The organism is Mesotoga sp. Brook.08.105.5.1 (assembly GCF_002752635.1).
Classification (GTDB): Bacteria; Thermotogota; Thermotogae; order Petrotogales; family Kosmotogaceae; genus Mesotoga.
Genome location: NZ_AYTW01000045.1, coordinates 1 through 53,408, shown reverse-complemented (window position 1 = coordinate 53,408; position 53,408 = coordinate 1). Strand labels below are relative to the sequence as shown.

The 53,408-nt window shown below is 46.9% G+C and carries 52 protein-coding genes and 1 pseudogene; 30 read left to right on the top strand and 23 right to left on the bottom strand.

Features of this window, described 5'->3' with window-relative positions; translation table 11 throughout:
• Nucleotides 1-136 precede the first annotated feature (136 nt).
• Entirely contained in the window at nt 137-1,483 is a 1,347-nt protein-coding gene (locus tag V512_RS12855; protein ID WP_099830858.1) for an FAD-dependent oxidoreductase, read from the bottom strand.
• A gap of 441 nt (nt 1,484-1,924) precedes the next feature.
• Between V512_RS12855 and V512_RS12850 the strand changes: the two genes are divergently transcribed.
• Together V512_RS12850 and V512_RS12845 are read left to right on the top strand one after the other, a co-directional pair.
• Nucleotides 1,925-3,643 carry an IS1634 family transposase gene (locus V512_RS12850; protein ID WP_108702535.1) on the top strand — a complete coding sequence of 573 codons (1,719 nt, stop codon included), beginning with the start codon at nt 1,925-1,927 and terminating at the stop codon, nt 3,641-3,643.
• Nucleotides 3,644-4,028: 385 nt separating this feature from the next.
• Nucleotides 4,029-5,264 carry a radical SAM protein gene (locus V512_RS12845; protein ID WP_099830857.1) on the top strand — a complete coding sequence of 412 codons (1,236 nt, stop codon included), beginning with the start codon at nt 4,029-4,031 and terminating at the stop codon, nt 5,262-5,264.
• On the opposite strand, the gene ylqF is transcribed toward V512_RS12845, so the two are convergent.
• Nucleotides 5,234-6,070, bottom strand: a complete 837-nt coding sequence (ylqF, locus tag V512_RS12840; protein ID WP_099830856.1) for a ribosome biogenesis GTPase YlqF — start codon at nt 6,068-6,070, stop codon at nt 5,234-5,236. The two genes, V512_RS12845 and ylqF, sit on opposite strands and share 31 nt — an antisense overlap.
• A 107-nt stretch (nt 6,071-6,177) precedes the next feature.
• On the opposite strand from ylqF, the gene V512_RS12835 reads away from it, so the two are divergent.
• Genes V512_RS12835 through pncA form a run of 3 tightly spaced genes read left to right on the top strand, consistent with a single transcriptional unit; the run spans nt 6,178 to nt 8,715 of the window.
• A complete protein-coding gene (locus V512_RS12835) occupies nt 6,178-7,029 on the top strand; it encodes a DUF4438 domain-containing protein (RefSeq protein ID WP_099830855.1) in 852 nt (283 codons plus the stop codon).
• Nucleotides 7,030-7,072: 43 nt separating this feature from the next.
• Complete coding sequence (locus tag V512_RS12830; RefSeq protein ID WP_099830854.1) at nt 7,073-8,101, top strand: family 10 glycosylhydrolase; 1,029 nt, start codon at nt 7,073-7,075, stop codon at nt 8,099-8,101.
• A 5-nt stretch (nt 8,102-8,106) separates the two neighbouring features.
• The gene (gene pncA / locus V512_RS12825) at nt 8,107-8,715 is read left to right on the top strand and encodes a bifunctional nicotinamidase/pyrazinamidase (protein WP_099830853.1); all 609 of its coding nucleotides are present in this window, start codon (nt 8,107-8,109) and stop codon (nt 8,713-8,715) included.
• Nucleotides 8,716-9,590: 875 nt separating this feature from the next.
• Here the strand turns inward: pncA and msrA are convergent.
• The 17 genes and pseudogenes from msrA to heR form a co-directional block, all read right to left on the bottom strand.
• Entirely contained in the window at nt 9,591-10,292 is a 702-nt protein-coding gene (gene msrA / locus V512_RS12810) for a peptide-methionine (S)-S-oxide reductase MsrA (RefSeq protein ID WP_099830851.1), read from the bottom strand.
• Between the two features lie 1,106 nt (nt 10,293-11,398).
• Nucleotides 11,399-11,896, bottom strand: a complete 498-nt coding sequence (locus V512_RS12795; protein ID WP_099830848.1) for a ferritin family protein — start codon at nt 11,894-11,896, stop codon at nt 11,399-11,401.
• Nucleotides 11,893-13,725 carry an FAD-dependent oxidoreductase gene (locus tag V512_RS12790; protein WP_099830847.1) on the bottom strand — a complete coding sequence of 611 codons (1,833 nt, stop codon included), beginning with the start codon at nt 13,723-13,725 and terminating at the stop codon, nt 11,893-11,895. Before V512_RS12790 ends, V512_RS12795 begins: the two co-directional genes overlap by 4 nt.
• An 11-nt stretch (nt 13,726-13,736) precedes the next feature.
• A complete protein-coding gene (locus V512_RS12785; protein ID WP_099830846.1) occupies nt 13,737-14,849 on the bottom strand; it encodes an NADH-quinone oxidoreductase subunit D in 1,113 nt (370 codons plus the stop codon).
• The gene (locus V512_RS12780; RefSeq protein WP_099830845.1) at nt 14,836-15,351 is read right to left on the bottom strand and encodes an NADH-quinone oxidoreductase subunit C; all 516 of its coding nucleotides are present in this window, start codon (nt 15,349-15,351) and stop codon (nt 14,836-14,838) included. The genes V512_RS12785 and V512_RS12780 overlap by 14 nt, the downstream gene beginning before the upstream one ends.
• Nucleotides 15,335-15,874: an NADH-quinone oxidoreductase subunit NuoB gene (gene nuoB, locus V512_RS12775; RefSeq protein WP_099830843.1), complete on the bottom strand. Its 540-nt coding sequence runs from the start codon at nt 15,872-15,874 to the stop codon at nt 15,335-15,337. Before nuoB ends, V512_RS12780 begins: the two co-directional genes overlap by 17 nt.
• 1 nt (nt 15,875) lies before the next feature.
• Entirely contained in the window at nt 15,876-16,787 is a 912-nt protein-coding gene (locus V512_RS12770; protein ID WP_099830842.1) for a complex I subunit 1 family protein, read from the bottom strand.
• Between the two features lie 4 nt (nt 16,788-16,791).
• A complete protein-coding gene (locus V512_RS12765) occupies nt 16,792-18,624 on the bottom strand; it encodes a proton-conducting transporter membrane subunit (RefSeq protein WP_099830841.1) in 1,833 nt (610 codons plus the stop codon).
• Nucleotides 18,625-20,073 (bottom strand): proton-conducting transporter membrane subunit, encoded by a 1,449-nt coding sequence (locus V512_RS12760; protein ID WP_099830840.1) that lies wholly within the window; start codon nt 20,071-20,073, stop codon nt 18,625-18,627. It lies immediately after the preceding gene.
• Complete coding sequence (locus tag V512_RS12755) at nt 20,070-20,420, bottom strand: cation:proton antiporter subunit C (protein WP_099830839.1); 351 nt, start codon at nt 20,418-20,420, stop codon at nt 20,070-20,072. Before V512_RS12755 ends, V512_RS12760 begins: the two co-directional genes overlap by 4 nt.
• Nucleotides 20,417-21,175 (bottom strand): Na(+)/H(+) antiporter subunit B, encoded by a 759-nt coding sequence (locus V512_RS12750; RefSeq protein WP_099830838.1) that lies wholly within the window; start codon nt 21,173-21,175, stop codon nt 20,417-20,419. The genes V512_RS12755 and V512_RS12750 overlap by 4 nt, the downstream gene beginning before the upstream one ends.
• The gene (locus V512_RS12745) at nt 21,172-21,414 is read right to left on the bottom strand and encodes a hydrogenase subunit MbhD domain-containing protein (RefSeq protein WP_099830837.1); all 243 of its coding nucleotides are present in this window, start codon (nt 21,412-21,414) and stop codon (nt 21,172-21,174) included. Before V512_RS12745 ends, V512_RS12750 begins: the two co-directional genes overlap by 4 nt.
• Nucleotides 21,411-21,755, bottom strand: coding sequence for a monovalent cation/H(+) antiporter subunit G (gene mnhG, locus V512_RS12740; protein ID WP_099830836.1), 345 nt, complete (start codon nt 21,753-21,755; stop codon nt 21,411-21,413). Before mnhG ends, V512_RS12745 begins: the two co-directional genes overlap by 4 nt.
• Complete coding sequence (locus V512_RS12735; RefSeq protein ID WP_099830835.1) at nt 21,752-22,006, bottom strand: cation:proton antiporter; 255 nt, start codon at nt 22,004-22,006, stop codon at nt 21,752-21,754. The genes mnhG and V512_RS12735 overlap by 4 nt, the downstream gene beginning before the upstream one ends.
• Nucleotides 22,003-22,494 carry a Na+/H+ antiporter subunit E gene (locus tag V512_RS12730; protein WP_099830834.1) on the bottom strand — a complete coding sequence of 164 codons (492 nt, stop codon included), beginning with the start codon at nt 22,492-22,494 and terminating at the stop codon, nt 22,003-22,005. Before V512_RS12730 ends, V512_RS12735 begins: the two co-directional genes overlap by 4 nt.
• A gap of 226 nt (nt 22,495-22,720) precedes the next feature.
• The gene (locus V512_RS12725; protein ID WP_099830833.1) at nt 22,721-23,458 is read right to left on the bottom strand and encodes a class I SAM-dependent methyltransferase; all 738 of its coding nucleotides are present in this window, start codon (nt 23,456-23,458) and stop codon (nt 22,721-22,723) included.
• A gap of 76 nt (nt 23,459-23,534) precedes the next feature.
• Nucleotides 23,535-24,300, bottom strand: a pseudogene (heR, locus tag V512_RS12720) (heliorhodopsin HeR).
• A gap of 308 nt (nt 24,301-24,608) precedes the next feature.
• On the opposite strand from heR, the gene V512_RS12715 reads away from it, so the two are divergent.
• The 19 genes from V512_RS12715 (at nt 24,609) to V512_RS12625 (ending at nt 41,930) form a co-directional block, all read left to right on the top strand.
• Nucleotides 24,609-24,902: a protease inhibitor I42 family protein gene (locus tag V512_RS12715; RefSeq protein ID WP_099830832.1), complete on the top strand. Its 294-nt coding sequence runs from the start codon at nt 24,609-24,611 to the stop codon at nt 24,900-24,902.
• 18 nt (nt 24,903-24,920) lie between these two features.
• Complete coding sequence (locus tag V512_RS12710; protein WP_099830831.1) at nt 24,921-25,382, top strand: protease inhibitor I42 family protein; 462 nt, start codon at nt 24,921-24,923, stop codon at nt 25,380-25,382.
• Between the two features lie 183 nt (nt 25,383-25,565).
• The gene (locus V512_RS12705; RefSeq protein WP_099830830.1) at nt 25,566-26,192 is read left to right on the top strand and encodes a bifunctional 4-hydroxy-2-oxoglutarate aldolase/2-dehydro-3-deoxy-phosphogluconate aldolase; all 627 of its coding nucleotides are present in this window, start codon (nt 25,566-25,568) and stop codon (nt 26,190-26,192) included.
• Nucleotides 26,179-27,078: an ROK family protein gene (locus V512_RS12700; protein ID WP_099830829.1), complete on the top strand. Its 900-nt coding sequence runs from the start codon at nt 26,179-26,181 to the stop codon at nt 27,076-27,078. Before V512_RS12705 ends, V512_RS12700 begins: the two co-directional genes overlap by 14 nt.
• 116 nt (nt 27,079-27,194) lie before the next feature.
• On the top strand, nt 27,195-28,223 hold the full coding sequence (locus V512_RS12695) for a LacI family DNA-binding transcriptional regulator (RefSeq protein WP_243392435.1): 1,029 nt from the start codon (nt 27,195-27,197) through the stop codon (nt 28,221-28,223).
• A gap of 40 nt (nt 28,224-28,263) precedes the next feature.
• Complete coding sequence (locus V512_RS12690) at nt 28,264-29,682, top strand: L-fucose/L-arabinose isomerase family protein (protein WP_099830827.1); 1,419 nt, start codon at nt 28,264-28,266, stop codon at nt 29,680-29,682.
• 42 nt (nt 29,683-29,724) lie between these two features.
• Nucleotides 29,725-30,372 (top strand): transaldolase family protein, encoded by a 648-nt coding sequence (locus tag V512_RS12685; RefSeq protein WP_099830826.1) that lies wholly within the window; start codon nt 29,725-29,727, stop codon nt 30,370-30,372.
• Complete coding sequence (locus V512_RS12680; RefSeq protein ID WP_099830825.1) at nt 30,369-31,358, top strand: carbohydrate kinase; 990 nt, start codon at nt 30,369-30,371, stop codon at nt 31,356-31,358. The genes V512_RS12685 and V512_RS12680 overlap by 4 nt, the downstream gene beginning before the upstream one ends.
• Nucleotides 31,355-32,764, top strand: a complete 1,410-nt coding sequence (locus tag V512_RS12675; protein ID WP_099830824.1) for a rhamnulokinase family protein — start codon at nt 31,355-31,357, stop codon at nt 32,762-32,764. The genes V512_RS12680 and V512_RS12675 overlap by 4 nt, the downstream gene beginning before the upstream one ends.
• 182 nt (nt 32,765-32,946) lie before the next feature.
• Entirely contained in the window at nt 32,947-33,690 is a 744-nt protein-coding gene (locus V512_RS12670) for an IclR family transcriptional regulator (RefSeq protein ID WP_099830823.1), read from the top strand.
• A gap of 8 nt (nt 33,691-33,698) precedes the next feature.
• Entirely contained in the window at nt 33,699-34,463 is a 765-nt protein-coding gene (locus V512_RS12665; RefSeq protein ID WP_099830822.1) for an ABC transporter ATP-binding protein, read from the top strand.
• On the top strand, nt 34,463-35,245 hold the full coding sequence (locus V512_RS12660; protein WP_099830821.1) for an ABC transporter permease: 783 nt from the start codon (nt 34,463-34,465) through the stop codon (nt 35,243-35,245). Before V512_RS12665 ends, V512_RS12660 begins: the two co-directional genes overlap by 1 nt.
• A complete protein-coding gene (locus V512_RS12655) occupies nt 35,245-36,027 on the top strand; it encodes a nucleoside phosphorylase (protein WP_099830820.1) in 783 nt (260 codons plus the stop codon). Before V512_RS12660 ends, V512_RS12655 begins: the two co-directional genes overlap by 1 nt.
• 16 nt (nt 36,028-36,043) lie before the next feature.
• Nucleotides 36,044-37,009 (top strand): ABC transporter substrate-binding protein, encoded by a 966-nt coding sequence (locus tag V512_RS12650; RefSeq protein ID WP_099830819.1) that lies wholly within the window; start codon nt 36,044-36,046, stop codon nt 37,007-37,009.
• Nucleotides 37,010-37,038: 29 nt separating this feature from the next.
• Nucleotides 37,039-37,806, top strand: a complete 768-nt coding sequence (locus V512_RS12645; RefSeq protein WP_099830818.1) for an ABC transporter permease — start codon at nt 37,039-37,041, stop codon at nt 37,804-37,806.
• A gap of 10 nt (nt 37,807-37,816) precedes the next feature.
• On the top strand, nt 37,817-39,043 hold the full coding sequence (locus V512_RS12640; protein WP_165775402.1) for a hydantoinase/carbamoylase family amidase: 1,227 nt from the start codon (nt 37,817-37,819) through the stop codon (nt 39,041-39,043).
• Nucleotides 39,030-40,247, top strand: a complete 1,218-nt coding sequence (locus tag V512_RS12635; RefSeq protein ID WP_099830816.1) for a dihydroorotase — start codon at nt 39,030-39,032, stop codon at nt 40,245-40,247. The genes V512_RS12640 and V512_RS12635 overlap by 14 nt, the downstream gene beginning before the upstream one ends.
• Nucleotides 40,244-41,014 (top strand): dihydroorotate dehydrogenase electron transfer subunit, encoded by a 771-nt coding sequence (locus V512_RS12630; protein ID WP_099830815.1) that lies wholly within the window; start codon nt 40,244-40,246, stop codon nt 41,012-41,014. Before V512_RS12635 ends, V512_RS12630 begins: the two co-directional genes overlap by 4 nt.
• Nucleotides 41,004-41,930, top strand: a complete 927-nt coding sequence (locus tag V512_RS12625) for a dihydroorotate dehydrogenase (protein ID WP_165775401.1) — start codon at nt 41,004-41,006, stop codon at nt 41,928-41,930. Before V512_RS12630 ends, V512_RS12625 begins: the two co-directional genes overlap by 11 nt.
• Here the strand turns inward: V512_RS12625 and V512_RS12620 are convergent.
• From V512_RS12620 to V512_RS12610, 3 genes are all read right to left on the bottom strand, one after another.
• Nucleotides 41,911-42,519 carry a bifunctional 4-hydroxy-2-oxoglutarate aldolase/2-dehydro-3-deoxy-phosphogluconate aldolase gene (locus tag V512_RS12620; RefSeq protein WP_099830813.1) on the bottom strand — a complete coding sequence of 203 codons (609 nt, stop codon included), beginning with the start codon at nt 42,517-42,519 and terminating at the stop codon, nt 41,911-41,913. The genes V512_RS12625 and V512_RS12620 overlap by 20 nt on opposite strands.
• 22 nt (nt 42,520-42,541) lie before the next feature.
• Nucleotides 42,542-43,462 carry a hypothetical protein gene (locus tag V512_RS12615; protein WP_099830812.1) on the bottom strand — a complete coding sequence of 307 codons (921 nt, stop codon included), beginning with the start codon at nt 43,460-43,462 and terminating at the stop codon, nt 42,542-42,544.
• Nucleotides 43,463-43,934: 472 nt separating this feature from the next.
• Nucleotides 43,935-45,563 carry an ABC transporter substrate-binding protein gene (locus V512_RS12610; protein ID WP_099830859.1) on the bottom strand — a complete coding sequence of 543 codons (1,629 nt, stop codon included), beginning with the start codon at nt 45,561-45,563 and terminating at the stop codon, nt 43,935-43,937.
• A 959-nt stretch (nt 45,564-46,522) separates the two neighbouring features.
• Here V512_RS12610 and V512_RS12600 point away from each other — a divergent pair.
• Genes V512_RS12600 through V512_RS12575 form a run of 6 tightly spaced genes read left to right on the top strand, consistent with a single transcriptional unit; the run spans nt 46,523 to nt 51,893 of the window.
• The gene (locus V512_RS12600; RefSeq protein ID WP_099830810.1) at nt 46,523-47,263 is read left to right on the top strand and encodes a GntR family transcriptional regulator; all 741 of its coding nucleotides are present in this window, start codon (nt 46,523-46,525) and stop codon (nt 47,261-47,263) included.
• 29 nt (nt 47,264-47,292) lie between these two features.
• Complete coding sequence (locus V512_RS12595) at nt 47,293-48,540, top strand: ABC transporter substrate-binding protein (protein ID WP_099830809.1); 1,248 nt, start codon at nt 47,293-47,295, stop codon at nt 48,538-48,540.
• 49 nt (nt 48,541-48,589) lie between these two features.
• A complete protein-coding gene (locus V512_RS12590) occupies nt 48,590-49,456 on the top strand; it encodes a sugar ABC transporter permease (RefSeq protein WP_099830808.1) in 867 nt (288 codons plus the stop codon).
• Between the two features lie 9 nt (nt 49,457-49,465).
• The gene (locus V512_RS12585; protein WP_099830807.1) at nt 49,466-50,308 is read left to right on the top strand and encodes a carbohydrate ABC transporter permease; all 843 of its coding nucleotides are present in this window, start codon (nt 49,466-49,468) and stop codon (nt 50,306-50,308) included.
• Nucleotides 50,309-50,312: 4 nt separating this feature from the next.
• Nucleotides 50,313-51,125 carry a nucleoside phosphorylase gene (locus V512_RS12580; RefSeq protein ID WP_099830806.1) on the top strand — a complete coding sequence of 271 codons (813 nt, stop codon included), beginning with the start codon at nt 50,313-50,315 and terminating at the stop codon, nt 51,123-51,125.
• A gap of 6 nt (nt 51,126-51,131) precedes the next feature.
• Nucleotides 51,132-51,893 (top strand): SDR family oxidoreductase, encoded by a 762-nt coding sequence (locus tag V512_RS12575; RefSeq protein ID WP_099830805.1) that lies wholly within the window; start codon nt 51,132-51,134, stop codon nt 51,891-51,893.
• Nucleotides 51,894-51,964: 71 nt separating this feature from the next.
• Here the strand turns inward: V512_RS12575 and V512_RS12570 are convergent, their stop codons facing one another.
• Nucleotides 51,965-53,149, bottom strand: a complete 1,185-nt coding sequence (locus tag V512_RS12570; protein WP_099830804.1) for a GNAT family N-acetyltransferase — start codon at nt 53,147-53,149, stop codon at nt 51,965-51,967.
• Nucleotides 53,150-53,408 lie beyond the last annotated feature (259 nt).

The window sequence follows — 53,408 nt, the reverse complement described above, 5'->3', positions numbered from 1 at the left end:
AAAATATAGACAAAAAAATAGCGTTTACGAAACCATGCGGGTTTCAGACGCTATCTTCTTTGTTTTATGGGTCCAAGTGATAAAGTCAAGAAAAAGAAGCTACCCTCTGGGTAGCTTCTTCTATTTGTAGTGTTTCTTATTCCTTTCTCAAGTTCATTAGAGCGTTTTCAGCTGCAATAGTCAACGGATAGGTAGTAGGGGCGGCAGTAAGCAGTGGATGGGAACCGATCTGCATCGTGAGGAAATCGTTCACGGTTATTCCTTTCTGTAGACCGAGACCGATAATATTGACCATCTCTCCAACACTCTTTCCGCCCGCCATCTGCGCGCCAAGAAGAATTCCGCTCTCCTTGGAGAAGATCATCTTGACGAAAATTTCCGACTTGTCGGGAAGCGAACCGGGATGTCTATCTATTCCCTTTGCAACGCCAACCACGTAATCAAAGTTCTCCATCTTTGCCGTACACTCCGTGAGTCCCGCGGCGGCGACCGTTAAATCGGCCACAGAAGTAGAGAACACTCCAAGATTTCCGTGATTCTCCCTAACCATCTTGAGGCTGAAGAGGTTTGAACCTGCAACTCTCGCTTCAAAAGCCGCGGTAGATGCCAGCATTAACCTACTCGGCTTTCTCGTGAAGAAGCACTTGTGTTCGACGCAGTCACCGGCGGCAAAGACATCGTCAACACTGGTTCTCATGTATTCATCGGCCCATATTCCACCGGTTATACCCCTGTGAACGCGGATATTTTCCAGAAGCTTCACGTTCGGTCTGTAACCTATTGCAAGTATCACCATATCTGCTTCGATCTCTTCGCCGTTGTCAAGTAGAACTCCGGATACCTTGTCTTCTCCTTTTATCTCACTGACCTTCATCCCGGTGCGTAGCTTCATGCCTTTCTTCTCGAGTCTTTCACTTACCATTGTTCCAAATTCCCTGTCAAAGGCTGCCATGAGTATCTGGTCAACGGCTTCAACAAGGTAGACTTCCTTGCCATCGGAGAGGATCTCGTCCGAAACTTCCACTCCTATGAAACCTCCACCAACGACTACGACTTGCTTCGCCGATTTTGCAGCAGCATATACAGTCTTCAGATACTCTTTATCCTTGGCTATAGTAAATACACCTGAAAGCTTACTGCCCTTTATTGGAGGTAATATGGGCTGCGAACCCGTGGCAATAACCAATTTCTCATATTCGATAGACTCCCCACCGGAGAGATTGACCTTCTTGGAATCAGTACTGATTTCCTCGACTTCATCAAAAATGAAATCGATTCCCAGATCCTGCGCACCTTTTATCGGCATGGTATTGGCCTCTACAGTCGGAAGAGTATGGAATATGTATGGAATTCCACATGGGACGACTCCTTCCCTTTCCTTTCTAATTACCACTACACTCTTGTCAGGATATGTCTTTTTTGCCGTTGTCGCCGTTACTATACCGGCGGGACCTCCTCCCACTATCACTACGTCCTTTTTCATGTAACACCTCCATTCCTCACCTTTCTGCACATCTTTGATTGTTATTTTCTCGGGCATTTCAGAAAGAGTCTTTTCTCTTTGTCTTGTATAGCATTTATTATATATGCTATGATAGTGCTATGTCAAATGCATATGTTGAAAAACTACTCGCTAGAAGAGCAATATTGCTCAAAGAATTGAGCACTCTATCCCATCTTATCCACGGATCATGGTTTGAGAGATATTCCACCTGTTCACGCCGCAATTGTTCCTGTCATACAGGTAATCGTCATGGTCCTCGACATTACCTTGTAGTTCAAGAAGAAGGACGTCAACGCCAGAAGTATGTTCCAAAGTCACAGGTATCTGCTGCTTTGAAAGGGATTGAACAGTATCACAGACTACAGGAGATCGTGGAAGAAATCACACAGATCAACCTGGCACTTATGAAGGAGAGAGCTTATGAAAGATCATGATCACTTACCTGATGAACTGGCAGGACTGAAAGATGCGAGCGTATATAATCATGGTTTCCTTCCTATTGCTGCAGCATACTGCAAGAAACTCAAACTGGCAGAAGTTGTAGACCAGATGGTTTCTTCAAAGATGGAACTGCGTCCCGGGCTGGTGGTTCAAGCCATGGTACTGGATGTTTTGTCAGGAAGGAGCCCCTTATACAGGCTGGAAAACTTTCTTGCAACTCAGGATACCGAGTTATTGCTGGGACAGAAGATTGATGTCCACAGCTTCAATGATACCAACCTTGCCAGGTCCCTTGATGCCGTCTTCGCCTGTGGGACATCGAAGATAATTACAGAGATAGGTCAGCGTGCAGCATCTATTTTCAAGCTTGACTTGAGAACTCTCAGTTACGATACTACCTCTACCAGTGTGTGGGGAGAGTATCGCCAATGTGAGGAAGAAGAACCACCCCCAGGGCCATTGATCACTTATGGTCACAGCAAAGATTATCAGCCTCAACTCAAACAATTCATGACAGAACTGCTGTGTGTAGACAGGGGAGTTCCCATCTTTGGCAGAACCCTGGATGGAAATGCATCGGATAAGACATCGAACAACCAGATGTTGTCACGCATAAGCTCCATCATGGCAAAGCACGGGCTTGGATCGGGGGCATTTGTCTACGTTGCTGATTCTGCCATGGTCACTCAGGACAATCTGAAGGCAATAGGAACGAACCGTTTCATCTCTCGTCTACCTGCAACATATAATGAGTGTAAAGCAGCCATCATTGAAGCAGTAAATGCAAAGCAATGGGAGTACATAGGACCTGTAGCAGAGCCTTCAGATACTGACGCTCGTTCTCATACACAATACAAAGCTTATGAGACATCTGTGAAGCTGTATGATACATCCTACAGAGCCGTTGTTGTTCATTCTGATTCACATGACAAAAGAAAGCAGAAGAAACTGGACAGACAAATTGCTGCATCGAAGAGCTCGATCTCCAAACAACTGAAGCGTATCCAAAAGGTATACTTCTGCTACGCTGATGCCGAAGCAGCAGCACTAAAGGTAGAGAAACTTTCGGATAGGCTCCACAAGGTTTCTGTCAGCATTGATCCAGTGGAAGTAAGACAACGGGGACGCCCGCCCAAGGACAGACCCGTTCCCACAGTTACTCACTACCAGCTTTCTTACAAACTCAATGAACGGACTGAAGGGATAGAAAGAGAGAAAGAAATGGCTGGATGTTTTGTCTTGTTGACCAACGTCCCGGCTCAGGGCAAAGACGCTTTGGACAGTAAAGGAATCGTTCGAACTTACAAGGGACAATACATCGTTGAGAGTGACTTTGCATTTCTCAAAGACCCGCTGGTAGTAAATGATCTGTTTCTCAAGACACCTTCACGTATTGATGCTCTTGGTATGATCCTGATCATTGCCCTTATGGTATGGAGGCTTATGGAACGATCCATGAGGTTATACCTGGAGCAAACGAACTCTACCGTTCCTGGTTGGGATAACAAAAAGACAAACAAACCCACTGCGTTCATGATGACAACAGTCTTTCTTGGTATTCAGGTCATACTACTCAAAGGCCAACGATGGCTGTTAAAGGGTCCGACAGAACAACAACAGTCGTTTCTTGAAACTCTGGGACTCGACTCTTCGGTATTTCTTGATCCAGAGTGTTTGTGTACACCAATAGTGACTTAAACACAGCAGATGAGGAGAGAATCTGAGATATACCCCGGATGCTGTTTGATGAACACATTTTCGTTGAAGAGCAGATAGCTCACATTTGAACAGGACAGTAGCAGGATAGCATCTCAATGACAATCCCCATCCACTAACTCATCCTGACTGAGTGCTGTAGAAAACAACAGATGAACCAAAGACCGTGTGGTTTCAGCAGGAACCGCATGGTAAGTGGTAAGACCATATTCGAAGATGTTTCTAGCCGCGAATCGATAATTCCGGTGAGTTCAACGTCAAAAAGGTGAGAAATGTGGGATGTAATCCAAATAGAATAAGATATATGCTCAAAACATATATTATATTAGCACACTTTACGTACTAGAATGGAGCGGGAGGGCAAAAAATGAGTCTTACCGAAAGAGTTATGGAACTTGGCAAAAGGCTGTTTATAATAGAGGACGCGGATGGTGCTGGACCACTGAGCTTTAATTCATCCCCAGGGCTGTATATACACATACCATTTTGCCCGGAGTTTTGCAGCTTTTGCCCCTACAACAAAATCAAATACGACTCTAAACTGACAAACAAATACCTAACGACTTTGAAGCGCGAATCCGATCTCCAAAAAATCGCACAATTCAGTTCCATATACATAGGAGGTGGAACACCTTCTTATGACCTGAACCTTCTAAAGGGAGTTGTCTCTCATTTCAGGGAAATGGCGAATGGCGAAATCGCTCTTGAAATCCACCCGGCAGATGTTTCCATTAAGAGGCTTGAAGAAATAAGAGAGACTGGCGTTAACTTCGTCAGTCTGGGAATACAATCCTTCGACGATTTCACTTTGAACTCTATGGGGCGAAGGAGACAGGATTCCAGCGTTTCGCATAATTCGATAGCCGAGACTACTTCGGCGGGCTTTGACTTTGTAGACGTAGACTTGATCTTCGATTACCAACTTGACCGGGGAAGAATCGTTGAGGATCTTGAGACGGCTATTTCTTACGGCCCGGAACAGGTATCAGTCTATCCAATGATGCGTTTTGCAGACACGGCCTACAAAAACACTAAGAACGATCCCGAGAAGGAACTCGAGATACTGGAAGAACTTGAAGACGTCGCTCTCACAAATGGTTATGTTAGAGATTCTCTCTGGACCTTCAAAAAGAGGGGAGAAAAGAGAAAGTACAGCTCTGTTTCACGTGAGTTCTTTATGGGAATTGGCACGAGCGCCTCTTCCTTCAACGGAAAGGATTTTCGAACTAATACCTTTTCTCTCGATGAATACTTCTCCTTTGTCGATTCCGGGAAGCTTCCGGTCAGTAAGACGATCAAAATGGGTAAGTTTTCGGCGATTCTCTATTACTCTTTCTGGGCGCTTTACGGTGGCCACCTCGATCTCGGCAGTGTTGAAGAACACTTTGGAAGACTTCCATTGAGGATGAGATTTCTCCTTTACTCGACAATAACAAGAGGGTATCTCAAAAGAGAGAGTGACATCATCAAACCAACCAGATTGGGCACAAGGGAACTCCACATCATCGAAGAGTGGCTGACCTACAGTTTTATTGATCAAATATGGGCCGATTTGAGAAGCAGAGCGAGAGATCACTCTGTTTCGGGCGAATCGGTACTGTAAAAGCTTTTGGGATCTTCGAAGGAAAACCTTCCTGCCTTCCCGGCCGCGACCTCTCTGAGAAAAGTGTGGGCTCCTCTGGTTGTGTCGAGCGCTCCCTGTTTGGCAAGATAGTTTCTTCTTCTGCAGAACTTCTCGACAAACTCTTCTCCATTGGCGAATTTCTCACCAAGGTAATCCTCAAGGGGAACCTTACCGTATCTTTCGACAATTAAGGAAAGCACCATTTCGAAAGCATCAAGCGGACCAAACTTCTCGTACGGTAGGGAACCTACCGCTAGAAGTTTCGTCGTTACTTGCAGAGAGCGAAGTTCAGAGTATAGAATTCCCGGCGTGTCGAGAACGGAAATGCTTTTAGAGACATTTATCCATTGTACTCCACGCGTTATCCCCGGTCTATTTCCTACAGCCAGTGATTTCTTGCCTTTGAGTCTGTTGATAAAGGTAGACTTTCCAACGTTTGGCATTCCGACGACCATGAACCTCTTCTCGTAGAACCTGCTTTTTAATAGAGGTACGATTTCTCTGATTATGAAATTCCTGGCGTCTGTTGATCTCAGTGAAGCCTCTACAACTCCGCTTCCCTGTGCTCTGAAATGCTCTTTCCACATGGAAGTGATCTCAGGATCGGCCAGGTCAGACTTGTTCAGAACGACAATACGCTGTTTGTTCTGAAACAACCGTTCTGCTTCATAAGCCCTGCTAGTGAGAGGAATCCTAGCATCAAGCAGCTCGACAACTCCGTCTACGGACTTCATGTAATTCTGGATCTGTCTCTTCGCTTTCTGGATATGGCCCGGATAATACATATGATTACCTCCAGCGTGGATTATATCACGCTTCGACCGACGTTCTTCAGTTGATATAATGTATATGTACTACATGCTAACAAGAACACCAAATGGAGGAGAAGACATTGAAGACAAACAAAGCTTTTGTAGTGAAGATCTCTGTCTCTGGCGAAGTTGCACATCCACTAAGGAGAAGCCCTTTCAGACTTGAAGTAGATGGGACTCCAAGACTTTTCCCGGGTACGGGAGGCATTACCTATAATTTTGCTCTTGGAGACAGTGCTTTCAAGATGGTTGGCGACCATGTTGAGCCGGATGTCTCGACAAAGAACTCCGAAGCTGACAAGAACTCAGCATATGTCGGTTATTCCTGTATCGGAAATTCGGCCACTTTAATCAGCGGAGATGCAAAGGGGGAGAAGGGAATAGTCATAGGCAAGCATGGCGGCATAAATCATGTCTTGATTCACTTCAAAGAAGACATAAAGAAGAGGATGGCGATCGGAGACAAGATACAGGTTGTCGGATTCGGTCAGGGATTAGTGCTTGAAGATTATCCCTCAATCAGGGTATACAATATCGATCCTGAGCTTTTAGACAGGATACCCGTTGGAGAAGGAGATGGAAAGATCTACTTCCCAGTAAGGGCAATAGTACCCGGTTATCTCATGGGTTCCGGCTCAGGATCGGGAGATCCTTCCGGTGGCGACTACGACATCATCACAAATGACAGGGCACTCATAAAGAAAGTCGGTCTCGACAGGCTTAGAATAGGCGATTTCGTAGCCCTGGAAAATCACAACGATTCTTTCGGACTTGGAGGTTATATGGAGGGCTCCGTTACTATCGGAGTAGTTGTGCACGGAGACTGTATAATTACCGGTCACGGCCCCGGCGTAACGGTAGTAATGGCGGACGGCAAGGGCATAATAATCCCCGAAATAAGCGACAAATCCAATGTGATTGACTTCATCTAGGTTTCAGGCGGAAACTTGCTGATTAGCCGGCAGGAGGAGAAAGATGAACAGACTTGAACCGGGAGTATGGGTGACAAGCAAAGAGCTTGTTTCCCCCGAATCACTGAGCAGAATGATCGATCGGCTCGATCGGATAAACGTAGGTAGAGCTTACATTCAGGTTGTTGGTCGAGGTGACTCCTATTACTCTTCAGCATTGCTTCCGCCTGCAGAGGAATTGGTGCAGCCGTTCGATGCTCTTAGGAAGGCTATTGCCGAAGCTTCGGGAAAGACTTTTCACATTTCGGCCTGGATGAATGTCAACCTGGTTTGGGGTTTCGAAAGGCGAAGACCTTTGTCGGCAGTACACATAGTGAACAGACATCCTGAATGGATTACCGTTGACGAAAACGGCACTTCAATGCTCGACTATTCGTCCTGCAACCTCGAAGAAGTCTTCGGCCCTTACGTCGATCCTGGTGTAGCAGGCGTGAGAGAGTTCACAGAGGAGATTGCTTCGGAAATCTCAAATTACGATATAGAAGAGGTCCATCTTGATTTCATAAGGTACCCCTTCAGGAGTTTTGGATTCAACCCGATTGCATTGGCCGAGTATAGAGATTGGCTGAACGAAGAAGGCTTGTCGAATGGCACGGATAGCTTCGATCGCTTCAGAATCGACGCGGTGACAAGACAGGTCTCGATGATCTCCGAAACAGTTCGAAGCAAGGGCAAAAAGCTATCCTGCGCAGTCTATGATGATTATTCGGAGAGAGCCGTACATGAGCGTCTTCAACCCTGGCTTGAGTGGCTGGAAAACGGCCTTATTGATGCGGCAGTTGTCATGGCATATGGCAAAGAGCCGGAGGAAGTAATCTCAAGGGTGAAAAACATCCGCAGTCTTCACGGCTCCCTGAACAATATCAGAATCGGACTGGGTGCATTCAACTATGCCTCCAGATGGGATGAGTTTATAGAACTCATAAAGCAAGTAAGGGAACTCGAACCGGACGAAGTAACTCTGTTTGCACTGAGTTCAGTTGACGATGAACTATGCGGAAGACTTCGGGCACTCCAGGAAGAAGTGAGGTGATGAAGATGCGCAAGGCATTAATAGTTGTTGATGTTCAGAACGACTTTTACGAAACAGGTTCACTGCCAGTGAGCGGCGCAAGCCAGATAAACGAAGCGATAAACAGAGCTATGAGAGACTCTGTGTATAAGGCGATAGTTGCGGGGCAGGACTGGCACCCCTCCAATCATATGAGCTTTGCGGTCAACCACGGGAAAGAGCCCTTTACACCATTCGACAATGAAAAAGGAATTGGCCCCGTCTTGTGGCCCGTCCACTGCCAGCAGGGAACCCACGGGGCGGCATTCCACACCAACATTGAGACCAACCGGTTTGACTACATAATCAGAAAGGGAACCCATCCCCATGTTGACAGCTACTCGATCTTCAGAGAAAACGACGGAACGGAACTGGGAACAGATGGGCTACTAAGAGCACTCGGAATTGAAGAGCTTGATATCTGCGGACTAGCTCTGGACTACTGCCTCAAATACACGGTTCACGATGCTCTCCTGGCCGGCTTCAAGATAAACGTAATAATAAATGGAACAAAAGGTGTTGAAGCAAACATAGGCGATGTTCAGAGAACTATTGAGGAATTCAGAAGAGCGGGAGTAGAACTGATTGAGAGATGAGTTGTAAGAACGGGGTTGGGGGTCGGCGGTCGGGGGTTGGAAAGAGCAAAGGATCAGTTCCAAGATGCAAGTTGTAAGTTGAAGGAGCAAAGACCGGGGCCGGTGTTAGCAGGTAGGGGGTTGGTAAGAGCAAGAACAGAAGTGATGCTGGCTTCGCCAGGAAGTTGGGCTCGCTGGCGCGAGGAAGTGATTCCCGGAAGGGCATTTGAGGAAGTGATTTTGGCGCTTACCCACCAGGAGGCAAAAACCAAAAAAAGAGCAAGCAAACTGAAGCAATCCGATCAAAACCAACTTATTCTGTCATCCTGAAGTTCTCCTGTTCAGGATCTGGGCTTATTAAAGACCGGGGTTGGTGCTACGGGCTCGTAAGATCTAGAGAAACTGGTTGACCGTTGAGTGGTTCTCCGTTTGTCGTGAAGAGACGTGAAGTAATAGCATCAAGATTCAGACCAGGAGCTTTGTCGGAATGACGGAATCTATCCTTTTCGGAATAATCATTCACTGTCATCCCGAACTTGTTTCGGGTTCTCGGTTTTGATCTTGTCGAAGGTGCTCTTCTCGGAGAACGGTGAACCGTTGACGGATAACGTGGTTTTCATCAGCGTACAGCGGCTCTTCTCCCGCGAAGCGGAACTGGCCGCGCGAAGTGCGACTGGCCAGGCGAAGCCTGACTGGCCTGCGGCAGTAGAAAGCTTTAATATGGACTCCTGCCGAAGGCATTCAGATTCGGAGGACGGTAGACCGTTGACGTACAACTTTTATCAAGTCTCTTATATCGAATCTACGCTCTCGATAATGAGTTTTATCTACTTCTCTCTCTTACCCATTAATCCAGACCAGACTCTAACCTGGTTTTTTCCGAAACTCTTTTCACTCTAATAGAGAATCTTTCTCACCTTTTCGAGAGCTCTATCCTGGAGGCCGTAGCCTTCGTACTCGTTTTTCATAAGGTCGGGGTCTCCCTTTCCAGCCAGGAGAGAGTTTAACCTGGCCGCCACAGTTGAATCGTTCAAAGCGAAGATGTCTTCGTAGTATCTTAGAAGATCGTTTAGAATCTCCTTATCTCTCTGGAGATAGAACTTGAGATGGTAATCCTCGCCTCTGTAGAACTCGGTCATTCGCGAGACTTCTGTGGCCGCCTTCCTGCCGGTCTCGTTCTCCTTCAAATCAATGAACCTTTCGGCGATCTCTTTCTGTTGCTCGTTGTGATAGAGAATGAGAGACATGTACTGAACCTTGTAATTCACATAAGAATTGTGAGACTGCCAAAAAAGTCCCAGAAGTTCTTCATAAGAGATAACTGAAGGGTCAAACTCTATCTGAACTACTTCAGTGTGATCCCCGAGAGAATAATAGCTTGGATTAACCTTCGTGCCTCCTGCGTATCCAACGCTGGTCCTGTATACTCCTCTTATCCCACCAAATACCGCTTCAGAACCCCAGAAACAACCCAATCCGAAGGTTGCGGTTTCTAGCTTTTCTGGCAGATTAGCATCAACTACTGGTATTTCAGAACTGGCCATAGTAAACACTCCTATCAATGCGAGTAAAAACATTATTGAGACAATCCTTTTCATAAATACCTCCATGTAATTCTAGACAAATATTATCGGTCTTCTTATGACTATTTAGAATGATTACATGTTCAAGAAAGGAGTTATCCGTTTGGCGGTCCTCCGCTCATCGAGAAGAACCGCTTTCCGCTTGCTAAAATACGCTGAAAGCTGGAAAGAACGGGGTTGGGGGTTGCGGGTTCGTGGTAGGAAGAGCAACAAAACTGGTTCTCCGTTCGCCGAAGAAAACTGTTCTTCGTTCCAGAGCGAGTATCTGTTCTTCGTTCTTGGTTAGGACCAACAGCAGATGCAAGTGCCAAGTTGTGAGTTGCAAGAACAAACCAAGGAGCGGGTCTGGAGTCTGGGGTTTTGCAAAGAGACGATCGCCCAATTCACGATTGTCAGCGCTACTGAGGACGTCATTCCGATAGAGGCTTTTCGAAGACTTCTTCCATCGTTTTTGCGAAGAGATTTTCGTAACTCCCTAACCTCGTCATCCCGAACTTGTTTCGGGATCTCGGTTTTGATCTTGTCGAAGGTCCGCTCTTCTCGGTGGACGGTGGACCGTTGACGGACAACGTTGTTTTGAGCAGCGTTCAGCGGGTCCTCGGTCTTAACCGTACAGCGGAACTTCTGGCGTTCAGCGGCTCTAGCCCGCGAAGTGGAACTGGCCTCGCCGAAGGCGAGAGTGGCCAAGCGGAGCTTGACTGGAAAAACCCGTTGTTCGTTTCTAAGCAAGGATCTGTTCTTCGTTTTTGGTCAAGCTCAAAAAAACCAAGAGCGAGAAGCTGAACTTGCTTCAGAACGATACATGTGGAGTTATCGAAAATATCCAGATCGACTCCTCTCCTTTTTCTTCCTGGCGCGAAAGTGCCAGCATCACTTCCCCGAATGTTCCTCCGGGCATCACTTCCCGACGCAGTCGGTGTCGCCTCCTGCCGAAGGCAGGCTTGCGTCTCGCGATGATGTTCTTCCCGAAGAACTATAGACCGTTGACTGCCAAAGGTTTTTTGAGCGTCTCTTAGCAAGCGCCCAGCAGTCCTATGTACAACGAAACCTGATTAGCCTCCGTCAGCACACTGACTTCAGCCGAATGGCTAGAAATTTCTCTTCTTGAAAGCGTTCCCTTATTAAAAGGGATAGAAGCCAAGATCAATTGCGTTTTTCTCGTATATCCTCTCCATAAGGTTTCTGACAAGAGAAACATGTCCTTTTTCCCAGTTCATTAGCCTTACCATGAGTTTCTTTGCACTCATGTCTTCCACCTTTTTGGAGGCATTTTCATAGTAGTCAACAAAATCCCTTTCAATGAGGTAGGCCATTCTTAGAATCGAAAGATCGGCAAGATCGCTGCTGTAAGAGTTGTTTGAAAGCGCCTGCGATTTCAGTCTCTCTACGAATATCTCCTCCGCTTCTTCCTGAAGGGCAGAATCAACCTTCTTGTTGTCTTCAAGAGCTTCAATCATACCCTCGATGAACTTCACATGAGAGGCTTCCATATCCATAAGATATCCGAAGGTCTTTTTGGCAACGGATTGATTGACCTTCTGCATATTGTTTCTGTAGAACTCCTGACCGGATTTTTCGAAACTGAGTGCTATCTCCAAAATGCTCTTGAGGTCGCTCATAACTTCACCTCTCTAATTAGGTACTCATCGATACCCACCGCCGCCTTGTGACCGTCGGCAACGCCATGGATGATATCCGGACCATTCACAATATCTCCTCCCGCAAAGAGCCATGGAAGATCTGTCTGACCTTTCTCGTTCACGAGTATTCTTCCCCGTATGAACTGTACCTTCTCCCTAATCGATTCTGGAAGATAATCATAGTCCGGCGCCTGTCCAATTGCCTCGACAATCATTCTTCCTTCGATCATACTTTCGTCGCTTTCATCGAATCTTGGGTTGAATCTCCCGTCTCCATCAAAAACTTCTGTACAGGCAATGGTAGATAATCCGGAGACTTTGCCGTCTTTGAGAATGACTTCCTTCGGTCCCCGACTGGGAAAGTACTTTATTCCCTCTTCCCTTCCTTCCACTATCTCTTCAAGGTCGGCTGGCATCTCATCTGAGGATTCGAGACATGTTACTTTGACATCTACCGGCATTCCTTCCATCTTCTGGAGACGGGCAACGCTACGGGCCACGTCCATTGCAACGTTACCTCCTCCTATCACGACGAGGCTCTCAGGCACTTCAGGTTTCTTGCTTGAATCCCCTCTGAGATAATCACGAATAGACTCGAGAAGAGGCATGGCCATCAAGACCCCTTCGCTGTCAGCACCTTTGACTCCGGTACTTCTTCCCTTCATGAAACCCGTTCCGAGAAAAACCGCATCGAACTTTTCACGAAGGTATTCAATTGTGATATCCCTGCCAACAGTCTTGCAGCATTCGATCTTCACACCCAAGGCTTCTATTACTTTTATGTCTGCATCCAGTGCTTCATCCGGGAGACGATAGCGTGGGATGCCATATCTCATGACACCGCCCGCATGCTCTTTGCTTTCATAGATTGTGACAGAGTGACCCATTAGCGAAAGGTAGTACGCGGCTGACAGACCGGCCGGACCACCCCCTACTATCGCAACTTTGCCGCTTCCTTTCTTGACTATTTCTTGTTCTTTCGCATATTTAATAACGTCTTCAGTCTCTTCCTGATCCATGAGATATCTTTTCAGCCATCTAATGGCAACGGGCTCTCCTCTGTTCCCTATTGAACAGACGGTCTCACATTTGTGGGTACAGACGCGCCCACAAACCGATGGCAAAGGATTGGTCCTGTACATCCATTCGACGCCCTCCTTTGTATCGTTCTTGAAGATACTCTCTATGTATCTTGGAATATCCATTTTTGCCGGGCAGGCATTTATGCAGAGTTCGCAGTCCACACATCTTGCCGCCTCCGCAATGGCCTGCTCTCTCGAAAATCCCTTGACAAATTCTATAAAGGACTGAACTCTCTCCTCACCCGGGAGCTCTTCCATTTCTACCCTTTCCAGATCGAGCAGCTCCGAGTTTTCATCCCGTGAATAGCCTATAGGTGGAGTATCATGATGGATGCCAGTTTCGTCTGGTAGGAAGAAGAAACTATCGGGGTCTTCGGATATATGAATATACTCCCTGGTCATGTTAAGTGAACCCGTAGTGCATATGTCGACACACATTCCGCAGAAGGAGCATCTTCCATAGTCTATAGCCGGTCTCTGTGCCTTCTTTCCGATATCTACCGTAATATCTACTGGCGCCATCTTGATGGCTTCGGTGGGGCATATCTTTGCGCAAGTGCCACATCCCGAGCACTTGTCCCAGTCGTTGACGTGGAACCCCCTGTATCTTTCGGCTGCCTCGCGATAAATCTGTGGAACTTTTATAGTGACCGGCTTTGTGAACAGTCTCTTCCAGGCTACAGTAGGACCCCAGAAAGTCTTTTTGAAACCATCATATACGCTCACGTTACAGCCTCCTATCTATCGATCTCTGGCGGGCAGAAATCCATTGTGGTTAGCCAGAGAGCAACATCTTCTATTCTTGTTCCTGCCAGCAATTTCTCCACACCATACAAACCCTGAGGAAAGGAAGCCCCTCTGACGTTTATCCTGTAAGGTTTCTCCCCTCCATCTGAGACAACGAAGTATCCGTACTCGCCTCTGGATGACTCTATGTGAGTATAGACGGTCCCCTCCGGCACCCTCCATCTGAGCGCGCTGCCAGATGAGATCTTTGCGTTTACAGGTCCCTCTGGCATTTTCTCAAGTACCTGCCTCAATATCCTGATACTCTGCTTCATCTCATAGTACTTCAAGGTAAATCTGGCAAAGGCATCCCCTTCAGTTGCTGTAGGAACGTCGAAAACCACGCTGTCATATTTAGCATATGGATCGATCTTTCTTATGTCATACGGCAAACCTGTGGCTCTCAGTCCCACGCCGGTTACACCTATTTCAAGCGCCTCTTCTCTTGTTAGAAGCGCGAGCCCCTCTGTCCTCGTTCTGATTATCCTGTTTTTCAGAAGCAGGTTCTCAAATTCATCGCTCCTGCTTTCTATGTAATCCAGGAATTCAAGAATCTCAGACTCGATTCCTTCGGGCAGATCCTTTCTTACGCCTCCAGGAACGATATACATGTGATAGACCCTTGCGCCGGTAATCTTCTCGAAGATATCTAGAATCCTGTCCCTGTCAGCAAGAGTCCAGTGTGAAATTGTGTAGAGACCGGTAGATCCTCCGACTCCACCCAAAGCCATAAGGTGGGAAGCGATTCTCGCCAGCTCGAGAATTATCATCCTTATCCAGTGAGCTCTTTCTGGTACCTCCGTTCCGCTGAGCGCCTCGGCCGCCATCGCATAAACCATTTCGTTAATGTCCGGTTCGGGCACGCAGATTCGGGGGATCAGGGCCAGATTTTGCATCCAGCCCCTTCTCTCCATTAGCTTCTCGAAACCCCTGTGAAGGAAGCCAGGAACGAGTCTCGCCCTGACGACAGTGTCACCCTCCACATAAAGGTGAACGCTTGAATTGCCATGCATCCCTGGGTGGTTAGGTCCCAAGAATAGCTTCACTTCCTTACTCACTCTCATCGCCCCCTTCGACCAGGAACTCGGCACCGTAATGCCTGTCCGGGAAGTGATCGTTCGAGTATTTCTGCGGATCGAAGTCCTTTCTCATCGGGGGCATTTCCTTCCAGTTTTCGAGTATGAGTGGTTTTAGGTCGGGGTTACCATCGAAAACTATACCGAAGAACTCGTGAACATCCCTTTCATAAAACCTTGCCGTAGGCCAAAGGTGCATCACGGTTGTGATGACGGGCGCATCTCTACTCACCGAACTTTTCACCAACAGAGTCTCTCCCGTCTCCCATCTAAAAAGTGTGTAGAAAACCTCGAAAACTCCGTCTTCTATCCTGTCGACGCCTGTTATGAGTGAGAGATGAGAAAAGCCCTTTCTCTTCAAGATCTCAAGAATCGCGTTCAGCCTTGAAGCTTCAACAAATATGATAAACTCACGGGCGGTTACTTCCTTAATCGAAAACTCTCCGGCAATAGTCATCACTTCTTTGAGTACCTCATTCATGGAATTCATCGTGTACATACACCTCCCCGAGAGCCTCTATCTGATTACTCTTGTACCAATCGTTCTTCTCCTGATACTCTTTCCAACCGTTGGCCTCTCCTCTGTCAATCTTGCTCATCAGCGCGGCGAAACCGCTTACTATTGCCTCCGGGCGGGGCATACAACCGGCCAGATAAAGATCCACAGGCACATAGAGATCCAGTTTATTGATCGTTGCGTATGAGTCATAATATATTCCTCCATTCAGTGTGCAGGAGCCGAAGCCGACAATATACTTCGGCGACTGCATCTGTTCGTACGAGTAAACGACTCTCCTGAGAGTCTTCGTACTTAAGTATCCTGTAATCAGAAGAATGTCGGCCTGTCTAGGAGTTGCCATAGGCCCAATCCCGAGACGCTCCATATCGAAGCGCGAAGTCATCGTTGGAGGCAGCTCTATAGCCCCGCATCCGGTACAGTAGTAAAGCATCCACAGTGAGCGCGATCTGAGCATATTTGCCACTTTTTCCCATGCCTTGTATTCATTACTCATTTCATCGCCTCCCCATGACGAAGACCACTATAATTACCTGTACGAAGGAGAAAATGAGCGGCCATTTCCAGTAGAATTTGATCGCCTGCTCGACCCTGAATCTTGGAATAGTGGCGGAGATGATTACTATTGAGAAGTACACTATAAGGAACTTCAAGAGGAATTCCCATAAAGTCCTGCCGCCTCCGAGGAAGAGGTTGACAAACAGTCCGATCTCAATGAATGTCGCCAATGCGTGCTGAATCATTAGCATGCCGAGATACTTACCGCTGTACTCCACTAGAGGACCGGAAGCTATCTCTGCCGGGGCAATAAAGGTGTCAAAGGGCTTCTTTCCAAGCATCCCGATCAGAGAGACGAAGGCAACTACTCCACCAATTGGCATTAACCAAGCGTTGTAAGTTCCCTGCGCAATTTGAATGCTTACCAGATCGGATAGAGATGAAGTCCCATGGTGGAAGAAGACCCCGAGAATGACTATCATGAAGGGGAGCTCATATCCGAGCATCTGGGCCAGTGCCCTTCCAATTCCTATGGATGCATTTGGATTTCCCGACCCCACGGCAGACATCGCCATTCCCAGGAGGCCTATAGCCAGAAGATAGATCACCACAAAGACATTGTCGATTCCCGGAAAGACGGCGAGATTGCCGGCCGGAATGAAGAAGACCGTCGCAATCGTCCCTCCCAGTGCCATAAGTATTCCAAAGTCGAAGATGAAGCCGTGGGAAATCGAGTACTTCGTCAGCGACTTGAAGATATCTATAAAGTTCTGCCAGAAAGGCGGGCCGTATCTCCTCTGAATTCTTGCCTCAATCTTTCTTGCAATTCCTTCAAGAGTCACGGTATATACAAACGCAACCACTAGAAGAGCGATCCCCGAAAGTATTGTAATTACGATATTCATAAACATATGATCACCTCAACCACCAGAAGGCGCCAAAAAGCACGATAACAGTCAAAGCAATGTACACCTGAGGATTCCGGTTGAAGAAGACCGCCCTGAACAGGGCTCCAAGCTCCTTGATCTTTTCGGAAGTCGATGAAAGCCAGTTTTCCATCGAAGGCCACTTTTCAAATAACCTGTCGAACGGCCTGTACATTCTGTAAGAAAAGTGATAGAGCTCTGCGGTGTACAGAAAGTCCCCGCCAGTGTAATTGTCTAGCAGATCTACATGCCTGGCCTTCTTTGCGCGCATGAAGATCAACAATGATATTGCCAAACCTATCACGAAGACAGTTGTGACCAAAACGGAATCCCATTGCCCAGTTAGCGCGACGATTCTCGAGAAAGTCACATCGACAGTTCCTCCGCCGATCGATTCCGTAATCCTGTTTATAGATCTAATTGCGTTGCTGGGGAAGACTCCCCAGAAAATAGTAAGAAGTGTCAGAAAGGCCATTGGAGCAAGCATAATCAACGGAGCCTCCCTAACTTTCTCATGCTCGGGCTTCAGTTGTCCCAGGAAAATCCCTGCCAGCGGTTTGAAGACATACATGAAGGACCCTATGCTTCCAAAGAAAGCGGCAAAGGCCAAAAATGGCAACCCATCCTGCACAAGCTGCTGATAGATCAACCACTTGGAGACAAATCCGCTTGTAGGAGGGATTCCTGCCACCGAAATGATCGCAACGAGATAAACGGCAAAGGTGAAGGGCATCTTCACTATTAGTCCTCCCATTTCGTGCATCCTGGTGGTCTTGGTCCTGTAGGCTACGGCAGCTATCGCCATGAACACGGCAGCAGATGCCATGGCATGGTTTAAAATGTGCATCATTCCTCCTGCAGTTGCATATGTTCCGCCAATTGAAAGGGCCAACACTATATAGCCTGAATTGCTTACAGTCGAAAACGCAATGAGTTCTTTAGCGTCTTCCATCCGAATAGCCATAACCGTTCCCACGACTATTGAAATACCTCCAAGTAAGGCAAATCCGTAATTTACGATCGGAATGCCATTGAGTAGAGGAAGATTACCGAAAACCTTGAAGGAGGGAAACACTATCGACATAATGAAGAGCAGAAAACCGCCGAGTTTTGTGAGTCCTCCGGACAGGATGGGGCTAAATTCGTCCGGTGCGGAAGAATGTGACCCTCTAAGCCAGGTATGGAGTGGGAAGCTTCCCATCTTCGCAAGAACCATTATTGCCAAGGCTATGAAAATCGTGAGCTGAACTCCAATCGGCTGGCTCTCGATCTTCAAAGCCACACTGGAAAACTCGACAGTGCCCAGCCTGCTGTCCATATAGAAGATCGCAAACAACATTGAATAACTGCCAATTGCCGCGATAGCGGCATACTTTATCGCCTCTCCGGTCGACTTTTCCTTATCCTGGATAATGAGCAAAAGAGAAGACCAGGTCGAGATCTCCCAGAAGATCATTAGAGTCAGGAAATCAGCCGAAAAAACTGCTCCCAATACTCCTGCTGTAACAAGACTCAAGAGAAAGATCTTGACTGGGCTCTTCTTCAGGGGTAACATAAAGACCGCGGTCGTGGATATTATTAGCATCACTATCGAAGCGAAAAACCAGTTAACGGGGTTCATAGAAAAATTGAAGTTAAGCTTACTCGTGATACCAACTACTTCATATGATGCTCCGGTTCCTCCCCAGAAAAACACGTAGAGAAAAATGAGTACCTGGAATGTGGCGTAAGCTATATAGGCGACACTCTTCTTCAATTTTGAGACGAGGAAGAACAACGGAGCGGCAAAGAGAGATGCCGCTAACACAAAGAGTATATTCATCTACATCCCTCCCAGAATGGCCTTCCCGATTGCCAGAACGCCATTTACCAGAGAATCCGCGGCTCTCTCAAACATTGTGAAAGCCTCCCCGGAGCTTACCCCGAGGAAGACTATTACAGTACTTAGCACAAGCCCGAAGGCAAGAAACTCCACCGAGGGCAAAATCCTCTTCTCAGGCGCCTGAACTGTTCCGACCGGCTTGAAGAAGGTGAAGATCCACCTGAAGTAATATGTGACTTCAATGGCAGCTGCAATGAGAATTAAAACCGGAACAGCAAGAGAGGCCTCGAAACTGGCCGAGATCGCGTTCAGCTTTCCCCTGAAGCCGAAAAAGAGTGGCATACCTGCGATAGAAAGCGCAGAGACAACGAATGTTACTCCAACTATCGGCGACTTTCGACCGTATCCGTAAAGAGTGTCTCTATCGTCTCTGCCCGCTTCATCGATAACCTGGTCGTCAATGGAGAAGAGCATAAACTTCGAGAGGGCGTTGTTTATAAGAAGCATAATCGATCCCGTAACTGCCTCAACGCTCCCGATACCGACAAGAAAGATCGCAAGACCGGACTGAGCGATACTGGAGTAGGCAAGTGTCCTTCTCAAAGACTTCTGGCCGAAAGCAATAACTTCCCCTACAAGGACCGTGGCTATCCCAAGAAGGACGACAAGGTGCAGAACGCGATCGTCTCCAACGGCGAGAATAACCTTTGAAAAGGCATACACCATTGCAAGAGGATAGACCGAAGCAAGAACTAATGTTGCTTCACGAGATGATTTAGTCAGAACGTCGGGAACCCAGCCGTTAAAGGGAAGCAATTTCGACTCAACACCAAGACCCGCGACAATTAGCAGCGAAGAGACTAATGTGACATCCCCGCTGATTTGCCCGGAAGATACCCTTGCGGCGAGTTCAGAAATGTTGAGTGTGCCGGCCGCCCCGTAAAGAATCGCGACCCCAAGAAGATACAACAGCGATCCTACCGATCCTATCATCAGATACTTGAACGATGCAACCTTTGAATCGCTGCCTTCTCCAGTAGATGCCAGAAGGTAGGCGGAGATTCCGGCGATCTCGAGGAAGACGAAGAGGTTGAAGAGATCGTTGGTTAACAAGATCCCGTTCAGTGAGGCAAGAGCCACCAAGAAGACCACCGAGTACTTCGTAGTCTCTTCCCCTTTTCGTAGATAACTCAACACTGCAAAGAGAAATAGTATATTTGCGATGGGAAGCAAGAGCTTAGTTGCGTCGTTAACGAGTAAACTGATACCATATGGAGCTTTCCAGCCGCCAATAGAGAAACTTGTAGCGGTGAGGAAGATAACCCCGAAGACTCCAGCGAAGGCGTTGAAGAAGGCGGCTATAATCAGAGCCCAACCGGAAACAGTTCTCCAGAAGGCGCTAACAAAGGCTAGTGCGAGGGGTATCGCTATCAACCATACGGGATTCATTCGCGATCACCTCCGCCACTCGAGAGCTCCGAAATATCTATCGTACCCCTTGATTTGTTTACAGAAACAATAAGAGAAAGGGCTAGGGCCGTAACGCCCACCCCAATGACTATTGAAGTAAGAACCAGAGCCTGGGGAAGAGGATCGACGAAAAGAAGCGATGAGTTGTTGCTGACCGAAGACAAAATAGGAGCTGCTCCCCCTTCTACGTAACCAATAGAAACAATGAAGAGGTTGACTCCGATCTCCGCGATATTTAAGGAGATAATCAACTTCACGAGATTCTTCTGCGAAAGAAGGCCGTATAAACCAGCGGCGACAAGCATCATAGAGAAGTACTGAATCATATCTCATCGCCCCCTTCCGAAATGAAGTCATCCACAATTCCGGAAAGCTCTGCTCCGACCTTGAGACCGATTACCGAGTAAACAACGGGAATTATCCCCGCACTGAAAAGCTCTCCCACAACGCCCGTGGGAAGGAAATTTTCCAGGAAGGAACCTGAGATCAGCAGACCGGCTATCCCTATGAAAACATAGAGCAGTCCCATTGTACCCTCCAGTATCTTAAGTCCCTTATAAGCTCTCTTTTCATCGTCAACCGCAACGAGAAGCAAGAAACCGGCTGCCATTATCGCTCCTCCGGGAAATCCTCCGCCTGGCGTGAGATGGCCGTGAACAAATATGTATATCCCCAGAACCATAAGCATTGGGGCGATCACGCGCGAGGCAGTCTTGACGACGGGACTTACGGATATTACAGAACCTATCCTCTTTCTTCCCCCTCCAAGAAGCAGTCCAACTCCGGTTGCCGAAATGAAGAGTACCGTCACCTCTCCGAGGGTGTCGAATGATCTGTAGTTGACGACAATCGAAGTAACCATGTTTGCCGAACCAGTCTCGGCGTCGGCAGTTACTCCGAAACGAATCTCATCCTGATTCTCATTCACCGATTTCTCGATGTATTTCGCAGAGACTCTTTCGGAGAGCTTCACTTCGCCATATCTTGGAATCCCCATAGAATCGGAAGAGTCGGAATTCAGAACTGTTACGATCATGAAGAAGAACAGAAGGGCAATAATTACAGAGAGTATCCGCTTCATTCTACATCAGCTCGCTTCAGCTTCCTGAGGGAGAGGAGGAATATTGCCGTGGTGAGGCCGGCTCCAACAGAAGCTTCCGTTATTGCGACATCTGGGGCCTCCATGATGACAAACAGTATGACAGACAGAAGGCTCATTGCGGAGAGCATTATCACGGAGTTCAGCAGCTTCTTCGCTTCGATTGCGAAAATAGCCAGTCCCACCATCACTACTCCGATTATGAACGAGAATACACTCACACTTCCTCACCACCTTCGGGGAGACAGTCCGGTTCCTTTTGAGATTCCAGATTAGTTATCGGTGTTATTCCTTTCTTCAGGGCCGTTCTGGCGATCACTGAACTCCCGACGGGATTTGTAATAGCTATGAATACAACTATGATTATTGTCTTCAATAGCCACTGAGGATTTATCAGCCCCACACCGAGTATCACGGAGAAGGAGCCCAGTGTAGTCGCCTTCGTCCCTGCCTGAAGCCTGTTAAAAACGTCGGGCATCCTCAGCATTCCAAGACCTCCCAGAAAAAAGAAAAATGCGCCTACGGATAAGAGCGCATATCCCAGAATATCCAGTATTATCATCTTCTCCCCTCCAAATACCTGGCAATCACTATGGTCTCAAGAAAGGAGAGCGCAGCATATACAAGCGCTATATCTAGAAAAAGAGGATTGCCATCGATTAGAGAAAACAATACTATTGCACTAGTAATCATCACGTTCAATATATCTAGCGCTGCGACCCTGTCTGGAACCGTCGGCCCTCTCAGCAATCTGTAGAGAGTCAGTGCGGCGCCGGCGAGAATTAGCGAAAAGAAGATGGAGAAGCCTATCATTCGAAGATCCCCCCTATTCTCTTCTCAAACTTTCCCGAGATCGCTTCTCTTACCCTCTCGGGTTCATCGGCCTTCTTGTCTATCCAGTGAACCAAGAGACGGTCTTCACCAATGTCTACAGTCAAGGTTCCCGGAGTGAGAGTTATCGAATTGGCCAGAGTGAGCTTCGAGATCTCCCCTTTCAAATCCGTTTCAACTTCGACCATCGAAGGGTTTATAGGAAGAGAGGGATTCAAAACTCTTTTGGCTACATCGATATTTGCCTTAACCATTTCCAAAATGAAGATTGGAACGAAGAGGAATACGAATCTGAAGACGCGAACAGGAAAATCGAGACCGATCCGGAATCTTGAATATTTGCTCAAGATGATGGCAACGACAACAGAAACCACAAGCCCAAGAAGTACCTCGGCAAGAGCAAAACTCCCAGTAAAACCCAACCAGATGATAAAGGAGATTACCAGTAGAGAGATAAATTGCAGGGCCATTGCACCACCCCTTCATGTGAATTTTGTGAAATATCCCACTTATCGATAAAAGTATCATACCATAACCCGGTACAGGGTATTACAAAACTTCATCGTCCATCATTTTACATCATTACCTCAGCAATAAGCCGAAAGCTTCTGAACTGACGAACCTCCGATGATCCAGGAAAAGACTATGTGTCTATGATAATTCAATAAGCAATTCCAAAAGGCCTAGAGATAGACTCTAACCATTTTCGCCGCTGGATGTTTTCCTGAAGATGAATATTGAAAAGTCGTGTGAGAACTCGTTGCCGGAGATGGCTTTCATAATTTGCCCCACCTTCTCGATTGGGAATTCGAGCGTAAGAGCCTTTTCAATTTCCTCACGGTTTTTTGCTCTCCATTTCGTCCTTACAACCCTTTCTAAGAAGCCCTTTGATAAGAAGTATTCGGAAATCTCTTTTTGGAGGCTTTTCAGATCCCGACCGTATGAGAGCTTGAGGAAATCCGCATACTGGCCGGAAGAGTAATTGTTCTGAATATTGAAGAAATGCCCGTCGGTCTTCAGTACCCTCTTGACTTCTTCAATCCCCTCTTCGCAACTCCCGGTGTATTTCACAGGCGGACCAAAGAAATACGCAAGTCTCGCGTGCACGATATCTGCCAGATCAGATTTCAAGGGTAGATCCTCGGCAAATCCCTTAACCACAGAGAAGTTCGATCTGAAGTCACGGGCTTGCCTTGAAATCAATTGTCTTAGCATTCCGGAATCCGGTTCCACGGCGTAGACCACAGAGGCAGTGCCGGCGTACATATGCGAGTGGAAGCCTGATCCTGCCCCAACATCGACAATTACACTGCCATCGAAATCGCAGAACTCCTGCATGACCTTCTCGATTTTCCTTTCCGGGTCGATCAATTCATTCTGAAGCTCGTACAGCTCCGGATTGGCCGAACCGGCGTAAAAGTAGAGATTTGGCATATCGATGCCCTCCTGGAATTATCATAACAAAGAGACCCCTTTCGGGACCCCACCCAATACTCCTCAGAGATTTCTATCAAACTGGCCTGAGCATTCCGGCAAAAACCTGCCACGCAAGTACACTCTTAGCGACAAGGCTGAGAAGAACATACATAAGTCTCTCCGAAAAGATAGTTCTTCCAAGGACCGATCTTCTTGTACTGAAGAAACATGTTTATAGCAAAACTGTTGAAGAAGACGAGGAAAGTAATGAGAATTGCATAGACAAAAGACGGGAACTCAACATTCGCCTTTCCAAGAGATGTGAACAAGTAGATGAAGACAGCTATCCAGGTAACCGCCCCGGCTATACAGCCGAAAATGAAGGACGTCCAGTTTGTCCTTTCGGTTGTCTGATTGTGAAGTTCCATCATAAGTCCAAAGAGATTCATGAGCGCGTTAACAGTGAAGAGGAGCATGAGGCTGACTATGTCCAACATTCCCGAGAACATTGCGATGGCAACAATCATCACGGAAGAACTGATGGAATACTCGTACCATCTGGCATAGTTAATCCCTCTCTGAAGATTTCTTGCGTACCACCCAAAACCAAAGGTTGAGACTATTAAATGCGCTATGGCGGACATGAAGAGAAAACTTGCTATGAAAGGCCCCATCTTCAAATCCATGAAGTTCTCCGTTGCGGGAACAAGCCTCATTATCTCCCTGTCGAACTCCAGGTAGTTTCTCGTAATCGTCAAAGCAGAATCATTACTGACTATGAGCATAATGATTCCCTGTACAAGGTGCAAAAAACCCATTATTAGGTTGTAGATACGAAGCTTTTTATAGGCGGATTCCATTTACTTCCCCTCCTTTTTTATATCATTAAGAAATATTAACACGAATGATTGATTAGTTGAGTGCTAAAAAACCACATTATCCGATGGAATGACGAGAAAGCCGCATTAGATGTATAAGCCGTTGTCATAAAGGAGTTGTCGCTATTGAATTCCGGCCGTTCCGCCGACAATTAACCATGAATTCGGAGGGACTTACTTTAGAGCGGTGACATCTTACCTGAATACCCTTTTTCTTTTGATCCTTTATTTCTGAGATCGTCTAATCTTTGCATAAAGGTTTTGCAACAGGAGCATAGTAGGAGGTAATTATGACTTTTAAAAACCATTACAAAATCTCTTTCATAATGACGATTGTCTTCCTGGCTTTCTATGGAACTCCTCTTGCCGGAATCGGAAATTCGGGAGAATCAGAGATCCCGGTTGTGATAAACAGGGTCAGCTATGAGCAACGGCTGAAAGTCCAACTGGAGGAGAACGCTTCGACTGGCTATACATGGCATTACTATCCATCAAAAGCCAACGCGTTTTCGCTGTTTTCGAAAGAAGTTTCCGTTGACCAATCTGAAAACGCCGTCCAAGGAGGCGGTTCGACAGTAACCTGATTATTCAGTCCCGAATCCTTGGGAAGCTTTGTAGTCATTTTCAAGCTCTACAGAGAATGGGAAGGCGAAGAAAAAGCTGTTGACATAAGGGTATTCAATGTAGAAGTGGATGACAGAACTCTAAGCGAGTGTATTCCCGATTATGTAACGGTCCTTGGCAGTTCTTCGGGTTCCGTAAACCCGGGTGATCTATTCTCAGTGACCGTTGAGGAAGATTCTTCTGCCGGATTTTTATGGAGCATACAGAGCAATGGTGAAATCCTGAGACTCATAGCTAACAGGTACATCGATCCTTCTAAGAGCCAATCCTCTCCGGGTGACATTTCAAACTTTACAGTGACAGGCATTGAGACCGGGAAGCAGTCATTCGATTTCGAAGCCCTAAAAAGAGGAGTCTCTCTAATAGAATTCGGATTCTCTAGCCCGGTTGAAAGCGATGGAAATAGCTCGATACTGTACGCAAGCGTCTCTGTTGAATAGCGCTGAAAGATCGGGAAATCTTTTCGGCAATCCGCGATTACCTCAATGCGGGGAGAAAAATCAGAGAAAACCAAATGCTTGAGTAGTTTCCTTTCCAGGAAGCGGGAAATGAGGCGATACCTCCTGATATACTAAGTGCAGAGAATCACTTCTGCCCGTACGAGAAAGGAGGGGTATTTTGTTGTGTTTGAAAAACTGATGAATGAAAAGGTCATGACAATAATAAGGGGTCTTACGCTCAATCAATCGAGGAAGTTGTGTGAAATGCTTCTGGAAAACGGATTGACGGTTCTGGAAGTCAGTTTCTCCGATGAATCCTCTTCAGAGATATTGCATCAACTCAAGAGGGAATTCTATGAGAAGCTCGTGATCGGGGCCGGTACTATATACGATGATACTGCTTATTCGAGAGCGCTTCGCTCAAATGCCGATTTCGTTCTCAGCCCTGGATTTAGCGAGGAAATCGCGAAGTTGTCGGCAAGGGACGGGATTAGTTACATACCCGGAGTCTACACTTCTACAGATATACAGAAGGCACTGAACAACGGATTCAGCTTCCTGAAACTCTTCCCCGGCGGTTCTGAAGGTCTGCAGCTGCTCAAAGCTTACAGGGGTCCGTTTCCCACTGTCAAGTTCATGCCTTTTGGCGGAGTAACGGCCGAAAACGCCAACGAATACATGAAAGCAGGAGCCGTTGCGCTTGGAATTGGTTCCTACATAGCAAACAGGAATCTCTTTGATGAAGGAAAAGAAGGGGAGGTTCTTGAAAGAATCCTGAAAATTCGGAGAGCCGTAAATGCCAGCAGTTGATATAGCGATCGACATAGGGAGTACCAAAACCCTCGTATCGGTTTTCGGCGATAGCGAACAGGAAGCTTATGAATTGGAAGAGTTTTCAACGCAACCGGCCGAAGGAGTTGATGGTTTCTTTGAGCGACTGAGTGATGTCTGTCTTCGGATGAAAGGAAGAAGAGATGTTAACCGCTGGGGGCTTTGCACGGCAGGTGCCGTCAATCCTGCAACAGGTACTTTGCTCTGGTCGCCAAATCTAGGGTGGAAAGATATTGAGATATACAAAAAGACCGCTTCTTTTCTCGGACCGGTAGGAGCGGTCGAAAACGACTGCAATGCGGCGGCTTTTGGAGAATGGGCATTCAGAAAGGATATTGAATCGCTCATCTACGTCACTGTCAGCACGGGAATAGGGATGGGAATGGTCGTTGAAGGGAAGGTCCTCCGTGGAGCAAACAACGCAGCGGGGGAAATCGGCCACACAATAGTGAACCCGGATGGCCCGCCTTGCACGTGTGGTCGCCGCGGTTGCTTGCAAGCGATTTCAGGCGGCAGGGGCCTCGAGAACAGAGTGCACGATTCGCTTGGAATCGAGATCTCTACAAAAGAGATAATTGATCGCGCACAGTTGAACGAACCGCTCTTCAAAGAACTGATAACCGAAGCCTCTGAAACGCTTGGACGATTCCTCTGCAATCTCATAGATTCTCACGATCCTTCTGTACTGGTAATCGGAGGAAGTCTTGGGAAGAACCGGTACTATTTCGACAGATTACTCAAGGTTATTGAAGAGAACCACTACAGAATTCCAGGAAAGAAGTTTAAGGTTGAGCTTTCCTCTGTAGAACCCAATCCAAACATAATTGGAATACTCTATCTGTCAAGGAAAACATACAAAGACTGACTTCTTCTTCATGAGCTCTTTCTACGAGTCTCCGTTTCCATTTTGCTTTTCAATCAAGAACGGCCCATAGTATAATGAAAATGAACGCAAACGTTTGCGAAAGGTTGCGATTTTCATTGATTAAGAAGATTACGATAAAGGAAATAGCGAACGAATTGAACATATCGCCGTCGTCTGTATCTAGAGCGCTTTCCAATGAGCCGGGAGTGAGTCCTTCACTCAGGAAAGAGATAGTTGACGCAGCCGAGAGATTGAACTACATTCCCAATTCCTCCGCAAAATCCCTGAAGACAAGAAAGACCCAGACCGTGGGTCTCATCGTGTCGGATATCAGGAATCCATTCTTTCTGGATTTCATGAGCGGAATCGAGACCGTACTCTTTCCCAGAGGCTACAAATTCATAGTTTGTGATATCGGCGAGGATTTCGAGAAAGAGAGAGTCTACATCAAATGGCTCCTCGAACATGGTGTAGAGGGGATACTTTCCTCGCCCTGTCAAGGAGAAGACGGAAGGAACAACTCAAAACTCTACAGAGAGGCAGTCAGGAGAAACATTCCTGTCGTCTTCTACGACAGAATTCTCGAGGGAATGGAGAGAATCAGTTCGGTAACTCTCGATAACCGACAGGCGATTCTTCAGGGAGTCTTACATCTCAGGGATAACGGCCATGAGAAGCTTGGTATAGTCCTTCACAAAAGAGGAATCTATACGATTGAGGAGAGGCTCAGGGGATTCAAAGAGGCCTGCAATATGCTGGCGATAGAGGTCAATGAAGACTGGATTATCGAAAATGCAGTGGACGCGGAAAGGGCTTCGCTGTCACTGGAATCTGTTCTGAAATCGGACAAGAGACCGGATGCGATCATATCCACAAACCAGTTTCTAAATGAGGTCATAGTTGCAACCGTAAGGCGGATGGGCCTGAAACTCCCCGGTGATCTGTCGATTGTAGGCTTCGATGACCATTCCATGAATGAACTGATCGAGCCACCCTTGACGACAATCAGACAGCCTGTGAAGGACATAGGTAGGATTGCCGCCACGATTATGCTGAGCGAAATAGACGGAACAAGAGGTGAGAAATCGAAAGTTGTGCTGAAGGCGGAACTGCTTCAGAGAAAATCTGTGTCAAAGCTCATATAGATAAGCTCGAAGAAAACATTGAAAAGAGGAGGAATGCTCAATGAAAAAGAGAAAGGTTGGAGTGATCACTTTTTCCGACGGGCGCGATTTTGTTCACAACGATCTGATCGAAATGAACAAGGGGTTTCAAGACAGGCTGGTTAAGGCCCTTGAAGCAACGGGTGAAGTGGAAGTTGTCACAGCCTCCGATATAGTCTGGAAGCCTTCGCTCGCGAAGAAGGCCGGCAAGGAACTGATGAAGGCCGAGGTTGAGGCCACGATATTCAACTACGCTATCTGGTGCTGGCCGCATCTTTCAGTTATAGCTTCGCTTTATGCACCAGGTCCTTTCCTCACCTATGGACAGATCAATCCCTCTTACCCGGGTATGGTAGGCCAGCTGGCGGCAGCAGGTGCCCTAGAGCAGGTCGGAATAATGCCTGAAAGGGTATGGGGCAATCCCGAAGATTCGGATGTAATCGAGAGAGTCATGCACTTTTTGAGGGCTGCGTCGGCGGCCGCAAGGCTAAAGGGTGAAAGATACGGTATGTTCGGTGGCCGCCCGATGGGAATGTACACCGCCACGGCGAACGGTGATCAGTGGCTGAAGGAGTTCGGTGTCGATGTGGAACAGATCGACCAGTATGAACTGGTAGTCAGAGCGGAAAAAGTACCAAAAGACGTCACGAAAAAGGCAAGAGAATGGCTGGAAAGACTGGCGACAGTTAAGTATGATGGGAAACAGCTTACTCCCGAAAAACTCGAAAAACAGATTGCACTCTACGAAGCTGCTTTAAGCATTATCGAGGAGTACGAACTTGACTTTGTGGGCTTCAAAGGCCAGCCCGAAATGACGAACAACTACGCAACGATGGATATAGTAGAGGCCTTCCTCAACGATCCGTATGACTGGCATGGCCCAAAAGACACAATAGTAGCGGCAACGGAAACAGATATGGACGGGGCGCTGACCATGGAGATCTTCAAACACATCGCTCAGGCTCCAGTTCTCTTTGCAGATGTGAGACACTATTTCGAGGAAGAAAACCTGCTAGATCTCTGTAACTCGGGCACTCACGCGACTTTTTTTGCCGGCAAATCGATGAATCCCGAAGTTAATCTGAAAAAGGTAGAATTGTTTCCAGAGGACTTCTACTTCCCTGCCGGAGGAGCAGCCGTAAAGCACTTCGCGGCACCTGGGCGAGTTACCCTTGCCAGGCTTGCAAGACAGAACGGCGAGTACATCATGACAATAGTACCGGGAGAGTTCATTAAGCTCTCCGAAGACGAAGAAAAGAAGCTGTCGGAGAAGGTTCAGATCGAATGGCCACATGCATATGTGAAGCTGGATACGGATATGGAGACTTTCTTGAGATACTACCCCTGTAACCATACTCACGGGGTTTACGGTGATTTCGTTGAGGAACTGGTACAGTTCTGTGATATAAAGGGTATTGATTACCAGATTCTTGGAGAGTAAACTGCAATTCAAGAAACGAATGCTTGGGAAAGGGGCATGATTATGTTATACATTGACGGAATTTGCGAAAAAAGCGTTGAACTCGTTAACCAACCTGTTTTTGCGGGAATAACAACTAACCCGACTATCCTGAAACGCGACAGACCCGGATGGGGCCTAATGGACGCAATGAAGTTTCTCTCGAAGGTCCCGGGAGAGCGTCACTTTGTTCAAGGCAGCATATCATCGACAAACTGGATACAGAAAGTGAAGGAGTTCATCAAGAAGAGTGATTTCGACCCCGAATTCTTCACCGTAAAGCTTCCTTGGGACCCGGAAAAGGCGTCGTCATTTGTTCCTGAGCTTGATGAGATTGGTGTCGGTGTTTGTGCAACGGCAGTTTACACGGTAGAGCAGTATTACGCCGCGCTCAGCATGGAAGTCGAATACGTTGCCGTGTATTTCGACAGAATGAAGAAGGCTGGAATCGATCCGGAGGAGAGGATCACCGAAATGCTTGAGATCGGAGACTGGCACTCAAATGCCCCTCGAATAATAGCGGCAAGCATTAAGGATATCGATAGCGCAAACAAGCTTCTTTCTCTCGGGGTCCACGATCTCACTCTCCCAATAGAAATTGCGAAAGAATACATAAAGGGAAGCTTTCCTGCAGATGATCTCGATAGATTCGAGGGAGACTTCAAGTTATGAAGGATCGGCCTAAGCCGGTTCTGTGCTCTGGAGAGATCCTCTTCGATTTCATCTCTAGAGAACCGATGAAGGGCCTGGAAGGTACCACCCTGTTCGAGAAGAAACCGGGTGGCGCCCCTTTCAACATCTCTGCCGGCCTTCACAGGCTTGGAGTTCCTATGGAATTTCTTGCGAAGATCGGGATGGATGAATTTGGTAACGCACTACTCGAGTATTTGAAGTCTCTCGGAATATCCACGGGCTACATCGTACGAGAAAGAGGCACAAAGACTCCGATAGCATTTGCTGCGCTGGATGGCGAAGGCAAACCTGAATTTCGCTTCTACTGGGACCACGCTGCTCATTTATCGCTCAAATCAGAAGAAATAAGAGAGATCGACCCTCTGAATTTTTCCATCTTCCATTTTGGCGCCATAGTACTCCTCGAAGAACCGTCGGCATCCACTTATATGGAGCTGTTCGAAAGGTTCAGTTCAGGAGGAGTCAAGACTTCATTCGACCCCAACATTCGAAGAAGCGCAATAGAAGAACACGATTCATTCAGGGCCATAGTCAAAGAAATCATCTCCAGAGTCGATATTCTCAAGCTCAGCGACGACGACCTGCTATATATATGTGACAGCGACAGTCTGGATAAGGCCCTATCCCGACTGGAAGTCAGACCGGACACACTCGTCTTCCTTACCCTAGGCAGCAGGGGATCTATTGTTTATCGCGGAAGGACTTCTGTAAGGAGAGAGGGATTCAAAGTAAGAGTGGCCGAGACCACCGGTTGTGGAGACTCATTCATGGCCGCAGTAATCTCGAGGCTCTACAATATGGACGATGAAGAACTGCATAATCTTACCGAAGAAGCTCTGGGAAGCATTCTGACTTTTGCCAACGCAGAGGCTGCGATCGTCGCAACAAGATATGGCGGAGCAAGCTCGATGCCAACCGAAAGCGAAGTGAACCAGTTCCTTATGGAACGGGGTGTAGATCGTTGATCGGATTCCTCGCTATAGACATCGGTGCCTCCGATGGCAAAGCATTTGTTGGAAAGTACGATCGAAACAGGCTGGTTCTGGAAGAAGTACATCGTTTCCCGAACGAACCCATCCACATCGGCGGATCTACTCATTGGAATCTGATCTCGTTATACAGGAATGTTCTGGACAGCATAAAGGCCGCTTCCTCTCTAGGAATTGAGATCCGCAGCGTAGGAATCGATACCTGGGGAGTGGATTTCGGGCTGATCGACCGTTCCGGCTCGATTCAGGGTGACCCGAGACACTACAGGGACATGTTCAAGGACGATTCCATGGATTACGCAATAAAGAAGGCCGGCAAGCGATGGATCTTCGACAGAGCTCCAACACAGTTTCAGCCATTCAACACTCTCTATCAGCTTATATCTCTCAAACGCAAAAACAGCCGTCACCTGAAGAAGGCAGATACCCTTCTCCCGATGCCCTCACTGCTTACCTACTTCCTTACAGGGGAGAAGCTTACAGATTTCACTTTCGCCACTACCACTCAGCTCTTCGATCCCGATCGAAACGACTGGAGTGAAGAGCTGATAAGATTCTTCGATCTACCTGAGATAATGACTCCTATTGTAGATCCCGGCGAAATCGCAGGAGAACTGCTTCCCTCAATCTCGAAAGAGCTCGGTTTAAAGGGCATGAAGGTCATTTTCCCCGCAAGCCACGACACGGCATCGGCCGTAACATCCATGAATCTTTCAGATGATTCGATGTTCGTCAGCGCCGGGACCTGGTGCCTGGAAGGGGTGTTGATCGACAAACCTTCCAGAGATGAAGATGTCATCGAAAACAACCTTGCCAACGAGGGCTGCTACGGAAGAAAGTACCGCTTGCTCAAGAATCTAACCGGTCTCTGGCTGGTTCAGGAACTTCTCAGGGAGTGGATGAAATCGGATCCGAATCTCGATCACTATGCGTTGACCGAGATGGCGCAGACCGCCAGAAGCTATGAGAGAAAGATCGATGTCGAATCCGAAGCCTTCAAGAAACCAAAAAACATGGAGAAGGCTATACTCTCTGAAGCCGAGAAGCTCGGGATCTCTTTGCAAAACAGGGGAGAGATAGTAAGAGCCGCGATCGAAGGAATCGCTTACCAGACAGAGCAGACGAGAAAACAATTGCAGTCAATAACCGGCCGGTCAATAAGGAATATCAGAATGGTAGGCGGTGGCATTCGCAACAGACTTCTCTGTCAGCTGGTGTCAGACTACACAGGGCTTCCGGTAGTTGCAGGACCGGCAGAAGGGACTGCCACAGGTAACATCATAGTGCAGATGCTGGGCCTTGGAGAACTAAGTGACCTATCGCAGGCTCACGATCTTATTCAACGCTCATTCAACTTTCAAGAATACACTCCGGAAAAGTAACATTTCGAATCATCCTAATAAGTCAAAAAATTAAGAATTCATAAGATTGCAACCATTAATCGAGCATAATTATCTCTGATCAACCATAAACACTTCAGGGAACGTTGGGTGATATGACGGTGGCCGTGTAGAATAATGTTGATAATTCTGTTTAGCAGAATTACTATTCCGCGAGGTGGAATATGACTTATCTCCAGAAAGTGCTAAGAATGATCGAAATCGTTGCCAATTCTGATAGTAGCGGAACAACGGTTCAGGAAGCGTCGGGAAAATCCGGTTTCCCTATGTCCTCCTCTCACCGAATACTTAACGATCTTGTAGACTGCGAAGTCTTGACTAAGTTTGAAGAGGCCAAACGCTACAGATTTAGCCCAAGAATAATACCCCTGGTAAATGAGATCTCTAGAAAGATGAATGTAGTCAACCTTAAGAATTGTCTTGTTGAGCTGAAAGACAAGATTAATGAAACGGTCTTCCTAAGTGAGCTTACGGAAAACGGGGTAACCTCCGTGTTGACTGTTGAAAGCGACAGAGTCTTCAGTTTCAGGGCCAGATCTGGCGTTTATCTTCCTGTTCATTGCACGGCTGCCGGGTTGGCCATTGCCGCAAATATTGACAAGGAAAGAGCGCTAGACCTAATATGTAAATCTCACGTTATTAATGACCCTGAAATCGAGACTTGTCCGGTAGAGGATTATAAGGCTCGTCTAGAAAGAGTTAGGCAAGAAGGCTTTGCTTTCTGCGACGAGGAATTTGAGCCGGGACTAAGAGCTGTCTCAGTGCCTGTTTTCGATTCTGCAGGGAGCGTTGTCGCCAGTATAACTGCGATTGCGCCGAAAGAGAGATTCAGTACAAAGAGAATAAATGAGGAAATTGTTGCCAATCTAAAAAAGACTGCTGTGGACATCAGCAAATACACTTTCTAGAGGTTGACATGAGTGAACAGGTGGTAATTGTAAGTAACGTTGGAAGGGTCTTCTCGAGCGGGACAAAAAAGGACAGAAAGGAATTTGTTGCACTGGATGATGTTTCATTTACAGTCAACAGAGGTGAGTTCGTCTCACTGCTGGGACCCTCGGGCTGTGGAAAATCAACACTGCTAAAGATTGTCTCGGGACTTCTTAAGGCAAGTTCTGGAACGGTGGAGATTACGGAGAAAGAAAATCGTAAGACCCCTCCCTTTGGGTTCGTATTCCAGGATTCCGTTCTTTTGCCCTGGAGAACAGCAATAGAAAACGCTCTCTTTCCATTCGAAATCATGGGTAACAAGGAGAAAGCAGATGAAAGCAATGTCAGGAATCTTTTCAAACTCGCGAAGCTTCTGGGTTTTGAAAATTCCTACCCAAGACAGCTTTCAGGTGGAATGAGACAGCGTGTGGCTATTGTGAGAGCCCTGTCCTACAATCCTCCAATACTACTTATGGACGAACCTTTTGGAGCTCTTGACGCAATAACCAGAGACAATCTGAACAACGTTCTCCTCGAAATATGGGAATCGACCAGAAAGACAGTGATCTTTGTGACTCACAGTATTAGCGAAGCAGTGTATCTTTCAGACAGGATAATCGTCATGGGTACGAAGCCCGGCAGAGTTGTCGCGGATATGAAGGTTGAATTGCCTAGACCGCGAAATGAAGATTCAAAACTTACTCCGGAATTTTACTCCTACGTCAAAGAGCTAAGGGAGATGCTCAAATAATGAACAGGAAAGTCTTGATAGCAATAATCTCGATTCTTTTCCTGGTTCTCTTCCTGGGTTTTTGGAAGGGATACATAATCATCAGAGATGTTCCGGGATTTATCCTTCCACCTCCAGAGGCTGTAGGACAGAGGTTTATCTCTCTTGTTGCAGACGGCACTTTCATTAGAGAAGGCTGGGTAACCCTGTATACGATACTGATTGGCTTCTCCGTTGGATCTATTCTGGGCTTCGCGGCCGGATACTTCTCAGCGAAATCAAGAACCTTTGAAGAAGTAATCTCACCATATGTCATGCTTATTCAGGCCACACCAAAAGTATCTCTCATTCCTCTCTTTGTTATTTGGTTCGGACTCGGGATGCCGTCAAAGCTATTGCTCATAGTTCTTTCAGCTTTCTTTCCGGTGATGATAAACACAATCTTGGGACTTAGATCTGTCCCGGAGGACTACGAGAACTTAATGACAATTCTCGGAGCATCGGAACGCCAGGCAACTCTCAAGATGAGACTCCCGATGGCCACTCCCTTAATCATGGCAGGACTCAAGATCGCGATGGTGCAATCAATAATAGGAGCAATAGTCTCAGAATGGATGGCTGGAGACAGAGGCTTCGGTTATCTGCTCGTTTACGGCAGTTCTCTGTATGACGCAAATCTTCTGATGGCGTCAATAATTGCTACCACTTTCCTGGGATTAATTCTCTACTGGAGCATTGAGCTTATAGAAAAGAAACTCTTGTTCTGGCATGAGTCGAAATTGGCTTTCACGGAGGGAACGTGATGAATGAAGGATTCAGAAAACCAACAGCGAGCAATCCCATCGAAAACGGTAAACTTCCGCATCTGAAGTTGAGCATAGATTCAAAGGTTCCGAAGCTGTTCTTCCTTCCAGGTGATCCAGACCGACTAAAGCTCTTCGAAGAAGCGGCAGATTCCTTTGAATATCTGTCCGTCAATCGAGAATTCTCAACAGGAATCGGCACTTTCGGAGGGAAGGAGTTTGGCGTTTGTTCAACCGGAATTGGAGGTGGTTCATCGGAAATAGTTATGGTGGAACTTCACTCGCTTGGTGTAGAAAGAGTTGTCAGAGTGGGAGGTTGTGGAGCGCTTAGAGAGGACATTAAGTGCGGAGATATGATAATCAACTCCGGCGCAGTAAGACTAGGCGGAAGTTCCAAAATGTATGTCAGAGTAGAATACCCGGCCGTTGCTGATCCATTTATGGTCGTAGAACTGGCCAAAAGCGCTTCGAAAAAGGGGATCAGGGCTCACGTAGGTATAGGCGCTACTGTTGACTCTTATTATGCCGGACAGGGTCGGTGTATTGAAGGTTTTGAAATCCCTGGTTCCAGTTTGCCTGAAGAACTCTCATCAGCCGGCGTTATCAATTTCGATATGGAAACCGAGACGATCTTTACTCTGGCAAGCCTTATGGGAATGAAGGCAGCAAATATCCTGGCAGTTCATGGAAACAGAAAGACAGATGAATGGCTTATTGATTACAGGTCAGCTCAGCTTTGTGCAATAGAAACTGCACTTGAAACAGACTTTTTAACACTCTGAACGAGGAGGGATTGATTTGAAGAAGGCAGTACTTGTGTTTTTATTGGTTCTAGTAAGCATGTTTGTTTTTGCCCAGAAAGTAACCCTGCAAATTGAGGGTTCCGCAGTTCCTTACTACATTCCCATCTACATGGGAATAGAGCTCGGTTATTTTGAAGAGGAAGGTCTTGAAGTAGACTATCTTTTTGGGAGCGCCTCAGACATCATAAGAAACGTAGCAGTTGGAAATGTTGAATTCGGGTTCCCCAATGGTGAACCTGTCATAACGGCAAGAGCTCAGGGAATACCTGTAAATGTTATTCATACTACCTACCAACACGGACTCGGCTCAACTATCTTCCTTAAGGAAAGCGGTATTGAAACACCCCAGGATCTCAAAGGGAAGAAAGTGGCAATAACAGGTTATGGAAGCCCCAATTATGTGCAGCTACAGATACTTCTGAAGAAGAACGGGCTTTCACTGAATGACATCCAGCTTGAGATTGTGGGAACCGAAGCTATCGTTCCGGCTCTCGTAAACAAGAGAGTAGATGCAATTTGCTTCTCGATGCTCAGAACTTTCGAACTAAGGTATCAGGGAATCGAAGTAGATGAATTCAAGTCAGACGAGTTCCTTCCTTCATTCGGAAACGTCGTGGTAACCGGAGACAAAATCCTGAATGAAAACAGGGATCTGGCTGTTAGGTTCACAAGGGCTTTGAGCAGAGTAATGGCCTATCTCTCAGATCCAGATAACATGAAGGAAGCCACTGTAGTGGCAATCGCGAAGTATGCGCCAACATATATTGGCAGAGAGGAATACATGGCCGACATACTTTCCGAGATCTATGCGGGTTACCTCTGGCAGAGCGAAGATACCGAAGCCTTTGGATTTGGATTTGGAAACGTTGAGAGATGGCAGCAGACTATTGACATAATGAGAGAGTACGATCTGATAACCACAGATGTCAACGCGGCCGATTTCGTAGTACCAAGACTGTAAACTAAATCTTCGGGTAAGGAGGAAGGATTTTGAAAAAGAAGATCAATTCAAGACTAATGAGCTTTTTATTTCTTGTGGCTGTATTGGTTGTGTGGAAAGCAGTGGTCACGATTTTCAATACTCCAACACATATCCTTCCTCCGCCTGAAGATATTCTCTTCAAGTTCATTGAGTTGGTCAAGAACTCCGTTTTGCAAAAGAACTTCTTGGCAACGCTCGAAGAGATAGCTATAGGCTTCAGTTCCGGAGCGGTGATTGGAATAGTACTTGGATACGTTCTTGCGAAGGTAGAGATTCTCGAGAAGGCGCTCTCCCCTTACATACTCATATTCCAGACTGCTCCAAAAATTTCTCTTGCCCCACTCTTTGTTTTATGGTTCGGGCTTGGAATATTGTCAAAAGTGGTTCTTATTGCTCTCGTTACTCTGTTCCCTGTGATGATAAACATGATACTCGGTGTAAGATCAACTGAAAAGAACTACTACAACCTGATGAAGGTTTTGAAGGCAAGTCGTCTTCAAGTTATGTTCAAACTTGAACTCATGAACTCGATGCCGTATCTGATGACTGGATTGCGTGTTGCCCTTGTGCTGTCGATTACGGCTGCAGTTATAGGAGAAATGATGGGTTCAAAGGCCGGGCTTGGATTTCTTCTGATTCTCGGGAACGAAATGTACGATATAACTTTACTGTTGACTGTAATCATTGTAATTAGTCTTCTCAGCTTCTTCCTGGATATTGGAATGAAGAAACTGCAGGAAAAACTGCTGTTCTGGCATGAATCGGCGGCAAAGTGAAGGAGTTAGCTTGAGCGGTCTCGAATATCTAGTATCGGAAGAAATAGATAGGGTATCGAAATTCACCTCGACAGATGAAGGAGTTACTCGTCTTCCCTTCACAAGGGAAAACAGACTTGCCCTTGAGTATCTGGCGAAAAGGTTGAGTGAAGTTGGAAAGAGAGTCTATGTCGATAGAATGGGAAACATCTTGACCTCCAGCGGGAGAGAAAATCGGAGAAATGACAAAGTAGTTTTCTGTTCTCACTATGATTCGGTTCCAAGTGGCGGCAGATATGACGGAACTGCGGGCGTTGTATTTGGAATCCTACTTCTGAGTCTTCTAGGAAAGGCCGAGGGCGAACGTATTGAATTATGCGCCTTCAACTGCGAAGAGTCCTCACTGTTCGGCCGGGCATCGTTGGGATCGGTGTTCTTCCTCAAGGGAGAAGAAGCTTTGGGGGACTATGAAACATTGATCGGGGAAAAAGTATCCCTGACTGAACTAATGGAAAAGGCGGATTTTCAGAGCTTTTCACAAGTTGAAAAGCCGTTTGTTGAAGAAGGAACAAGATTCATCGAAATACATGTGGATCAATCAAAAGAGTTATCAAAGAAAGCCTTGGATCTTGCATTTGTTGAGAAGATTGCCGGTCAAAGGAGACTCAGTTTCACTTTCAAAGGTGAGACCAATCATTCGAGCCTTATGAATCTCTCGGCAAGAAGAGACTCGCTTCTGGCTTCAACTTCTGCCATATTAAAGGCAAGCGAGTTGAGCAAGCTAATGTCTTCAGAGGAGGTCGTTGGGACCGTAACAAGGCTAGTTAATACTCCAAATGTAATGAATATGATTCCTGGAGAGACCGAGACTACCGTAGACATAAGAGGTTTCTCAGTTCGTTCTCTCGAAGAATTCAAAGGCTCTCTGACAGATTATTGTAGAGCCGTATCCGAAGGGGCTGCTATAGAATTCTCTTCGTCGGAGCTCTCCGCTATGGATCCCGCGACAATGGACAGCGCTTACTTCGAATACCTCCAAAACAGTTTGACAGTTAAGGGACTTTCTTCTACAAGAATGAATAGCATAGCCTGGCACGACATTGCGGAGGTTTCGAAGTATTTCTCATCTTCTCTTATCTTGCTGCCAAATCCTACGGGAGTAAGTCATTCACCAAGAGAGGCGATGGATCTAACTTCATTCTCCAAACTACTTAATGCGATGCTAGAAATCTTTGGAGGTTCACATGCTTCTAATTAGAAATTCAAATCTCGTAGATTGGAGAAGATCCAGCAGGACAACCTATGACATTCTGATCGACGACGGTGTGATAAAGAAGATAGATACAAGAATTGACTGCAGCGATGCAGACATCATTGAAGCCAAAGGACTTGTTGCAATAACTGGAATAGTAGATCCCCACGTACACTTGAGACAACCGGGGTATGAGTGGAAAGAAACTCTGGAAAGCGGCGTCCTGGCAGCGACCTCCGGCGGTGTTACCTCACTGTGTGCCATGCCTAATGTAATGCCCTGCCCGGACTCAGTTGAAAACTATCATTATGTCAGGTCCTTTCAAAACGATACGGTTATAAGAGTTCTGCAGTCCTGTTCAATAAACCAAAACCTGTCAGGCAGGCGAAACAACTGGAAAGAGCTTTATGAAGCCGGCGCAATAGTATTCACCAATGACGGTCTTCCCGTAGATCGAAATAGCGACATGGCCGCTGTTCTATGGTTTTCAAAAGAAACAGGTGTCCTGGTAGCCGAACATCCCGAAATTCCGGAATTTGACAAAAGTTTGGGAAACACAGAGCATGCTGTCATTTGCAGGGATGTCATCCTTAACGAGAGGATCGGCGGTAGGCTTCATCTTCAGCACGTCAGCCTAGCCAGTTCAATTGATTTTCTCAAACGAGCAAGAGAAAAGAACATCAGATTCACAATAGAAACGTGTCCCCATTACTTCATAGAAACCAGCGAGGGGCTGTCCGACGGCTTTTATGAGGTCTATCCACCTATAAGAACAGCTGATGACTTAAAAGCGATCAGATGGGCAATAATCTCCGGTTTGATAGATATTATTGCTTCGGATCACGCCCCACACACATTAGAAGAAAAAACATCTGAAGTACCTGCTAGAGGCTTTTCGGGAGTAGAACTACTTTTTCCGCTCTCGTACACTGCCCTTGTCAGTGAAGGGCTTCTCTCTCTACAAGCATTGACTAAGATTCTTACATTTAATTCTTCGAATCTCTTGGGAATAAACCCCGCTTGTTTTGAAGAGGGAGAACGAGCCGACATCATCCTTTTTGATCCCAATGAGTCATGGATTGTCGAAGAGTCCTCTATGTATTCAAAAGGGAAGAATACTCCCTTCCTGGGGAAGAAACTAGATGCGAAGGTTAAGTATACCATAGCCTCTGGAAAAATAGTCTACCCCTTCATTGGAGATTCAGTATGAATGTTGTGAATGAAAAATGCGAAGTGATAAGAAACGAAAGGGTTAGTTCCGACGGGCATGTACTGGTTCTTAATTCTAGAGATATCTCCCGACAGACCCTCCCCGGACAGTTTGTTGAAATCGGTTGTTATGGAGAAGATATGATTTTGAGAAGACCATTTTCCGTCTTCGATGTCTCAAGTGAAAGCCTATCCCTATTCATAAAGATTATTGGAAAGGGGACAAAATGGTTGAGTGAACTCAATTCCGGATCTATTGTTGATCTCATAGGACCGCTGGGAAATGGATTCACCGTGTCTAGCAACACTAGATCGCTTCTGATTGGTGGGGGATGCGGAATTGCTTCACTGAATCTTCTTTCTCGAAGGCTATTTTATTCAGACTGTAACACGGACACTATTTTCGGTTTCTCAAAACCCGAGGAGATCCCTCGAGAAATCATCGAAGGATTTCAGAAGAGAGCAAACAGAGTTTTAGTTACCGTTGACAAAGGACCTTACCCCATCATCGGAAACGTTGTTGATACGTTGAAGGAAATTGATCTTGAAAACTACGACAGATTCTACTGTTGCGGCCCAACAAGAATGTTGAAGGCGCTTGAGCCCTTTCTCTACAAGAGAGAAGTTGAGGTATCTCTTGAAGCACATATGGCATGCGGCATCGGGGTCTGTTATGGCTGCACTATCAATACAAAACACGGTAGCAAGCGAGTCTGTCTAGATGGACCGGTTTTCAAAATGGAAGAGGTTGAATGGAATGAAATGTAATCTGAGAGCAAATCTTGGACGTATAGGCATTTTGCGTACTCCCATAATCATTTCTTCAGGGACCTTTGGACTGTCCAAACCGTATTTTGACCTTCTGGAATCTGAATATGTCGGAGCGGTGGTAACAAAGACGATCACTTTGAACCCGAAGGCGGGTAACGCTCAGCTGAGAATCCTCGAGGGTCCTTCCTCAATGATAAATTCGGTCGGCCTCGAAAACCCCGGCGTTCTCAGTTTTATCGAAGACTACAAAGACGGGTATGGAAAACTGGAAATTCCAGTAATAGTTAGTATAAGCGGAAATTCAGTATCTGAGTTTGTTGAGATAGCTGACAGACTTAATGATATCGATGGGGCAACCGCCATAGAACTAAATCTTTCCTGCCCGAACGTCGATTCAGAAGGGCTTTCTTTCGGGTCAAGCCCTGAGAGAATCGGCAATGTCGTATCTGAATGCAGCAAGACCAGCAAATACCCGCTGATCGCTAAACTCAGCCCTTTCCAATCTATAGATGCTTCCTTCGCCAGAAGTGCAGAAAAGGCAGGGGCATCGGCAATATCGCTGATAAATACTGTGCCAGCCATGAAGATTGACATAAACAGATTCAGATCTGCATTAGGTGCCCTATCCGGTGGAATGTCAGGGCCTGCGATCAAACCAATAGCGATTAAGATGATCTATGAAATCAGCAGAGAAGCAAACCTTCCTTTAATTGGAATGGGAGGTATCTCCTCAGGAGAAGATGCTGTTGAGTTCATTATGGCAGGTGCAGGCGCAATATCCATTGGAACCATGAACATGGTAAATCCGGGTCTGCCCAAATCCATCGTCGAGTTCATAGAGACCTTCATGAAAATCCATTCACTATCTGGAATACATGAGATCACTCAAAGATTTATCCAAAGAAACTCTTGACTTTGGCGACGTACTGTCTTGCCCTCTCCTCTATCTCTTCCGGAGTCCCCTTAGTCAGATCGGATCCTATACCAACAGCGGCGGTGCCTGCCTTAAACCATTTGTCGATATTGTCTAGACTGACCCCTCCGGACACTACGCAGAGAGCGTCGGGGAACGGTCCTTTCAGAGATTTGACAAAAGATGGGGAAAGAACGTCGCCAGGAAAGACTTTAACCATAGAACAGCCGAGCCCTGTGGCCTTGACATACTCAGTAGGCGTCATTATCCCCGGAAGGTAAAGCGTCTCGAGAGCCCTTGACCGTATTGCAAGCTCTTCGGACAAGTGGGGACTTACCACGTATTCTGCGCCGCTCTTAACCGCTATGTTAAACTGTTCGTCAGTGATAACCGTTCCAGCTCCAACGTAAGCCCCCTTTATCTCTTCAGAGAGAATCGATATAGCCTTCGGTGCGTCTGGAACCGTGAATGTTATCTCGAGGATCTTTATGCCACCTTTAAAGCAGCTCCTCCCTATCTCTACACATCTATCGACACTATCGCTTCTTATAACAGCCATTATCTTCTCTTGCAGAATGATATTCTTCACTCCAACCCTCCATTCATAGTGTTCAAAGAACGATTCTTCCAAAAGACTTGAGAACAGTTAGCGCCCTCAACGTAATTATAGCAACCCATTCATCCCATGACTTGGCCATTTCTCCGTCATAGAAGCTCTTGGACCAGGTGGGCTTGACTTTGCCATGCGTCTGAAACTCCCTGATATAGTACTCGATATTTTCTTCAATCAGATTCTGATCGATGCAGAAAAACTCGTCAGGGGAGGACACGAAGTCAAGCGGTTTGGCCACATACTCCGTCCTCCATTCTTCTTCATCCTTGCTCACAAGAGAACATACGGCTTCAGACAGCTTTGGCATGAGCTTGGCAGCCGTTTCTTCTTCAAGCTGTCTATAGAGTCTCACAAAACAGAAAACTTCGTGAAAGGAACCGAACTCGTCTTTGCTTTCAAGATATTCGATCGCCTTTAGGATAAGCATGTCTGTATCTAGACTTGTGTACTCCCTGTATCTGTGCAGATACCCAATTAATTCAGCGGTCGGGTTTCCCCAATTCGCATCAATCGCACACATTCCCTTTTCTTCGTCGTACTCCCACCACGGAGCGTGCGGATGATCGTTGACGGCTTTCGGAACTGCAAACCATCCCTTCCGTTCGGGAACATATGTGTTGTCAAGGTATTCAATTGACTTTGAGATAATCCCCTTTGCGAGAGGTACCTCATCGAAATCTCGCAAATATTGAAGTGCTATACTTGTCGCCATTGGAGATGAAGCTGGTAGTCTGAAATCCGGTTCTATTCCGTTTCCAAAACCTCCATCCAAATTCTGATAACCGGCGATTTCCTCGACAACATCATTTGCCGGGCCATCCATGAAATGGTACGAAAAGAGCCTTCTTTCCAATTCTCTTCCACTCTCGAGAATAAAGTACTGGGCTCTTCTCAAAGGTTCCTTTTCAAGATAGAGCATCTCGAATACCCCCTTTATGTCCTCATCGTTGCCGACTGTGAACTCCCAAAACTTTCACGATCTCGAAGCTTGCTCCCAAAGGGCTGACCAAAACAGATTGCTTCTCCAGAGAAATGGTGACTGCTTATGGTCGACCAAATTGCCAAATCACTGATTAATATCAAAACGTCGAGCTTTCAATACCTTCTCTTGGTGACAGATCACTGCCAAAGTGAGTGTCGGATGCAATCGCTGCACCTGCCCAAGCTCAAGTCTCTAGATGGGCCGCCTGGTTTGAAAACATGAAAGCCACGGTTGTAGTCGCACCCAATCTCACTTCTTGCTGACCGTGTCCTCATCTCACTCATTCTCCGTGCTCTCTAAACATTCGCCGGAGGATCCTAACTCTCTCTGCATTATCCCTCTCATATCCGCGCAAGAGTGGCGGGTCACCAATCTGTCAGTCGGCTATGATCTATCAAGTCAACCAAGTTCACCTTTTCAAAAACCACTCGGCGAGATTCTCGTACAGCTCTCCTCTCCCTGGAACGGGACCTTCAAGCTCACTGTTCCAGAACACATAAGAAAGACTGTGGGCCAGAATCAACACCGGAACATCATTTGTCCAGATCCTGTATGCACCCAGATAATAAGGAGTCCGACTTGCCCAATCAGGTTCTATAGCGGCTCTTCTCAAAATCCTAAAAATCTGCTGGTTCAGATAACCGACTTCCCATCCCGTACTCAAATCATGTTCGTATTCATTGGTCCAGGGAGCAATTTCAGGGTACTCGAAAGCCTGAACTCGAAGGTAGGCCAGCTCGTAATTCGCACCGTTGATGTCGCGAAGAAGGGTGCCCCAATCAAGCTTTTCGACTTCAAGCTTCACCCCTATTCTATCCCAGCTTCTTCTTAGTTCCTCAAGCAATTTCGTCTCAACTCCATGATAGATCTTAATCTTCAAAGTAATGCCATTAGGATAGCCAGAATTTGCAAGAAGACTCTTCGCCCTTTTCGGATCGTATGGGAGATCCACTATCTGAGCCTCCAGTGTCTTGAAGAGTGCTGTTCTTGGATCGATAGGAATGAACGTCTTCATGGAATTCGGAATAGCTTCGAGAAGCGATTCATAGTTTAGAGACATCTTCATGGCCTGTCTTACCGCCTTCTCCGCAAGCAATTCGTTCCTGTGGTTTATCAAAACAACATGATAAGTACCGTCCGGAAAGCTTCCCGAAGTGAAGGTTTCTGATGAAGATAACCTTATAAGTGCTTCGTTCTCCTCAGGTCCGTTGAAAAGCAGATGGAGCTCACCCCTTTCGAACATATCGATCCTGTCTGAAGGTTCCGCCACCTCGACAAGCCTGATCTCATCAAGGAGACTCTTTTCAGGCCAATTATCGAAAACGAGAGGGAACAGGTCGTCGCCAGATTCTCCGTGCCAGTTCGGATTCCTCTTGAGAACAATGTTGCCCTTCACACTCTTCTGATCAAGAAGAAACGGACCCGAAGATGCTTCTAGAGGAGGTTTGTCCATCTCATGACTTGTCTTGAGGTTTTCGGGGGCAATTCCTAGCTTGTCTTGATAAACATGTTTTGCAAGAATCCCCGTCCTCAGGGAGTTTATGAATTCCGGATATGCCGAAGTGAAACTGAAAACCACCGATTTGCTGTCTATTATCGTCAGCCCTTCATATCTAGGATCGTTAAGTGTTTGAAATAACGGAGAACTATCCGTATTGCGCCACGCTCTAACCGAATACTCTATGTCTGCAGTGGTTATAGGAGTGCCGTCATACCAGAAAATGTCTCTCCTCAACTCGATAAACAGTTGCGTGTTCGAGCCTCTCCATTCGAACTTCTCTACGAGAGAGGGGCTCAACTCGTCACCGCTTGCCAATCTGAATAGCGGATCCTGAATCGCAAACGTTACCCAAAAATCCCCTTCTGAAAGCTCAAACCCCGGCAAGAAGCTGAAAGTAGTATCCACTGGGAGGTAGATCGTACCCCCGGCAACCTCAGCGTAAGTGAACTCATCACCTGTCTCTCTTACTTTCAGAACCGCTGTGAAAGAACTTGAAACGAACACGAGTATGAGAATAGCCAGACTAAATCTTCTCACCGCAACCTCCAGAAACTTGTGTATTACCTCCATTATATTAGATGAAGAGAATTCAGTTTTGTTCGGAACAGGCAGGGGCTTCTGAAGAACGTGCCAGCAGGTGACGTTGGGGAAAGAACCTTGAAAAATAGTTGGTGGTGGATTGTTCGTTGTTGGTAAGAGTACAAATAGCCAAAGAGAGACTCCAGAGCAAGGATCTATTCTTAGTTCCAGAGCGAGTACCTGTTCTTCGTTCTTGGGCAAACCATACTCTCCAAAAAATAGAAAAATGTGGAATGCATAGGTGTCAAGCAAGTATCTTGGATCTCCAAAAGCCTAGCAGAGCTCTTTAATTACCTCTCGAGAGCTCATCATTACCCATTAGTTAGGGAGCCAAAAAGAAATCACATTATGCTCCTTCTCCTTTGGCAGTATAACTGTATTTGGCTCTTGATGATCCTGATCTTAAATCCTCCCTCAAGGGAGGACCTAAGATCATCATCCAAAGAACTTGATAGGTCTTGAAGCTCTGCTCGGAGAACGGTGAACCGTTGATGGTTGACCTGAGAGGCCTCCTGCGAAGCGGTATCACTTCCCCGGACGTTTCTCCGGGCATCACTTCCTCGCGCTAGCGAGCCTCACTTCCAGCGATGCTCTTCGCCGCATCACTTCCCCGGATGTTCTTTCGGGCCTCACTTCCTGCCAAAGGCAGCCTTGCGTCCTGGCGTGGTCTTCGCCAGCCTTGCGTCCCCGGACGCTTTTCCGGGCATTGCGACCTGGGCCGTTCTTGCCCAGCCTTGCGTCCCCAAATGCTTTTCTGGGCAATGGCTCTTCCCAGCATTCAGCGAATATCGGCTCTTCGGACGGCAGCTCGTTAACAGTGAACCTGAACCAGAAAGTTTCTGCAGTTTTTGTTTTTGACGATGAATAGTGTATATTCTACTTGTAGGACATCCTACATCATAAGAGAGGCGGTGTAGATGAAGGATATCGATCTTAACTATCATATTCATACTTCTCTTTCGGGAAAGATCCATAGCGAAATGAGAAACCTCATACTGAGCGGAGAGCTGAAGGCCGGCGAGAAGCTTCCTTCTGAACATGACCTGGCAAGAAAGCTCGGTGTGAGTAGAAACTCTCTAAGGGAGGCGATTGGTCTTCTTCAGAAGGAGGGGCTTCTCCTCAAAAGGCACGGGGTCGGCACTTTTGTTACAGACAGATACCCGATCATCAAGGGTGGTATAGAAAGGCTTTCAAGCATAGCGAGTTTCATTGAATCTCAAGGCCATTCTGCAAGAAGCGAGGTCATACAGTTCGAAGAGTGTGTGTGCGATGGAAGGGCCGGCGAGCTCCTTGAACTGGAGGAAGGGAGCATAGTATATCTTCTTGAGACTGTGAAGTACTCTTCCGAGATCCCGGTTGCTGTTTGTGTTGACGTGATCCCGAGATCATTCGTTTCTCAAATAGACCCGGAGAGAATTCAGGGTTCCGTCTTTGAGGGTCTTGGAAAACACTATAATATCGACATAAGATATGCAGAGTGTGATCTCATTCCTTTCAAGTCTGACGAAGGATTGTCAAGAAAGCTGAGGATCGACGTAGGCACTTCGGTGCTCTTGCTTGAGCAGATTCATTACGACGTTCAAGATAGAAAGGTTTTGTACTCGAAGAGTTATTTGCCATCAGGAAAGTTCACTTTCAAGCTCATCAGAAGACGTTAATACATTAGCTCAACAGGGGGTGTGGCGAAATGAGGAAGCTCGTACTTGCGATCGTTCTCTTACTGGGTGTCGTTCTTTCGGCTACTACGCTCGAAGTTCTGTGGATGGGGTGGCCGCAAGATCAGGTCATGCAGGTGATCAACGCGTTCAAAGCTGCGAATCCGGGAATCGATGTGGACATTCAGCTCGTTCCTTTTGGCCAGCTATTTCAGACAATTGAAGTCCGTTTGGCCGCCGGAGACGGTACTCCCGACGTTTACATCGTAGACGGACCCAATACCGCTTCTTACGCGGCAAGAGGTTATCTTCTCCCTCTCGACGAGCACTTTTCCGAAGAAGAGATGGCAGCCTGGTTCGATGCCTCCATAGAAGAGGGCAGTTATCATGGAACATTCTACTCCGTACCTTACGGAACTTCTTCCGCAGGTCTCTTCTATAACAAGGCTATCTTTGAAGAATATGGTATCCCCTTTCCTCCGGAGAGTCTTGAAGAGAGGCTGACGTGGGAAGAGGTTGCTGAAATTGCCAAGCAGCTTACAAAGGACACGAACGGAGACGGCATAACAGATATCTGGGGCCTGGTAATTGAGCAGATAGACAGACCCTATCTTATCTTCCCTATGGTTCAGTCTCTCGGTGCATCAGTACTCTCTGACGATGGTTTTGTCTCACAGGGATACATCACTTCAGATGCTTTTGTGGAAGGCTCGACGTTCTACTGGAAGCTGTTTAATGAATGGAAGGTAAGCCCTCAAGGTCTAAGTGACTCGGCTATCTCACGAGAGTATTTCGGAACCGGAAGAGCAGCAATGATGCTGGGGAACGAGTGGAACATAAGAAGAATGCTCCAATATCCCGATCTAGATTACGGACTCTCCCCCTTCCCATACTTCGATGGCGGAGTTGCGGTAACTCCTACGGGCAGCTGGCATGTCGGAATCAACTCTAAGACGAAGAAGCTCGATGCGGCCCTTGCTTTCACGAAGTTCATAACTGGTAAAGACGCCGTGATTACATGGCACAATCTAAACGGAATAGCGCCTGCTAGATCCGATGTTTACGAAGCACTCCCCCAGGTATTCGACAACCCCATGTGGCAGCTGTTTATTACTGAGATGGAGACAACGGCAGTTCCGAGGCCGCGAACACCGGGTTATTCTCAGTATGAGCTCATGCTCAGAGAGGCATTCAACTCAATTCATTATGGTGCCGACCCGAGAAGCACGCTTGAGGAAGTCGCGGCAAGAATAGATAGAGAACTTAGAAGATACAGATAATCGATTTTGGGATCGTACTTGACCTTAGGGTATTCCGGATGGTGTGCTGATGTTTCGAAACAATAAAGTGGCATGGCTTTTCGTTCTCCCCGCGCTCGCATTCTTAGTCGTTTTCAAGATCTGGCCTATAGGTGTTTCAGTTATTGAGAGCCTCACCACGACTAGCTTCACAGGGGTAAAGTCATTCGTGGGATTCGAAAACTACGAATATCTCTTCAAATACGATCCCGTTTTTTGGAAATCGTTCTCCGTTACCCTAATCTACTCGATAGTTGTCAACCCGCTGATCGTGCTGACATCGTTATCAATGGCACTGCTTCTGAACTCAAGCCATTTCTTCACCAAGTTTTTCAGAACAGTTTTCTTCTTGCCTGCGGCGATTTCATTCGCGGTCGTTTCGGTGATCTGGATGGTTATGCTTGATCCCTACAACGGACTGGCCAACAGCTTCTTAACCATGTTTGGCTTCAAACCCCAGCCCTTCTTCGCCTCTCCGAATCAGGCTCTTTGGGGGCTTGTCCTGCTGAACGTATGGAGAAGTTCCGGTTACTGGATGATGTACTTTCTTGCTGGACTGCAGAACATTCCGGAAACATTGTACGAAGCGGCTGACATTGACGGAGCTTCTACATTCAGGAAGACGTTCAGGATAACTCTCCCATTGCTAACGAGAACCATATCGTTCGTTCTCGTTGCAAATACCGCTTTCAACTTCCTGAGCTTCGCGCCGGTTTACATAATTACCAAGGGTGGCCCCATGGGTTCGACCAACCTTCTCATGTACGAATCCTACAAGAGCGCCTTCGTCAATCTCGACATGGGAAGGGCCTCGGCCATTACCACGATCTTGCTTGGTATTATCCTTCTATTCAGTTTCCTCGAGCTGCGATTCACCAGGGCTCGATTCGAGTATTGAGGTGGAATCATGAAGAAAAGAAGTCCGTGGAAAACTCTAGTTCTATTCGCCATTCTAGGCATAATAAGCCTCTTCTTCCTGATCCCGCTTATATGGGTAATCGCATCTGCGTTGAGGCCAGCCAGCCCACTCTATGAATATGCAAACCCCCTCACCTGGAGAACTTTCGTTCCTACTAATCCTACGTTAGAGAACTTCGTTCACATATTCGTAAACCTGAACTTTGGGAGAGCCCTTATGAACAGTCTCCTCGTCTCAGTCTCAACGATTCTCCTAACAATTCTTGTGGCCTCAATGGCAGGATTCGCGCTCGCTAAATTCGAGTTCAGGGGCAAGGCGGTCCTTTTCACAATAGTCCTGATAACCTTCATGGTTCCCTTCGAATCGATTGTCATACCCCTCTATATCCTCATTAAGCAGCTGCGGATAGACAACACATACTGGGCCCTGATCCTTCCCGGTGTCGCCAACGGCCTCGCTATCTTCCTGTTCAGGCAGTTCTTCTCCGAAGTGCCTTCAGAGATAATGGAAGCGGCAAGGATTGACGGTGCTTCCTGGTTCAGGATCTACTGGAAGATAGCTATTCCATTGAGCGTACCGGCAATAGTGACCGTGATTGTTATGGTATTCATGTTCCAGTGGAACTCATTGTTCTGGCCTCTTGTAGCAACCCATTCAAGCAGATTCGAAGTTGTGCAGGTAGCCATAGCGGCACACAGATCAACAGAAAACACCAGCTGGGCGAACTTATTCAGCTCGGCCATCGCCGGAAGCCTTCCGCCGGTCATTCTCTTCCTCTTCCTCCAGAAGTATTTCGTTCGGGGGATAAGCGGAACTGGATTGAAAGGATGATTATATGGACACTTCAAAAAACGCAAAGAATCACTTGCAGATTTCTGCCAGCTCTCTCCCGGAGACAGCTCTTCTACCGGGCGATCCGGCTAGAGTCTATGAGATAGGAGAGTACTTGAGCGATGTCGAAGAGGTTGGAAACAACAGGGATTACATAACGATTACCGGCAAATACAAGGAACTGCCGATCACAGTATGTTCAAGCGGAATCGGAGGCCCTTCGACTGAGATCGCCGTAGTTGAACTCAACAAACTTGGAGTGAATACGATAATTCGCGTTGGAACCTCCGGAGGATTGGCGCCTGATGTGAAGCCAGGAGATCTTATGGTTATTTCAAGCTGCATAAGATACTCCGGAACTTCAAACCTCTTCATCCCGGAGAATTTCCCGGCTGTGGCGGATTATCTACTGCTCATGGCACTGGTTTCTGCCTGCGATGATTCCGGTGTAAACTACCACGTAGGCATGGGGCTTTCACTGGATTCCTTCTATGCTACAAAGCCCGCTCTTCTGAGAGAAAACTTCCCATCTACGATACACGGAAAGCTGGAAGAATGGATCGCCGCCGGTGCTCTTCAACTCGATATGGAAGCGGCGACTTTATACGTTCTTTCTTCTCTCCTGAAGATCAAGGCCGTAACTATCTGCACTGTCGGATCGAACATACCGAAAGGGGAGAGGCCGGACCCGCCTCCTTCAAATGAGAATGCGATTAGGGCAGCATGCGAGGGGGCCTTGAAGTACAACAACTGGCACGAAATCTCAATCAGGCGGGGAAAGAACTTCACTCTCCCCCCGATTGCCGATCAGGGGTGAAGAACTATGAGTGAGAGACTGACAGGAAAAACGGCACTGATTTTCGGGACCGGGAGAGTTGGAGGCTCGGCCGCCAGAGCCTTTGTAAACGAGGGCGCGAAGGTCATTATACTGGATAGAGACGAAGATAAGCTTGAAACGCTTAAGGAAGAGCTCGAGCAAACGAAAAGAGGATTCTGCTCGACGATATGCGCAAACATAGACAATCAAAAAGATGTGGACGAGATCTCCAATCTGATTGAAGAGAATACATGGAAGGTAGACATCCTTCTTAACTGCCCCGCTTACATATTCAGGGCGCCTTTTCTAAACCACCCAATTGATGAGATTGATCGACAGTGGCATATAAACGTGAGGATAGTGTTCATGGTAAGTCAGGCAGTAGCAAAGATGATGGCAAAGAACGGTGGTGGAAAGATTATCAATCTGGCCTCGGTCGGAGGGCTCTTTCCAGAGAGGGAACACGCTGGCCACTGCGCTGCCAAGGCTGGAATAATAGCTATTTCGAGGGTGATGGCCCTTGAACTCGCTTCACTGAACATTCAAGTGAACGTAATTGCACCAGGCCCAACTGAGACCATTCCTTTTTCGTCGCCTTTCTATTCACAGCATCCAGAAGTTCTGAAAAGAATAGAAGAAAGAACCCCTGCCGGAAGAATAGGACATCCCGAAGACCACACCGGCCTCATGGTATTTCTTGCATCGGAGGAATCAAACTGGATAACTGGCCAGGTTATACTTTCAGACGGAGGACTGGGTTTAGTTTAGAGTTGGAAGGATTTGACAAATCAAAACGCCCCGGGTCGACTCCGGGGCACAATTATTTTAGTCTGAAAGAACTAGAAGTGTTGAAGCACAAATGGTGTAGTCTTTGAAAGATCTTGACCATTGTAGCTGTTCGTCGCCTTCACTCTGCCAAACTCGATCATCTCCCTGAAATCACTCTTTCCACCAACTACAGAGGATAAGGTCTCAATATCACATTCGAGATCATAAGAATCGGAACGAGAGAAGCAGAGCTCGCCATCCTTCATACACATTTCGAAGACACCGTTGTTCCACGAAGCCTGTTTATCACTTATCTTTATGCCGACCCGCATGTCTGGTGCGTTTATCTTCAGACCATTTAGCAACTCCAGATCGACGATCCGGATCATGGTTCTCAAAATGATATTCATCTCCGAGGGCCTATCGCTTAGATATGGCCAGAGAACAAAATCCGGAGGAAGATATGCGTGAACATGACCTATCTGAAGAGAGAGTCCCTTCAAGAAACGGAACATTGCATGTCTGGTGACTATATCATCCGCGAGGAACATCGTAACTACAAACTTCAGCGATCTGTCCTTGTCAAAGTTGTCGTACAGAAAAACATAGCGAAGCATCCCTGTGGTCTTTCCTTCTTTCTTGAATTTCACGAATTTCTTCGAAACATCCTCATCGGTTCTGAACTCGAAATCATTCTTCCACATTTCGCCGTCTCTCAGAATCATAGTGTAATGACTGCTTGCATAATCGTTATAGAACTCTCTAATATCGCTGTCTGCATCTTCCATCTCTTCTGTATTCACTTCGCAATACTGCTCAGGAACGTTAATCATACCCGGAGAGAATTTAACCCTGAGCATCGAATCAAACTCCTCCCATCCCAGCTTTCTGTAGAAGCCGGCATTGAAAGGGTATAGTAGCGAGACTGCCTGCTTTTTCTCCCTCATAGTCTCCAGTGATCTTTCCATAAGGAACTTGACGGCACCCTTGCCCCTGTATAGAGGACTTGTGCAAACGTTCCCAATTCCACACATCGCAACGACTGAATCTCTGAGTCTCATCTTCAAAGAAAGCAGAAGATACTCGGCGGCAAGAGTAGAACCGTCATAGGCCCCAATAGGGTCTCTTAGATCGTCATCGAAGACTTCACTTGCATGTTTCGACGCTGATCTCATCCAGCCGCCAGGAATCCCAAAAGAAAACCTCATAAGATCAAGATAGTCCTTCACACTTTCGATCCTTCTATACTCAAACATCCTCTCACCCTCTCCGGAAGTAGTGTAAAAATGATAGCATATCGCGGGTAGCAGATAGCGGGCTGGAAAGAGCGAATATCAGTTGCAGGATGCAAGTTTAAGAAAAAAAGATCGGGGTCGGGGGTTGCAGGTTAGAGGTTGGAAAGAGCGGAATAAGATGCAAGGCTGGCTTCGCCAGGAAGTGAGGCTCGCTGGCGCGAGGAAGTGATGCCCGGAAGGGCATCCGGGGAAGTGATGCTGGCGCTTTCGCACCAGGAGG

Coding starts and splice junctions, on each gene's coding strand:
- V512_RS12855 (WP_099830858.1), bottom strand. CDS start 1,483: ATGAAAAAGGACGTAGTGATAGTGGGAGGAGGTCCCGCCGGTATAGTA.
- V512_RS12850 (WP_108702535.1), top strand. CDS start 1,925: ATGAAAGATCATGATCACTTACCTGATGAACTGGCAGGACTGAAAGAT.
- V512_RS12845 (WP_099830857.1), top strand. CDS start 4,029: ATGAGTCTTACCGAAAGAGTTATGGAACTTGGCAAAAGGCTGTTTATA.
- ylqF (WP_099830856.1), bottom strand. CDS start 6,070: ATGTATTATCCGGGCCATATCCAGAAAGCGAAGAGACAGATCCAGAAT.
- V512_RS12830 (WP_099830854.1), top strand. CDS start 7,073: ATGAACAGACTTGAACCGGGAGTATGGGTGACAAGCAAAGAGCTTGTT.
- pncA (WP_099830853.1), top strand. CDS start 8,107: ATGCGCAAGGCATTAATAGTTGTTGATGTTCAGAACGACTTTTACGAA.
- msrA (WP_099830851.1), bottom strand. CDS start 10,292: ATGAAAAGGATTGTCTCAATAATGTTTTTACTCGCATTGATAGGAGTG.
- V512_RS12795 (WP_099830848.1), bottom strand. CDS start 11,896: ATGAGCGACCTCAAGAGCATTTTGGAGATAGCACTCAGTTTCGAAAAA.
- V512_RS12785 (WP_099830846.1), bottom strand. CDS start 14,849: ATGAGAGTGAGTAAGGAAGTGAAGCTATTCTTGGGACCTAACCACCCA.
- V512_RS12780 (WP_099830845.1), bottom strand. CDS start 15,351: ATGAATTCCATGAATGAGGTACTCAAAGAAGTGATGACTATTGCCGGA.
- nuoB (WP_099830843.1), bottom strand. CDS start 15,874: ATGAGTAATGAATACAAGGCATGGGAAAAAGTGGCAAATATGCTCAGA.
- V512_RS12770 (WP_099830842.1), bottom strand. CDS start 16,787: ATGTTTATGAATATCGTAATTACAATACTTTCGGGGATCGCTCTTCTA.
- V512_RS12765 (WP_099830841.1), bottom strand. CDS start 18,624: ATGAATATACTCTTTGTGTTAGCGGCATCTCTCTTTGCCGCTCCGTTG.
- V512_RS12760 (WP_099830840.1), bottom strand. CDS start 20,073: ATGAATCCCGTATGGTTGATAGCGATACCCCTCGCACTAGCCTTTGTT.
- V512_RS12755 (WP_099830839.1), bottom strand. CDS start 20,420: ATGATTCAGTACTTCTCTATGATGCTTGTCGCCGCTGGTTTATACGGC.
- V512_RS12750 (WP_099830838.1), bottom strand. CDS start 21,175: ATGAAGCGGATACTCTCTGTAATTATTGCCCTTCTGTTCTTCTTCATG.
- mnhG (WP_099830836.1), bottom strand. CDS start 21,755: ATGATAATACTGGATATTCTGGGATATGCGCTCTTATCCGTAGGCGCA.
- V512_RS12735 (WP_099830835.1), bottom strand. CDS start 22,006: ATGATAGGCTTCTCCATCTTCTTTTCGCTAATTCTCGCCGGCGCCGCA.
- V512_RS12730 (WP_099830834.1), bottom strand. CDS start 22,494: ATGGCCCTGCAATTTATCTCTCTACTGGTAATCTCCTTTATCATCTGG.
- V512_RS12725 (WP_099830833.1), bottom strand. CDS start 23,458: ATGCCAAATCTCTACTTTTACGCCGGTTCGGCCAATCCGGAGCTGTAC.
- V512_RS12715 (WP_099830832.1), top strand. CDS start 24,609: ATGACTTTTAAAAACCATTACAAAATCTCTTTCATAATGACGATTGTC.
- V512_RS12700 (WP_099830829.1), top strand. CDS start 26,179: ATGCCAGCAGTTGATATAGCGATCGACATAGGGAGTACCAAAACCCTC.
- V512_RS12690 (WP_099830827.1), top strand. CDS start 28,264: ATGAAAAAGAGAAAGGTTGGAGTGATCACTTTTTCCGACGGGCGCGAT.
- V512_RS12685 (WP_099830826.1), top strand. CDS start 29,725: ATGTTATACATTGACGGAATTTGCGAAAAAAGCGTTGAACTCGTTAAC.
- V512_RS12680 (WP_099830825.1), top strand. CDS start 30,369: ATGAAGGATCGGCCTAAGCCGGTTCTGTGCTCTGGAGAGATCCTCTTC.
- V512_RS12670 (WP_099830823.1), top strand. CDS start 32,947: ATGACTTATCTCCAGAAAGTGCTAAGAATGATCGAAATCGTTGCCAAT.
- V512_RS12665 (WP_099830822.1), top strand. CDS start 33,699: ATGAGTGAACAGGTGGTAATTGTAAGTAACGTTGGAAGGGTCTTCTCG.
- V512_RS12660 (WP_099830821.1), top strand. CDS start 34,463: ATGAACAGGAAAGTCTTGATAGCAATAATCTCGATTCTTTTCCTGGTT.
- V512_RS12655 (WP_099830820.1), top strand. CDS start 35,245: ATGAATGAAGGATTCAGAAAACCAACAGCGAGCAATCCCATCGAAAAC.
- V512_RS12635 (WP_099830816.1), top strand. CDS start 39,030: ATGCTTCTAATTAGAAATTCAAATCTCGTAGATTGGAGAAGATCCAGC.
- V512_RS12630 (WP_099830815.1), top strand. CDS start 40,244: ATGAATGTTGTGAATGAAAAATGCGAAGTGATAAGAAACGAAAGGGTT.
- V512_RS12625 (WP_165775401.1), top strand. CDS start 41,004: ATGAAATGTAATCTGAGAGCAAATCTTGGACGTATAGGCATTTTGCGT.
- V512_RS12615 (WP_099830812.1), bottom strand. CDS start 43,462: ATGCTCTATCTTGAAAAGGAACCTTTGAGAAGAGCCCAGTACTTTATT.
- V512_RS12600 (WP_099830810.1), top strand. CDS start 46,523: ATGAAGGATATCGATCTTAACTATCATATTCATACTTCTCTTTCGGGA.
- V512_RS12595 (WP_099830809.1), top strand. CDS start 47,293: ATGAGGAAGCTCGTACTTGCGATCGTTCTCTTACTGGGTGTCGTTCTT.
- V512_RS12590 (WP_099830808.1), top strand. CDS start 48,590: ATGTTTCGAAACAATAAAGTGGCATGGCTTTTCGTTCTCCCCGCGCTC.
- V512_RS12585 (WP_099830807.1), top strand. CDS start 49,466: ATGAAGAAAAGAAGTCCGTGGAAAACTCTAGTTCTATTCGCCATTCTA.
- V512_RS12580 (WP_099830806.1), top strand. CDS start 50,313: ATGGACACTTCAAAAAACGCAAAGAATCACTTGCAGATTTCTGCCAGC.
- V512_RS12575 (WP_099830805.1), top strand. CDS start 51,132: ATGAGTGAGAGACTGACAGGAAAAACGGCACTGATTTTCGGGACCGGG.
- V512_RS12570 (WP_099830804.1), bottom strand. CDS start 53,149: ATGTTTGAGTATAGAAGGATCGAAAGTGTGAAGGACTATCTTGATCTT.